The organism is Methylorubrum sp. GM97 (genome assembly GCF_024347855.1).
Taxonomy (GTDB): Bacteria; Pseudomonadota; Alphaproteobacteria; order Rhizobiales; family Beijerinckiaceae; genus Methylobacterium; species Methylobacterium extorquens.
Window position 1 is genome coordinate 2,681,317 of sequence record NZ_AP025942.1, and the last position, 56,350, is coordinate 2,737,666.

Genomic DNA, 56,350 nt, shown 5'->3' on the forward strand with positions numbered 1-56,350 from the left:
TGCCGGCCGCCGGCGTGCGGGTGGCTGCCTACCCGATCGCCAACCTCACTTTGGCCTCGCCCCTGCGCCTGAGCTTCCAGCGGATGCAGGCCAAGGTCGCCGACAAGTGCGGGCTCTGGCCGAGGGACCTCGGCGCCAGCGACCTGCGGGCCAACTGGTCGAACGAGCCGACATGGAATCTCGGCTGCGCGATGCAGTCCAACGTCGCCGCCCAGGTCGCCGATCCGATCGACCTCGTGCGCGGCCGGCCCGAGGGCCGTATCGACACGGTCCTGCGCACCAAGGATCTCGGCCAGCTCCGCGAGGGCAAGGATCCGTCAACGCAATGGCGTCAGGATGGACAGACCAATGTCAGCAGCGAAGTGAAGAGCCAGTAGCCTCGCTGGCCGCTCGCGCGCCTCCTCGAACCTCTGTCGATCACCGGCCGCGCCCACTCGGCAAAAGAACCGGAAACCACGCATCATGCCGGACACATACGAGGCTTCAGAGCGGACCATCGCCCCGGTGCCGCGGATCACGATCCAGGCTTTCTGCGAGACGCCGGAGACGGCTGCAATGATCGAGGGCATCGCCGCCGAACGCCGGATGCAGAAGGCCCACGTCAAGGTGCAGATGGGCGGGGGAGCCGCAGCCCTGGAGGCTTACCGGCACGCGCCCACGCCCAACGTGATCGTGCTCGAATTCCTGAATCTCAAGTCCCGGCCGCTCGAATGCCTCGACCAGCTCGCCGAGGTCTGCGACGAGGGCACGAAGGTGCTGGTGATCGGCCACGTCAACGACGTGTTGCTCTACCGGCAATTCATCCAGCGGGGGGTGAGCGAGTATCTGATGGCGCCGGTCGAGCCGGTCGCGATGATCGCCGCGGTCTCCGATCTGTTCGCGGCGCCGGGCGCGAAGCCGGTGGGGCGTACGGTCGCCGTCTACGGTGCGCGCGGCGGCGTCGGCAGCTCGACGGTGGCTCAGAATCTCGCCTGGACGGTGGCCCGCGAGCACGGCACCGCGACGGTGATCGCCGACCTCGACGTCGCCTTCGGCACGGCGAGCCTCAACTTCAACCAGGATCCGCCCCAGGGCATCGCCGAGGCAGTGTTCGCGCCCGAGCGCCTCGATGCCAACCTGCTCGACCGCCTGCTCTCGAAATGTGCCGACAACCTGAGCCTGCTCTCGGCGCCCGCCACCCTCGACCGCACCGTGGATCTGACCGAGCCGGCCTTCGATGCGCTCACCGACCTGCTGCGGGCGGCGGTGCCCTGCATCGTTCTCGACGTGCCGCATCAATGGTCGGCCTGGACCCGCCGCGTGCTGATCAGCGCCGACGAGATCCTGATCGTCGCCCCGCCGGATCTGGCGGGCCTGCGCAACGTCAAGAACCTGCTTGCCCTGCTGCATCAGCAGCGTCCCAACGATGCGCGGGCGCGGGTCGTCCTCAACGGCGTCGGCGTGCCGAAGCGGCCCGAGATCGCGGCGGCCGAGTTCTCCAAGGCGCTCGACGTCCCGCTCCAGGCGGTCATTCCCTTCGATCCGGCCCTGTTCGGCACCGCCGCCAATAACGGCCAGATGATCGCCGAGGTCCAAGCCGGTTCCAAGCCGGCGGAGATCTTCTCCGATCTCGCCGCGGCGGTGACCGGTCGGACCGAGATCCGCCGGGTCCGGGCCAACCTCCTGGAACCGCTGCTCGCCCGGCTGACCCGCAAGAAGGCGTCCTGACGGTGTCCTGCGCTCTTTCCTCCCAAGATTGCTGAAGGCGCGGCGCCATGTTCGGTCGACGCTCCAATACCGCCGCGGCTCCCGCCCCGGCCGCACCCGCAGCCGGACCGGCGAACGTCACCCCGCCGGTCCTGCAGCAGGAGGCCGTGCGCGCGCGTCCCGAGGCGGCGAGCGCCCCGGTGCCGCAGGCGCAGCAGCCGAAATCCGAGGATTACTTCCGCACGAAGAGCATGATCTTCGGCGCGCTGATCGAGGCCATTGACCTCGCTCAGCTCGCACGGCTCGAAGGCGAGGCGGCGCGCGAGGAAATCCGCGACATCGTCTCCGAGATCATCGGTCTCAAGAACATCGTGCTGTCGATCGCCGAGCAGGAGGAGCTGCTCGACGACATCTGCAACGACGTGCTCGGTTACGGTCCGCTGGAGCCGCTGCTCGCCCGCGACGACATCGCCGACGTGATGGTCAATGGCGCCGACCGGACCTTCATCGAGGTCGCCGGCAAGATCCAGCTCACCTCCGTGCGCTTTCGCGACAACCAGCAACTGATGAACATCTGCCAGCGGATCGTCAGCCAGGTCGGCCGTCGCGTGGACGAGTCCTCGCCGATCTGCGACGCGCGCCTGCCCGACGGCTCGCGCGTCAACGTCATCGCTCCGCCGCTCGCCATTGACGGGCCGGCGCTGACCATCCGTAAGTTCAAGAAGGACAAGCTCACCCTCGACCAGCTCGTGCGCTTCGGGGCAATCTCGCCGGAGGGCGCGAAGATCCTGCAGATCATCGGCAAGGTCCGCTGTAACGTCGTGATCTCGGGCGGCACCGGCTCGGGCAAGACGACCCTGCTCAACTGCCTCACCGCCTTTATCGAGCACGACGAGCGCGTCATCACCTGTGAGGACGCGGCCGAACTTCAGCTCCAGCAGCCCCACGTGGTGCGCCTTGAGACCCGGCCGCCGAACCTGGAGGGCCAGGGGCAGGTCACCATGCGCGACCTCGTCAAGAACTGCCTGCGCATGCGCCCCGAGCGCATCATCGTCGGCGAGGTGCGCGGACCCGAAGCCTTCGACCTGCTGCAGGCGATGAATACCGGCCACGACGGCTCGATGGGCACGCTGCACGCCAACTCCCCGCGCGAATGCCTCGCGCGTATCGAATCGATGATCACGATGGGCGGCTTCTCGCTGCCCTCACGGACCTTGCGCGAGATGATCACCGGCTCGATCGACGTGATCATCCAGGCCATGCGCATGCGTGACGGTTCCCGGCGCATCACCCACATCACCGAAGTGATGGGGATGGAGGGTGAGGTCATCATCACCCAGGACCTGTTCGTCTACGACGTGCTCGGCGAGGATGCGAACGGGCGCCTGATCGGCCGCCACCGCTCCACGGGGATCGGCCGTCCGCGCTTCTGGGAGCGGGCACGCTATTACGGCGAGGAGCGGGCGCTGGCCGCCGCCCTCGACGCCGCCGTGGCCGAAGGGGAGGCGGCATCGTGAGCGCGCTCAACGCCCCTCTGGCGGTCGGGCTCGTAGCGGTAGCCGCGGGTTCGCTCGCCTACGTGTTCCTGATGCCCGCCCTTTCGGGCGAGCGGCGGGCCGAGCAGCGTCGCAAGGCGCTGGGTCAGCCGCAGGCCGTGCTCGCGGAGCGCGGCGCGGCCGCCAGCCGCCGCGAGCAGGTCGCCAAGAGCCTCAAGGAGCTGGAAGCCAAGAAGGACAAGACCAAGGTCACGCTTGAACTCCGCCTCGCCCGCGCCGGCCTCGATTGGAGCCGCCAGAAGTATCGGGTCGTCTCGGTGATCACCGCCGTCGTCCTCGCGCTGGTTGCCTTCCTCGCCTCGCACAATGTGATCGTCGCCGGGCTCGCCCTGTTCGTGGGCGGGTTCGGCCTGCCCGCCTGGTGGCTCAAGCGGCGGCAGAAGCGGCGGGTCGAGGCCTTCATCGAGGAGTTGCCCAACGCCATGGATGTGGTGGTGCGCGGTCTGCGCTCCGGCATCCCCCTGGGCGACTGCCTGCGCATGATCGCGCGCGAGGCGAAGGAGCCCTTGCGCAGCGAGTTCCGGGTGACGATGGAGTCACAGGCGCTCGGCCTGTCGATGTCCGACGCGATCCTGCGCATGTACGAGCGAGTGCCCGTCACCGAGGTGAACTTCTTCTCGATCGTGATCGGCATTCAGCAGAAGGCCGGCGGCAACCTCTCGGAAGCCCTCGGAAACCTGTCGCGGGTGCTGCGCGAGCGCAAGAAGATGGCCGGCAAGATCCAGGCGATGAGCATGGAGGCCAAGGCCTCGGCCGCGATCATCGGTGCCCTGCCGTTCGTGGTCGGCGGGGGGACCTACTTATCGAGCCCCGATTACACCGCGCTTCTGTGGACCACCTCGTTCGGCAAGATCGCCCTCGTGATCTCGGGTCTGTGGATGCTGACCGGCGTCTTCGTGATGAAGAAGATGATCAATTTCGACATCTGAGTCGCGCGCCGGAAGGCGACGTGAAGGGGCGGACTGGGCCGGACACTGATGCTGGATGACTTCGTCAACACTGCGTTCGCGCCCCGCACCATCGCTGCGGTGCTGGCGGGCGTCGCCGCGGCGGCGACGGCCTTCACCCTGGTGCAGCCGCTGATCGAGGGCGACCCACTCGCCAAGCGGATGAAGCTCGTCAGCGACGAGCGCGAGCAGATCCGTCAGCGCGAACGCGAGCGGCTCAACAGCCGCACGACGCTGCGCGCGGAGCCGAAGGCCTACATGAAGCGGGTCGTCGAGCAGTTCAACCTCGGCCGCTGGCTCGGGACGGAGACCGCCAAAGCCAAGTTGATCCGGGCCGGATATCGCGGAGCCGGGGCGGAGACTGCCTTCCTCTTCTTTCGCCTGGTGATGCCGATCACCCTCACGGCCGTCGCGCTGTTTTACCTGTTCGTGCTCGAAGTGCTCGACCAGCCGTTCGTCATCCGGCTCGGCCTCGTCTTTGCTGCCGGCTTCTTCGGTCTCAAGCTGCCGGAGGTGTACCTGTCGAACATCACCTCCAAGCGGCAGGCGGAGATCCGCCGCGCCTGGCCCGACGCCCTCGACCTGTGCTTGATCTGCGTCGAGTCGGGCATGTCGGTCGAGAACGCGTTCCGGCGGGTCAGCCTGGAGGTCGCGAGCCAATCGGCCGTGCTCGCCGAGGAACTGGCGCTCCTGACCGCCGAGCTGTCCTTCCTGCCCGAGCGGCGCGTGGCCTACGAGAATCTCGCCCTGCGCACGGGGCTGGAGATCGTCAAGTCGCTCACCACGGCGTTGATGCAGGCCGAGCGCTACGGCACGCCGGTGGGGCAGGCCCTGCGCGTGCTGGCGCAGGAGAGCCGGGACTACCGCATGACCGAGGCCGAGAAGAAGGCCGCCTCGCTTCCGCCGAAGCTGACCGTGCCGATGATCCTGTTCTTCCTGCCGGTGCTGTTCGTGGTTCTCCTGACGCCGGCGGGTATCCAGGTCTACGAGGCGATGAAGTAAGCGGCTTTGGGGCCAGCGGCCCCTTCGGCCCGATCCCCGGATGCACTCGGCCGTTCGATGCTGTAGCCACGCGCGGATCTCCACCGCGACGCGGCACCCCATGGCTCTGCTTTCCCTCGACGATCTCGCACCCGGTCAGGAATACGCGGCCGGGCCGATCACCGTCAGCCGTGACGAACTGGTCGCCTTCGCCCGAGAATACGACCCGCAGCCCTTCCACCTCGACGAGGCGGCCGCGAAGGAGACCTTCGTCGGCACCCTGATCGGCTCAGGCTGGCAGACGGCGGCGCTGGGCATGCGCCTGTTGGCGCAGTCACTGGTTTCGCAGTCCACCTCGATGGGATCGCCCGGCATCACCGCCCTGCGCTGGCTGAGGCCCGTGCTGCCGGGTGATGCCCTAAGCGCGGTGATCCGCGTCGAGGAGGTCCGCCCGTCATCCTCGAAGCCCGACCGCGGCATGGCGCGGCTCTCGATGACGATCACGAACGGGCGCCGCGAAGCGGTAATGACCCAGGCCTTCGCAGTGCTGTTCGCGCGGGCCGGCGCCGTGCCCGCGCCGCGCCCGGTCGAACGCTCGACGGAGACGGGCCCCGTGGCGGAGCCTAACGACGCGGTGCCGCTGCCCTACCTTGCGCAGGCGGAGCTTGGCACCACACGCGATCTCGGCGCCCACCGCTTCGAGGCGGACGACATCATCGCCTTCGCGCGGGCCTACGATCCGCAGATCTTCCATCTCGATGCCGAGGCCGCGCGGGCGACGCATTTCGGTGCGCTCTGCGCCTCGGGCTGGCAGACAGCGGCGGTCTGGATGAAGCGGCTCAACGCGACCTTCGCCCGGGACATCGCCCTCACCGCCCGCTCCGGCCCGGTGCCGCAGCTCGGCCCCTCGCCGGGTTTCAAGGATCTGAAATGGCTGCGGCCGGTCTATGCCGGCGACACGATCCGCTATGCCAGCACGCTCATCGACCGGCGCGCCTCCCGCTCGCGGCCGGGCTGGGGCATCGCCACCCACCACAACACCGCGCAGAATCAGCGCGGCGAGCCGGTCTTCGAATTCACCGGCACGGTGTTCTGGCAGTGGGAGCCTCCGGCCGCATGAGCGCTCCGTCCGCCCATCGGATCCTCGTCGCCAGCTTCGTCGGCACCGCGATCGAATTCTACGACTTCTACATCTACGCCACCGCCGCCGCCCTGGTGATTGGGCCGATCTTCTTCCCCCATGGCGAGCCCGGCGTTCAGACGCTCCAGGCGTTTGCGACCTTCGCCATCGCCTTCCTCGCCCGGCCGATCGGGGCGGCGGCCTTCGGGCATTTCGGCGACCGGATCGGGCGCAAGGCGACGCTGGTCGCCTCGCTGATGATCATGGGGCTGTCGACGGTCCTGATCGGCTGCCTGCCGGGCTATGCCAGCATCGGCTGGTGGGCGCCGGCTCTGCTTTGCCTGCTGCGCTTCGGCCAGGGCGTCGGCTTCGGCGGGGAATGGGGCGGGGCGGCCCTGCTCGCGGTCGAGAACGCGCCGCCAGGGCGTCGCGCCCTCTATGGCATCTTCCCGCAACTGGGCGCGCCGATCGGCTTCATCGCCGCCAACCTTCTGTTCCTCGGGCTCAGCGTGGCTTTAAGCCCGGCGGATTTCGAGGCCTGGGGCTGGCGTCTGCCCTTCCTGGCCTCGGCCGTCCTCGTCGGTGTCGGGCTCTATGTCCGCTTGAAGCTCACCGAGACCCCGGCCTTCCGCGCCACCCTTGAACAGGCGCCGCCGGAGCGGGTGCCCCTCGCCACGATCTTTTCCGCACATCGGCGGGCCACGCTGCTTGGCACGCTGGCGATGGTGGCGGCCTACGCCGTCTTCTATCTCTCGACGGTGTTCGCTCTCAGCTACGGCACCGGCACGCTCGGTTACGCGCGAAAATCCTTCCTGCTGTTCGAGTGCGTGGCGATCCTGTTCATGGCGCTGGCGATCCCTCTATCGGGATGGGCGGCCGACCGGTTCGGACGCAAGCCCGTGATGCTCTCCGGGCTCGCCGTGACGGGGGCGCTCGGCGTTGTGCTCGGACCGATGCTCGGCAGCGGCGAACCCGCCCTGGTGCTCGCCTTCCTCTGCCTCGCGCTGTTTGCCATGGGCTGGATCTTTGGGCCGATGGGTGCGCTGCTGCCCGAACTGTTCCCGACCCGGGTGCGCTATACCGGCGCCTCGGTGACCTACAATCTCGCCGGGATCGTCGGCGCCTCCGGGGCACCCTTCGCGGCGCAGTGGCTCGCTGATTCGGGCGGCATCGGCTTCGTCGGGCTCTATCTCGCCGTCGCCGCGGGGATCAGCTTTGCCGCCGTGATCGCCATGCCGGAGACGGGGCGGGACGCCTGACGCCGCACGGGTGAGGGGAGTAGTCCCGCCCGGAAAATGAATTGCGCACGATTTAGATTGCGCGCAATCTAAAATGCGGCTATCCCGTTTCGGAGCCGAGCGGAGCAATCCCCGTTCGCCCCGAACATGAGGACAGACCCATGACCGTCGATGTGAAGTACCGCACCACCGCCTCCGCCACGGGTGGCCGCGACGGCTCCGCCCGCACCGAGGATGGTAACTTCCAGGTCCAGCTCTCGACTCCGAAGGAACTCGGCGGCGCGGGCGGCCCCGGCGCCAACCCCGAGCAGCTCTTCGCCGCGGGTTACTCGGCCTGCTTCATCGGCGCGCTGAAGGTCGCGGGCGGCCAGCTCAAGCTGAAGGTGCCCGCCGACACCACCGTCACCGCCCAAGTCGGCATTGGTCCGCGCTCCGAGGGCGGCTTCGGCATCACCGCCGACCTCAAGGTCAGCCTGCCGGGTCTCGACCGCGCCGACGCCGAGCGCCTCGTCGAGGCGGCCCACCAGATCTGCCCGTATTCCAACGCGACGCGGGGGAATGTCGATGTCGGTCTGACGGTGGCGTAAGCGACCTCCAACCCTTGATCCCATGTACGCCTCATCCTGAGGTGCGCCGCGCAGCGGCCTCGAAGGATCCTTTAGCGGTCTCGCGATCCCTGGAAGATCCTTCGAGGCTCCGCTTCGCGGTGCACCTCAGGATGAGGGAGAGATAAAGAGATCACGTCCCCTCGATCGTCCGCTTCTGCACGCCGCCCTTCGCCATCACCGGCTTCTTCGCGCTGATGATGCGGGAGTTCACGCCGGTCCACCCGATCTCGCCGGAGAGCCGGCCGTATTCGATCTTCGGGCAGCGGTTCATGATGACCGTGATGCCCGCGGCCTCGGCCCGGGCGGCGGCCGCGTCGTCGCGCACGCCGAGCTGCATCCAGATCACCTTCGGCGGTACCGGCAGCGCCAGCGCCTCATCGACCAGCGGTCCCGCCGCGGCGGAATTGCGGAAGATCTCGACCATGTCGACCGGCCCGGTCAGGTCCGAGAGCCGGGCGATCACCGGCCGGCCGAGCAGGGTCTGGCCCGCCAGCCCCGGATTGACCGGCGTCACCGTGTAGCCGCGCTCGGCCAGATACTTGAAGACGATGTAGCTCGGCCGCGCCGGGTTGGCCGAGGCGCCGACCAGGGCGATCGAGCGCGCCTCCTTGAGGACGGCGCGGATCTGCGCATCGGGATAGCGGTCGTGCCGTGTGGCGATACCGTCAGGCGCGTCGTCGATCGTCGGGATCATGCCGCCCTTGTCCGCCATGCGTCGGCATGCTGCAAGGCTCAGGCATGAGCGAGACCGTGATGAACCTGGCGGAGACCGCCGCCTTCCTCGAGCGCGACTTCCCGCAGATGAATGCGGGCGGGCGCCACTACCACCTGGAGGCGGTTGGCCCGCTCTCCGCACGGATGCGGCTCGATTACCACGAGCGCCACCTGCGCCCCGGCGGCACGGTGTCCGGCCCGTCGATGATGGCGCTGGCCGATTACGCGCTCTACGCGGCGATCCTCGCGAATATCGGCCCGGTCGCGCTCGCCGTGACGACGAGCCTGAACGTCAACTTCCTGCGCCGGCCCGGCCCCGCCGCCCTTGTCGCCGAATGCCGCCTGATGAAGCTGGGCCGGCGCCTCGCGGTGGGCGAGGTCGCAATCCGAAGCGCGGGCGCGGAGGCGCTCGTTGCCCACGCCACCGGCACCTACTCGATCCCGCCGGAGCGGTGAGGCGGCGCGCTCCGGCGAATGCGGCGGAGGCGCGGTCTGGGCCCGGAGGCGAGCCCTACTCGGCCGGCGCCCCCAAAGGTGTCGAGGGAGCTCTGGGTGGCACGTCCGTGGAGCGCGGCTCGTAGGCAAAGGTCTCGGGCATGAACAGCAGGTAGAGCGCGAAGCCCGCTGCCGCGATCGCCGCGAGCACGAGGAAGGCCGCGGAGTAGCCCGCGCCGACGATGACCACGCCGGCCAGCGTCGCGCTTAGCGCCGCGCCGAGCCCCTGCGCCGTCGCGACCGCGCCCTGGGCGACGTTGAACCGGCCGGTGCCGCGGGTGAGGTCGGCGACCACGATCGGGAACAGCGCGCCGTAGATGCCGGCGCCGACGCCGTCGAGGCACTGCACCGCCACGAGATAGAACGGGTTGTCGGAGAACGTGTAGAGCACGCCGCGCAGGGCCAGCACGCCGAAAGCGACGAGGAAGATCGGCTTGCGGCCGAAGCTGTCGGCCTTGGCGCCGACCAGCACCGCCATCGGCACCATCACGCATTGCGCGGCGACGATGCAGACCGCGATCAGCGAGGTCGCGTTGTCCTTGCCAACGACCTTGGTCAGCAACTGCCCGACCGAGGGCAGCATCGCCGCGTTGGCGAGGTGGAACGCGGCGCAGAGGAGCGCGAACAGCATCAGGTGGCGGTTGCGCAGCAGCAGGCTCACGCCCGAGGGCTGCTCGCAGGTCTGGTCTTCGGCGCAATCGAGGCCTCGGGCGAGGTCGTCGTCGATGTCCTCGGCCGGCACCATCAGCATCGCGGCGATCGAGCAGGCGGCGAGAAGGCCCATAAGCCAGAACACGACGACGGGGCCGAAGACATAGGCCAAGCTGCCTGCCAGCATCGCCGAGACCGCGTTGCCGGCATGGTTGAAGCCCTCGTTGCGGCCAATGCGCTTCGAGAACAGCTTCGGGCCGACGATGCCCAGCGTGATGCCGGTGAGCGCCGGTGCGAAGATCGAACCCGCCATGCTGGCGAGCGCCTGTGTGGCGGCCACCAACGTGAAATTCGAGATCCAGGGCAGAACGAGACAACTCACCGTGACGACGACCGCGGCGGCGATGACGACGCTGCGCTTGGCGTTGGTGCGGTCGATCAGGGCGCCCGCGGGCGTCTGGGCGAGCAATCCGGCAATGCCGGCGATCGTCATCACGAGGCCGATCGTCGCCTCGTTCCAGCCCTGGTCGGGCCCGCGCACGGCCAGAAGATAGATGGCGAGATACGGGCCGAGGCCGTCGCGCACGTCGGCGAGAGTGACATTGAGCAGGTCGAGCCCGCGCAATGCCCGCCGGGAGGGCTGACGCGGCGCGGGATCGATCGAGGGAAGTGCGTCGCCACGCATCGGCAGTGTCCACGAATCAGCGCAGCGTCCCGGACGGCGAGGGTCCGCCGCCGGAAAGGACGTTGCGAAATCGGCTTTTCCAGGGGTCGGGCGGCACAAGCGGAGTCTTGAGACGACCGCATGTCCGTTCGATCCCGGCGCTAAAGCCCGCTCGACCGGATCGTTCCGATTGCTGAGGATTTTAATCCCGAGATCGCGATCACGAATCCGTGGAATTGGGATGATGCCTACCGTTCGGCCGAACGCGCGCCGCCGCTGGTAACACCGCTTTAGCCATGGTCAGATCGGGCGTCGGCGTCGCGCCCCGGCGAAAGGTTTGCTTAGAGCACCGCCCCCAAAGAGGGCGACCGATTCGTCAGACCGAAGCCGATGCGTATCTCCGAAGGCGAACAGAACCGGATGGAGAGACGCCCGCTTTCGGCGCGGTGGCTTCCGCTGTCCCGGCACGTCCGCTCCGCCCGGAGCTGGATCATCCTCGGTGTGCTCGCGCCGATCGGCATGCTGGTGCTCTCGGCCATCATGCTGCTCGAGCTTCGCCAGGATGCTTGGGACAAGGCCGAACAGACCTCGAAGAACTTGCTTCAGGTGATCGAGCGCGACATCGCCCGCAATGTCGAGATCATCGATCTGTCCCTCCAGGGCGTTGTCGATAACCTCAAGGTGCCCGGCTTGGCCGGTGCCAGTCCGTCCTTGCGCCGCATCGCTCTGTTCGATCGCGCCGCGACCGCCCGCGACATGGGGGTCATGCTGGTGATCGACGAGAACGGCGACAGCATCATCGATGCGAACGCCGACACGCCCCGTCGGCTCAACAATGCCGACCGCGATTACTTCCAGGCCCACAAGACGCAGGCCGGTCTCGGCTTGCACATCAGCCGGCCCTTGATCTCGCGTCTGCTCGGCGAACCGGTGATCGTGCTGAGCCGGCGCATCGACAAGCCGGACGGCAGCTTCGGCGGCGTGGTGCTGGCGAGCCTGAAACTGTCCTATTTCAGCAGCTTGTTCGCCCGGATCGGGCTTGGTCGCGAAGGCGGGATCAACCTCTACCTGCGCGACGGCACCCGCGTGATGCGCTACTCCTTCGTGGCGAGCGATATCGGTGCGAACATCACCGGTGCCCCGACCTTCCAGAACTTCGTCGCCAAGCGCGAAGGCAGCTTCAAGGGGATCTCCGTCCGCGACGGCGTCGAGCGGTATTACACCTTCACCCAGGTCGGGGATTGGCCGCTCGTCCTCAACGTCGCCCTCGGAACGCGGGAGATCGAGGCGGAATGGCGGGAGACGGCCGCGGTCATCGGCTTGGCGGTTCTCGTCCTGTGCGGATCGACCGTTCTGCTCTCGTTGCTGTTCGGGCGGGAACTGCGCCGCAGCGCGGCCATGCAGGCCGAACTGGCGCGCCTCGCCCAGACCGACGTTCTGACCGGCCTGCCGAACCGGCGGCATTTTGAAACAGTCTTCGCCCAGGCCTGGGGGACGTCCCGGCGCACGGGCGCACCGCTCGCGCTCATCCTGATCGATGCCGACCACTTCAAGCGCTACAACGATCGCTACGGCCACGCGGTCGGCGACGCCGTGCTCAGGGGGCTCGCGGACAGCTTGAGCGCCAGCGTTCGCCGGCCGGGCGACCTCGTCGCTCGCGTCGGCGGAGAAGAGTTCGCCGTCCTGCTGCCCAGGACGGACCACGATGGCGCGATGCGCGTCTCCGAGACGATTCACCGGGCGATCGCCGGATTCGCCATGCCCTCCGTCGGCATCGGTCCCGGAACAGTCACTGTGAGCCTCGGCCTCGCCGTGGATTCCGGCAGCGGCACCGCCGAGGATCTCTACCGGCGGGCCGATGCGGCGCTCTACGAGGCCAAGGCGGGCGGGCGGAATCAGACCCGATCTGCGGCCTGAAGCAGCGGCAGGGTCGGCCGCGTTGGGCGGAAGCTTCTGGTCACAGCCGCCCTGGCCCGGCCACCCGCGCATCGAGATCGTGCGTGCGCGGGTGAGAAGCTGCGCTTACGGGCAGGGGTGGCGGGCGCCATCGTTGCCGAGATAGGTGCCGCTGCGCGCGTCGTAGGAACGGAAGCGGCGGGCGCAGGCCGCCACAGCTTCCGGATCGGCACCGCCCTGGACCACGACGGGCGCGGCCTGAGCCTGCGAGTTGGCGATGGCGCCGCCGAGGATGGCACCGGCCGCCAGCCCCGCGACACCGGCGCCGACCGCGGCACCGACGCCCGGACCGCGGCGATAGCCCCGACCGTAGCCGTAGCGACGGTGCCCGTAAGCGCGGTGGCCGTAGCGGCGGTACTGGACATAGTCGGTCGGCAGATCGCCCCGGACCAGGGCTTCCACCGGGCTCTGCGGCGCGGGCGCAGCCAAAGCCGGCGTGCCGACGAGGAGGGCGGTCATGGCGGCGAGGGCGAAGGTCGATTTCATCAGTCTGGAAACTCCTTGAATCGTCGAGACTGGCCTCGAAACGGGAGCGCCGGCCGGTTCGAACGGCCGGCGCCCCTTGTGTACAACGTGCGAACCGGGTGACCGTGTCCGGCGGCCGGATGACCACCGGAACGGGACCGGATCGACGGATCAGTCGCGAACGGTCAGGGATGCCGGCTTCGGCGCGGCGAGAAGCCCGCCGATGAAGGCGGCGATGGCGCCGAGGATCAGCGCGATCGCAGCGTAGAGCGCGCCCTGGGTCGCGACCGACTTGGCAGTCTTGGCCGCCTCTTCGGCCTGCTTCTTGGCGGTGGCGACCGCCTGCTCGTACTGCTTCTGGTAGTCCTGGACCTGCTGGCGCGCCTGATCGACCGGGATGTTCTGCGCCTTGGCGAGCGCGTCGGCGGCGCGCGTCTCCGCCTGCTGCTTGTCGGCGGCATCACCCGAAAGCAGGGCACGCACGGCCGAGACGGCGGCATCGCGGGCTGCCTGCGGGTCCTGGCCGGCGGCCTGATCCTTCACCCGCTGCTCGATCCGGTCGAGCGGATTGGAGACCTTGCTCAGCGAGGGAGCGGCGGCCTGCGCCGCGGTCTGGACCGTTCCGCCGACGAGGTTGCCCGCTCCGCCCAGCGCCGAACCCACGGTGTTGACCGCGCTGCCGACGACACCGCTGGCGGCGGAGGTCAGCAGGTAGAGGACGACGAGGGTGGTGACGGCCCACGATACAAAGCCGTGCAGCCCGGCGATGCCGCGCAGGGGCTTACCGGCGAGGCGCCCGGCGATCAGGCCGCCGACGAGGGAGGCGACGATGCCGGAGACGACGAACCATGCGCCGGCCCCGAGGGAGAAGTTCGACGCCGACGGGTTCTCGGCGGTGTCGAGGCCGACCGAGGCGAGGCCGGCGGCGACGCCCGCGAGGTTGATGACGACCTGCGTCACCAGCGCCGTCGCGGCGCCAGCGAAGACGGCGCCCCAGGAGACCTGATTAAGGGCCACGGTCTCGTGGGCGAGGCTCCGCGTGCCGTCGATGGGCGAGGGTTGGAAGCCGGATGGGTAAGTCACGCTGGTACTCCGAGTCTGGGGTCGTTCAAGGAAGACGTGGTCAGGCGTCAGTTGCGCCCGCGCACGAGAAGGCCGAGGCCGAAGCCGACGAGGCCGGCAATGAGCAGGGAGGTGTGCGGCCACTCGACCGAGCGCTCGTGTCCCTCCTGCAGGGAGCGGCGACCGCGATCGTAGATGTCCTCGGCGGTGTCGTAGGCTTCGTCCGCGGCGTGCCGCGCGGCATCCTTGGCCTGACCGTAGATGTTCTCCACCCGGCCGGCGGCTTCGCGCAGACGGCCCTCGGCCGAATCGGTGTGGGAACCGGCCAGGTCGCCGATCGCGCCCTGTACCTTACCGCCCAACTCCCGGGCGGCGCCCGTGATCCTGTTCCCATCGACCATGGTCGCATTCCTCGTTCGAAAAGTGCCTGTCGCGCCGCCTTTCGGGGCGGAGCGTCATTCGGTGCCGGTTGTCAGCTCGACCGGACAGCGGTGCACGAACGGGTTGCGAACTCTCGGGTTCCGCCGCGAGCATGCGGATCCACAGTCACAATCGCGCCATGTCGCCCGCGCCCTGTCTCGATATGTTTCCAACGGACGTCGTCGCCCGAAGTGCCCGGATCGATGCCGGATCGCGTTCAAGGACGGTTCAACCGGCCCGCCCTACATCTCAAAAACCGGCGCGGCGCCCCGCCGCCCGAGATGTCGGGAGATCGACATGCGTTCGTCTCTGCTGCGTACCTTCACCGTTCTGATCGGGCTCGCCGCCGCCCCGGCCCTGGCACAGGCGCCGAGTCCGGCCACGCCGCCCACCGCCACGAAGCCCCCGGCCAGCGCCCCCGCAACCGCGCCGGCCGCCACGCCCTCCGCCGTCCCCAAGGCGGATGCGAAGGCGGAACTCATCGACATCAACTCGGCCAGCGCCGAGGAGCTGAGCCGGCTCAAGGGTATCGGCGAGGCGCGCTCGGCGGCCATCGTCAAGGGCCGCCCCTACCGGGGCAAGGACGAGCTGGTCCGCAAGAAGATCGTGCCGGAGGCGGTCTATGCCGGCATCAAGGACCAGATCATCGCCAAACAGAAATAGACGGTCAGAAGTAGACTTGCATCCGCCCGCGGATCGGCGGAGCTATCGGGACGGCGCGCACGGTGCTACGCGCGGGCCGTCCCGCCCCTTGAAGACGCTTGAACCAACGATGGCTGCCGTCCCCTCCCGGATCCGCCTCCACCATGGCGACCTGCCGCCCGATTTCGCGCCGGGCGCGGCGATCGCGATCGATACCGAGACGCTGGGGCTCAACCCGCATCGCGACCGGCTCTGCGTCGTGCAGGTGTCCCGCGGCGACGGCAGCGCCGATGTGGTGCAAATCCGGCCCGGTGACCCGGCGCCGGAGCGGCTCAAGGCGGTCCTGGCCGATGCCGGGGTCGTCAAGATCTTCCACTTCGCCCGGTTCGATCTGGCGGTGCTGTTCAACGCGTTCGGCGTCATGCCCGCTCCGGTCTACTGCACGAAGATCGCCTCGAAGCTCGCCCGCACCTACACCGACCGTCACGGCCTCAAGGACGTGGTGCGCGAACTCGTGGGCGTCGATCTCTCCAAGCAGCAGCAATCCTCCGATTGGGGCGCGGGGACCCTGAGCCAGGCGCAGATCGACTACGCGGCATCGGACGTGCTCCACCTGCATGCCGCCCGCGAGCGTCTCGACGCCATGCTGGCCCGCGAGGGCCGCACTGAGATGGCGCAGGCCTGTTTCGACTTCCTTCCGACCCGATCCAAGCTCGATCTCGCCGGCTGGCCGGAGATCGACATCTTCGCCCACGCCTGAGACTCAGGGCCCTTCCCGAAGGTGAGGGCTGATCCGGCAAAGTGCAGGGCAGCTGAGCGAGCGGCGTGCGTGCGGTGCCGCGAGCGATGCTAGCCGGCAACGCCGCGCGGGAGTCGTGCCGAGACACGGTGTTCCATGCCGCATTCGGTGCGAGGACGCACGCGGGCGCCGTTGATCATTTCGCAAAGACGAGGCCATAACTTCGCCACCGCACCGGGGCATCCGGCCGGCGGGGCGCGACCGCAAGCGCGCCGACCCTTCAGGAACGCGATGCAGGCGGCCGACACCATCCAGGGGGAGACGGATCTCCTCGCGCTCGCCGCGAACGAGAACGCGCGTCGCAAGCGCGCGCATGGACGCGCGCGGCGGCACAGCGCGCAGGTGCGGACGCTGCGCCGGGTGATCCCGGTTACCGCCGGCATCGCCGTGCTGGGGCTCGCAGCGATCGTGCTCTGGAGCCCGCTCACGGGCAGCATTCCCAACGTCTCCTTCGGCCCGATCAGCGTCTCGGGCACCAAGGTGACGATGGAGAATCCGCGGCTGTCCGGCTTCCGCAAGGGCGAGCGCGGCTACGAAGTGGTCGCCGACGCGGCGCAGCAGGACGTGCGCAAGCCCAGCATCATCGAACTTCAGGCCATGAAGGGCCACGTCGCCACCGACGACAAGGGCGGCCGTGCCTACCTTCAGGCACAGGGCGGCGTGTTCGATTCCACCCGCGAATCGCTTAACCTCGAGAACGACATCCGGCTTTGGACGGACAAGGGCGAGGAAGTGCGCCTCTCGGTCGCCACCGTCGATTTCAAGACCGGCAGCCTGCGCTCATCCAAGGCTGTCACCGTCACGGTGCCGTCGGGCTCGATCGTCGCCGACACGCTCGATGTAGTCGAGAACGGCCGGGTCGTCTCCTTCGTCGGCCGCGTCCATGCGGTGTTCCACGGCGACGAGGCCGAGAAGGAGAGCGGTGCCAAAGTCGCCCTGCGGACGGATCAGGAGCGCATCCACACCTCCGCTGCGGAACCCACGCGATGACGCCGCGTCTCGGCCCGGCGCTTGCCGTCGGCCTCGCCCTCCTCCTGGCGCATTCCGCCGCCGCGGCTCCGGCCAAGGAGACGGTGAAGGAGAAGCCCGCCGCGCTCGGCACCGTCGGTGGCGGCAAGGGGCCGATCAAGATCGACGCCGACCGGCTCGACGTGTTCGACAAGGAGAACAAGGCGATCTTCGCCGGCAACGTCGTGGCGGTGCAGGGCGAGAGCACGATCCGCTGCTCGGCGATGACGGTCCATTACAAGCGCGACAAGGACAAGGATCCGTCCAAGGACGCGGCGAAGTCGGAGGCCGAGGCGGCCGAGGATGCCAAGGCCAAGGCGGCGCTTGGCGGCAACGGCATCCGTAAGGTCGAATGCGCCGGCCCCGTGACCGTGGCGCAGAAGGACCAGATCGCCACCGGCGACAATGCGGTGTTCGATCAGGAGGCCAAGCGCATCGTGCTGACCGGCAACGTCGTGCTCAGCCAGTGCCAGAACGTCACCCGCGGTTCGCGCCTCGTCTACGACATGGCGAGCGGCCGGGCCAACATGGACCCTGTGGCCGGCGGTCGCGTCTCGGCGATGTTCGTGCCGGGCGAGGCCGGGCAGGCCAAGGGCAGTCAGCCGAAGGGCTGCACCCAGCCGGCTATCGCGGCCAAGCCCGGTGCCAAGGGTGCCGACAAGGGGGCCGAGAAACCAGCCGTGAAGACGCGGGCGCAGGCGAACTGACGGTGACGGGAGCCGGGATGCCTGCGGGCGTGCCGCTTCGCGCGGTCGCCGAGCCGAAGCCGGCGAGCCGAGGCCGCAAAGCCTCGTGGTTCGGCCGTCTTCTCGGGCGCACTGGATCGACACCCCAGGCAGCGCCCGGCGGCGTGCTCGCCGAGGGCGGTGGTCCGGGCGTGCTGCACGTGCGCGGCCTTCGCAAGAGCTACGGCGCCCGCACCGTGGTCCACGAGGCCGGGCTCACCGTCCATAACGGCGAGGCGGTGGGGCTGCTGGGGCCCAACGGCGCCGGCAAGACCACGATCTTCTACATGATCACCGGCCTCGTCCCGGCCGACCGCGGCTTCATCAGCCTGGACGGCATGGAGATCACCCACCTGCCGATGTATCAGCGGGCTCGGCTCGGCATCGGCTACCTGCCGCAGGAAGCCTCGATCTTCCGCGGGCTCACGGTCGAGGACAACATCCGCGCCGTGCTCGAAGTGGCCGAGCCGGACCGCAAGGCCCGCGAGCGCAAGCTGGACTCGCTGCTCGAAGAGTTCGACATCGCGCGCCTGCGCAAGTCGCCGTCGATCGCGCTCTCGGGCGGCGAGCGACGCCGCTGCGAGATCGCCCGGGCGCTCGCGTCCTCGCCGACCTTCATGCTGCTCGACGAGCCCTTCGCCGGTATCGATCCAATCGCCGTCGGCGACATCCAGGATCTCGTGAAGCACCTGAAGCAGCGCGGCATCGGTGTGCTCATCACCGACCACAACGTCCGCGAGACGCTCGGCCTGATCGACCGCGCCTACATCGCTCATTCCGGCCGCATCCTCACCGAGGGCACGCCCGAGCAGATCGTCGCCAACGAGGACGCCCGCCGGCTCTATCTCGGTGAGGATTTCCGGCTTTAGGTCGGAGCGGACGTCTCGAAGGTTGGGCCGGCATCGAGGATCGGCAGCCGGATCGACCCGCACCGAAGCGGCGTCCACTCTCCCCCGTGACTGACCGCAGCAGCACGCTGGCGAAGACACGTACTCGCCGCGCGGCACTTCGTCGGGTGCTGCCCTGCGTGACGATGCCGTCTCAGGAATCTCACGGCACCCTTTCACGCCCGTCGGACCGTGGAGGTGTCCTTCATGCGGTCGCGAACCGTCGGGAGCGAGTTTTCGCCGATCCGGTAACGACCGCTGAACCACGCTCACCGTGGCCGGCTTGCCGGAAACACTTTCTTCGTTCGCCCCTGACAAATGCAGGCGTGGCGATGCGTGCATGATCCCCAATAGAGTGAGCCGGCGCGGCCCGCCTCTGTTGCGCGGCTACCGCGGTGCGAGAATTTGGGTGACGGCCGGACAAACCGCTTTGACGTGTCGGGCCGATGGCGCTAGACCTATCAAAGGAGAAGCAAAGAACGTGCCGAGTTCGGCGCGGCTCGTACGCGAGCTGCGATTTGTCAATGATTTCTGAAGGTTGGGCATCGAGATGAGTCTGCTCCAGCGGCTCGAGATGCGCCAGGGCCAAGCCCTGGTGATGACACCGCAACTGCTGCAGGCGATCAAGCTCCTGCAGCTCTCGCAGCTCGATCTCTCGGCCTATGTCGATGCCGAACTGGAGCGGAATCCGCTTCTGGAGCGCGCCGAGTCCGAAGGGGAATCCGAGCGCGAGGCGCCGGAAGCTTCGGGCGACGGCGAGTACGATGGCGGCGACGGGCCGGAATCTGAGACCTGGCTCGGCTCGGAGATGACGCAGAGCCGCAGCGAGATCGAGGGTGACCTCGACACGCGCCTCGACAACGTGTTCGCCGACGAGAACCCCACCCCGCGCGAGACCGGGACCGGGGACATGCTCTCGCTGACCCCGGCCCCTTACGGTAATGCCGGCGGCAGCTTCGACGGCGAGCTTCCCGATTTCGAGGCGACGCTGACCGCCGAAACCAGCTTGCGCGAGCACCTCGCCGCACAGCTCGATCTGGCGACGCAAAACCCCTCAGACCGGTTGATCGGCAGCTTCCTGATCGATGCGGTCGACGATGCGGGGTACCTGCGCGAGGACATCGACGGCGTGGCCGAGCGGCTCGGCGCCTCCCTCGATGACGTCGCCCGCATTCTGAAACTCGTCCAGACCTTCGATCCGCCGGGCGTGGCCGCCCGCGACCTCGCCGAATGCCTCGCGATCCAGCTTCGCGAGCAGGATCGGTTCGATCCGGCGATGCAGGCGCTGGTCTCGCGCCTCGATCTCGTGGCCAAGCGCGACTTTCCGGCCCTGCGCCGCCTCTGCGGTGTGGACGACGAGGATCTCGTCGAGATGCTGGCCGAGATCCGCCGCCTCGACCCCAAGCCCGGCCGCGCCTTCGGCGCCCACGCGGTCGAAGTGCTGGTCCCCGACGTGTTCGTCCGCCCCGCGCCCGACGGCTCCTGGCTGGTGGAACTGAACTCCGAGGCGCTGCCGCGGGTGCTGGTCAACCAAAGCTACTATGCTCGCGTCTCGAAGGGCGCAGTGGCGGACGGCGACAAGGCGTTCCTGTCCGAGTGCCTGCAGACGGCGAACTGGCTCACCCGCAGCCTGGAGCAGCGGGCGCGCACCATCCTCAAGGTCGCCACCGAGATCGTCCGTCAGCAGGACGCCTTCTTCCTGCACGGTGTCGCCCACCTGCGTCCGCTCAACCTCAAAACGGTCGCCGAGGCGATCGGCATGCACGAATCGACCGTCTCACGCGTCACCTCCAACAAGTCGATCGGCACCAGCCGCGGCACCCTGGAGATGAAGTACTTCTTCACCGCCGCAATCCCCGGCGCCGCCGGTGCCGCGTCCCATTCCTCGGAATCGGTGCGCCACCGCATCAAACAACTTGTCGATGCGGAAGCCTCCGACGTCCTGTCCGACGACGCGCTGGTCCAGCGCCTGCGCGACGAGGGCATCGACATCGCCCGCCGCACCGTCGCCAAGTATCGGGAGTCGCTGCGGATCCCCTCGTCGATCGAGCGCCGCCGGGAGAAGATGGCCACGGCCGTCCGCTGATCCCGGTCGTGTCGTCGGCGCGTGAAAGCCCTGCGCCGGCTCGCCTTCGTGTTTGACTTGCCCCGTCCCCCTTTCTAACTCTCGATGTCCCGGGAGGAAGAGCGGAGACGTCGATGGCAGGTTTGCGGGTGACGGGGCATGGCCTCGATCTCGGTACGGCCCTGCGAGGCCGGGTCGAGGACCGCATGGCGGCGACCCTCGCGAAGTATCTCGATCCACATATGAGCGGCAGTTGCACGGGGCACGTGACGCTGCGGCGCGATGGGGCGGCATACCGAACCGATTGCGTGCTGCACCTGGTCACCGGGCTGACGCTAGAAGCTTCGGGCGCGGCGCACGACGTGCATGCGAGCTTCGAGCAGACCGCCGACAAGCTCGAAAAGCGCCTGCGCCGCTACAAGCACAAGCTGAAGGATCACGGCGCGGCGAGCCACAACGGGGCGGATATCGAGGCGGCCTACGCCGTCTTCGCCGCGCCCGACGACGAGGTGGACGAGGACCCGCTTGACGCCGAGGCGGAGGAGGGCGCGCATCCGCCGGTGGTGGCCGAGAGCACCCGCACGCTCAAGCGCCAATCCGTCAGCGAGGCGGTCACCGCCCTCGACATGACCGGCGCCCCGGTCGTCGTCTTCGTTCACGCTGGCACCGGACGCATCAACGTCGTATATCGGCGCAGTGACGGTGCGATCGGATGGGTCGATCCGCCCGGCGAGCGGGATTGAGGCAAGGGCCGGTTTCAAGCCTTCTCGGACGGGGACCTCAGGTGCCCGTCACGAAGCCCCGGAAACCGGTGCCGGAGACGGATTCCGGGATCCGGGCGGGCTCGTGCGGCGCTCCGTGCCGAGACCGTTGGGTTTCGGCAGTCGTGCATGGGAACGCGGGATCTCTGGATGGATCCCGCCCACGAGGCGTTTAGTTTTCATGCCGATGCTCGAATTTCTGAACCCGGACTCGGTCGTCTCTTCCTTGCGCGTGCGGGACAAGAAGCACGTCCTCCAGGAACTGGCTGCCCATGCGGTCCGCCGCCTCCCGAACCTGTCCGAGCGGGACGTCTTCGAAACCCTGCTCCACCGTGAGCGCCTCGGCTCCACGGGGATCGGCGACGGCGTGGCGATCCCCCACGGCAAGCTCCCCCAGCTCGACCGGCTGTTCGGCCTCGTCGCCCGGCTGGAAAAGCCCGTGGATTTCGACGCCCTCGACGGCCAGCCCATCGACGTCGCCTTTCTCCTGCTTGCTCCCGAGGGTGCGGGGGCCGACCATCTGAAGGCACTGGCCCAGGTCGCCCGGCTCCTGCGCGAGCCCGGCATGCTGGAGCGCATCCGCAGCGCCCGCGACGCGACCGCTCTTTACGCCCTGCTCGCCAACGGCCCGACGACCCAGGCTGCCTGACATGGCCGTGTTCTCTCTGCGCGCCGCCCTCGTTCTGGCGGCGCTCCTCTCACCCGCCAGCCTGCATGCGGAAGGCGAGGCGGCCTGCGCCCGCGACGTGCTCGTCGCCGGCTCGATGCAGCGGCAGGCGATCGAGCAACTCGAAGGCGGCGGCGAGGACGAGGCAAGCCTATGCCGTGTCTGGCGCCGCCATGTCGAGACCATGCGCCGGATCGCCGGCGTCTACGGCCGCTGCCTGTCCGGCCCCGAACGGACCGAGCGCCTGACCCAGGTCCAGACCTCGGAAAAGGAATTCGCGGGCCTCCTGCGCAGCCGCTGCCGCGGGATGTGACGCGCCGCCGCGCGAAGAGCGATGGCCCCAATGTGAGCGCGAGCGCGGCTGTTCGTGCCGCGCAATTCGTGCATGATCGGTACAACCGCCCGTGAGCCTCGTTCGGGTCCCTCCGGCTCAGGAAGCTGATCGCGCGTGCCTGCCTTTCCCTTCACCGCCATCGTCGCCCAGGAGGAGATGAAGCGGGCGCTGCTGATCGCGGCGGTCGATCCGTCGGTCGGCGGTGTCCTCGTCTTCGGTGACCGGGGTACCGGCAAGTCCACGGCGGTGCGGGCGCTCGCGGCGCTGCTGCCGAAGATCCGGGCGGTCGCCGGCTGTCCCTATTCCTGCTCGCCCGACAGTCCGGCCGAGGCCTGCCCGCATTGCGCGCGGGGCGGGGAAAGAGTCACCAGATCCCGGTGCCGGTGGTCGATCTGCCGCTCGGCGCCACCGAAGACCGGGTGGTCGGCGCACTCGATCTGGAGCGGGCGCTGACGAAGGGGGAAAAGGCGTTCGAGCCGGGCCTGTTGGCGCGAGCCAACCGCGGCTTCCTCTACATCGACGAGGCGAACCTGCTCGAGGACCATCTCGTGGACCTCCTGCTCGACGTGGCGGCGTCCGGGGTCAACACCGTCGAGCGCGAGGGCCTTTCGCTGCGCCATCCGGCCCGCTTCGTCCTCGTCGGCAGCGGCAACCCGGAGGAGGGGGAACTGCGTCCGCAGCTTCTCGACCGCTTCGGCCTCGCCTGCGAAGTGACGACGCCGACCGACATCGCCACGCGCATCGAGGTGGTGCGGCGGCGCGACGCCTACGAGCGCGACGGCGAGGCGTTCTGTGCCGCGCAAGGGAAGGCGGAAAAAGCGCTCCAGAAGACGATTCTCGCGGCCCGCGAGCGTCTCGGCAGCGTGAGCGTGCCCGATGCGGTTCTGGAGAACGCAGCCCGGCTCTGCCTCGCGCTCGGCACCGACGGCCTGCGCGGCGAACTCACGCTGATGCGCACGGCCCGGGCGCTCGCCGCCCTCGAAGGTGCGGACATCGTCTCGGTCGCACATCTCAGCCAGGTGGCGCCGAGCGCGCTTCGTCACCGCCTACGCCGCAACCCGCTCGACGAGTCGGGCTCCACGGCGCGCGTGGCGCGGGCCGTGGAGGAGGTGCTGGGAGCCGGGTGAGGACTTCGCGCCTCATACCAAATCTTAGGCAGCAAGCTCACCCGTTGTCAGGACGGCGCTCCCGCTGCGCTTAAGTCCGGCCCCATGGAATCCTACTGGCTCAGGCCGAGAAAACGATGAGCCTCTATCGGCTGCATATTCCGTATCTCCTCCTCACTTAAGCCGCGTTGGCGTAGGGCCTCGCGCTGCGCTTGGGTGATCATAAGCGAGACGTTTGGAGGAGCGTTGCTCGTAGCGTCGCTTCTACTCGCCTGTTCTAGGCGAGGCGCAGGAGGCGCAACAGGCGCTTCTCGCGAGCGTCGCTGCATCTTGCGAACAAAGAGGTCCAAGTGGTCTTTCAGGTCCTCGAAGCTTTGTGGAGAAAGTGCTTCGGGAAACGTAATCGTGACGTCACCCTCGTCCAAGCTGACAACCTCTCGGCGCGTGCCGGGAGCTTGCTGCATATGCGCTGGCATTGGCGCCATGCCAGATAGCGCCTGATGATGCACTACTTCTGGCGGTGTCCTTGCATTCATGGTCGCAGCCTCCTCAAAGGCGCGTCGATCAACCTCTCCGAGACCAGGGAACGTGACCCTTTCCTCGCGCTGCTCGTCGCGAGAGAGATTGTACGCCCCAGCAGACTCGCCAACAAGCGACATCGTAGCAAGGTAGGGCGGGATTGCCTTCGCCGCAGCCTCGGGCGTGTAACCCATTTTGATGAGAGTGTATCGCAATACGCCTTCGCTTGGCGTCGTATCGAACTTCGTTGCCAGTTCGCGGTAGAGCGGCGGTTTTAGAGCGCACGTCTTAAGAGCTTCGCCCCACTCCGGCGTTTCCTCAGGCGCGTTGATGAGCGTTATCGCCTCATCAGATACCCGCATCTCATCACCAGAGCCCTCTATGAGGCCGTAGGCGCGAACTGCACCGATCATCCCCAGGGAGCGCCCGTTGATGCCAGCGTAGCCGAGATGCTGGGCCAAAACCTCCTTGGGCATCCGGTTGCGCTTCTCCTTAGTGAACACGGGCGTGACCGCGGTGATAGCCGCTTTCAGGTCGATAAATGGATAGTTTGGGCTACGGGTACGGGACATAGAAGCCTCGCGATCTAGTGCGGGCATAGTCCGCGTTTGCAATCGCTTCGTCAAGGAAAACCGCTATCGGCTTTCCAAACGCCCTTGCAGTTTCCTCCGACTCGTGCTCTCTTTGCTTCAAGATGGAGGTTGCATGACAACAGTTTGAGCCCCAGTGCGGTCGCCGACGCATTTTGGGGCGAGGACAAACGAAGGGCCGCCACCCGGCTCCCCGCGAAGGAAAAGGTGGCGGCCCGCAATTGGCACTTGGTCTTGGTCGGGAGTTGGTATTCAGCGCTGGGCGTTCCGTCCGCACGCTAGGGGTTTGCTCCCCTCACTCCGCCGACGTGCTTATCAAAATTGCCGAATCAGGTCCACCTAGGACTTCGGGCGGGCAGTTCTGTCGGTAACACCTAACGTCTCGCGATCGCTCAGAGACGCGATCCCTTGAGCTATAAGGGCAGCTCGTATTGCCGGTATCGGATGGCGCTGGCCTTTCTTAAAATCGCGTACGGTGGACAAGGAAACGCCGGCCGCAGAAGCCCAGTCCTGCTAACCCCGATCTGGCCATCGTCGCAGGGTTCGACTCTGCCCTCGCGTCACGCGCACAAAGCAAGGATGCCGATGGCTAGCGGCAATACCAACGAAAAGTGTTGGCGTCCACGCCGTCGTTGCTTGCCACTGATGCCAACGGAAGGAGTTGGGATTGTGATTATTTGGGTGAGCTTGCTACCAAATTCCGCAAATCCGGTTGCTTCCTTCGGGGCTGCGGATTTGGATTTCGGTGGGATCCCATCGCGCCGGCGCGATGGGGGTCTTCCTCAAGTGCCGCGCGAGCTGTGCGATACGGTCCCCCGCTTAATCGAGCGAAAATCTTATCAATCGTCCTGGTCGATATCCTTGTCGAGGACCGTCTTCGACTCGACCGTGGTGTCGGCCTTGAGCCGGTAGACCAGGGGGATGCCGGTGGCGATCTCGAGGCTGGCGATCGTCTTGGTGGTCATGCCGTCGAGCACCATCACCAGCGCCCGCAGCGAGTTGCCGTGGGCCGCGACCAGAACCCGCTCGCCCGACATGACGCGCGGCAGGATCGTCTGGATGTAGTAGGGCAGAACCCGTGCGGCGGTGTCCTTGAGGCTTTCGCCGCCGGGCGGGGGCACGTCGTAGGAGCGGCGCCATTCGTGGACCTGCGCATCGCCCCAGCGCTCGCGGGCATCGTCCTTGTTGAGGCCGGAGAGGTCGCCGTAGTCGCGCTCGTTCAGCGCCTCGTTGCGGATCGTCTCCAGACCACCCTGGCCCATCTCCTCGAGGATCAGCGAGCAGGTATGCTGGGCGCGCCGCAGGTTCGAGGTGAAAGCGACGTCGAACTGCGTGCCCTGGCTCTTGAGCCAGCGTCCGGCCCGACGTGCCTCGTCGATCCCAAGCTCCGTCAACTCGGGGTCGCGCCAGCCGGTGAACAGCTTCTTCAGGTTCCACTCGCTCTGGCCATGCCGAGCGAGGACGAGCAGGCGCTCCATGGGATGGGTCTCTCCGGAGAAGGGGGCGAGGCCGCCGCACGGCGCCTCGCGATCGTGGGCGGGCCTCTACCAGAGGCAGCGGCGCCTCCCAAGCCTAAGCCTGACGTTCTGTTGGATTCGTTATTCGGACGTCAGTCTAGTCGCGAAGCCCCAGCACGTCGTCCATGCCGTAGAGGCCTGGCGGCTTGTCGAAGGCCCATTGTGCCGCTCGCACCGCGCCGCGGGCGAAGATGGCCCGGTCCTCGGCATGGTGTGAGAGCGTGATCCGCTCCGAGGGACCGGCGAAGATGACGCTGTGGTCGCCGACCACCGAGCCGCCGCGCAGGGTCGCGAAGCCGATATCGCCGGGCCGCCGCGCCCCGGTATGGCCGTCGCGGGTCGAGACGCGGGTCTCGGCCAGGGCCACATTCCGGCCCACCGCCGCCGCCTCGCCGAGCAGCAAGGCCGTGCCGGAGGGCGCATCGACCTTCATGCGGTGGTGCATCTCCAGCACCTCGATGTCGAATTCCTGGCCCAGCGTCGCGGCGACCTTGCGCACGAGGCCGGCGAGCAGATTGACGCCGAGCGACATGTTGCCCGAGCGCACGACGCGGGCATGGTAGCTCGCCGCCTTCAGCCGCGTCAGGTCGTCCTCGGAAAGCCCGGTGGTGCCGACGACGTGGACGATGCGGGCCTGCGCCGCGAGTTCGGCGAAGGCCACCGTCGCGGCCGGTGCCGTGAAGTCCAGCACCCCGTCGGCGGCCACGAACCGCGACAGGGGGTCGTCGCTCACCGGCACGCCGAGTTCGCCGATCCCGGCCAACAGCCCGGCATCCTGGCCGAGGACGGCCGAGCCCGGGCGCTCGACGGCGCCGTGCAGCGTGCAGCCCTCGGCCTCCGCCACCGCCCGGATCAGCATTCGCCCCATGCGCCCTTCGGCGCCCACAACGACGAGCTTCATGATGATCGACTCTTCGCTCCGATGAATGGCCGGCTCACCCAGCGCTCATAGCGCGGATGGCGGCTGTTGACTGTCTATACCCGTTGAGAGGCGATCAATGGCCCGAGCACGTCCGAGACGCCGCTGACGGTGATCTGCGTGCCGACGCAAAGTAGCAGGAAGGCCGAGAGACGCCCGAGCACCCGTGCCCGCACCGATCCGATCAGGGTCACGACCCGGTCCGCCGAGCCGTAGGCGAGACGGATCACGCCGGCGATGGCCAGGGCCGCCAGGGAGGCGCCGAGGAAGAAGCCGGCGAGTTCGCCGGGCTCAGAGGGGCGGTTGGCGCCGAGCGCGATGGCGACGGCGATGGTGCCGGGCCCGGTGGTGAAGGGCAGGGTGAGCGGGAAGAACGCGACCTCGGCGAGGTTCTCGCCAGCCTCCGGCTCGGCCTCGACCTCGGCATGCTTGCGGGCCTCCCGCGCCTCCGGGGCGGTGAGCATGGTCCAGGCGAAGGCCGCCACGAACAGGCCGCCGGCGATGCGCAGGGCCGCCAGCGACACGCCGAAGAAATTGAGGATCGGGGCGCCGGCCCACAGGGCGGCGAGCATCACGAGGGCGGCATAGAAACCGATCCGCCGCGACAGCTCCGCCCGCTCGGCCTGCGAGCGGTCGGACGTGATCTGCGCGAACATCAGCGCGGAGCCGACCGGGTTCACGATCGAGAACAGGCTGGACAGCGCGAGCAGGAAGCTCGTCAGCACGGTCTCGAAGCCAATGGATGGCAACATGCTCGCTCGGCTCGGCGACGGGGGAAACGCGCCGGCTTTAGCCCGGCTGTCCGGCGGGCACCAGCACCCGCGCCGGCACCCGGCTTTCCAGCCGGCGCACCTGCCGCACGGCGATCGGCCGGTAGAGCTGCTTGGTCGCGTCCACGACGTGCAGGCCAGCGAACGGCATGGCGAGGCCGGTGCCGAACCGCTCCCAGGCCGCGGCGGTGCGGAGCCAGAACCGGCTGCGGATCGGCGGCATGTAGAGCGTCTCGGCCCAGCCCTCCGGCGAAAACAGCGTGTCACGCATCAGCCGCGAGAGCTGCGAGCGGCTATAGGGCTGGCCGTGGCCGAAGGGCGTCGCGTCCCGCCGCGCCCAAACACCGGTGCGGTTGGGCACGACGAGGATCAGGCGTCCGCCGGGCGTCAGCACCCGCCACACTTCCGAGAGCAGCTCGCTCGGGCTTTCCACCGCTTCGAGGCCGTGGACGAGGATGACGCGATCGACCGCGGCCTCAGGCAGGGGCAGCATGGTGAGATCGGCGAGCGCCGTCACCGAGCGCCCGCTGGAGGGCCAGTTCACGACACCCTGCGTCGCCGGCATGAAGGCCAGCGTCCGCTCCGCGATGACGTGGACCGGGCCGAGATAGGGTGTGACGTAGCCGAGCCCGAGCACGCGCAGCCCCGAGACCGAGCCGAGGAAGCCGTGGATCGTCCGGCCGACGACACGGTGCGTGACGACGCCGAGCGGGCTGGCGTAGAAAGCGCGCAGGTCCGTGACGTCGAGGCGCATCGGATGGGGTGCCGGCACGGCCGGTTGTCCTCCGTAGGGCTGATGCGGCATCAATGGGGATCGCGGAGGCCTGGGGCAAGCGTGGCTGCGCCTCCGATCCCGGAACCGTCACCGCGATGTAACGGTTCCTCGGCCGGGTTTGTACCGCGCGCCCCGGCGCCGGTCACGCTCGGCGGACCTTATTCCCCGCGACCGTCCGGGTGGAAAAGTCAGTTTTCGCGAAAGGTCTTCGATGACGAGAGCGGCCCCCGAAATCCGCACCTTCCTGTGCCGGAGCGACAATATCGGCGTGCTGATTCGCGATCCCGCCAGCGGCGCCTGTGCCGCCATCGACGTGCCGGAGGCCGGGCCCGTGCTGGCCGCCCTCGACGCGGAGGGCTGGCAGCTCACCGACATTCTCGTCACCCACCGCCACGGCGACCATATCGAGGGGATTCCCGAGGTGGTGGAGCGCACCGGCGCGCGGGTGACCGTGCCGGAGAAGGCGCGCGGGGCGGTGCCGGGTGCCGCGCGCACCGTCAAGGAGGGTGATACGGTGACGGTCGGCGGTCTCACCGCCGCGGTCTGGGAGACGCCGGGGCATTGCGCCGACCACGTGACCTATTATTTCGCCGATGCCGGCGTCGTGTTCTCGGGCGACACGCTGTTCACTCTCGGCTGCGGCCGGGTGATGGAGGCCGAGCCCGAAACGCTCTGGCGCTCTCTCAGCCGTTTCCTCGACCTACCGGACGCGACCGCCGTCTATAGCGGTCACGATTACGTTCTCTCGAACGGCCGCTTCGCCCTGGCCGCCGATCCGGACAACGCCGACCTGAAGGAGCGCGTGGCCGAGGCCGAGCGGCTTGCCGCGCAGGGCGGCTTCCTGATTCCGTCGACCATCGGCCAGGAGAAGGCGACGAACCCGTTCCTGCGGGTGGGCCAGCCGGTCCTCGCTCGCTCTGCGGGCCTCGAGCCGGGCTCCGACCCGGCGGCGGTGTTCACCGCGCTACGGGCCTGGAAGAACCGCTTCTGAGAAGCGGGCAGGGGGCGGCGCAGGGCCATCGCTCGAAGCCTAAGCCTGCGGAGGCCGGCGTCGGCGACTGAGGCCAGCAACAAACCAAGGTCATCGCCTTCGAGCGATTGCCCTGGTGGCCGGCGGCCTGTCCCTTGACCGCGCCGCCTGTGCTCCGCCAGACCTTGCCTTCGAGCCTCCGGCATGTGATCGAAACCCACGGTTTGCGCATCGCAACACGACCCGCTCGTCCGCGTATCCTCGGCGAAAGGCCGGTTCCCTTGCCCACCCTGTTCCGTTTCCTTGCCACGATCGCGATCCTCGCGGGCCTCGTCTTCGCCGGCATGTTCGCACTGGCGACCTTCGTCGAGCCGACGCCGCGGGAGATCAGCGTCACCATTCCCCCATCGAAGCTCCAGCCGGGCGGGCGATGAGCGCGGACGGTTCCGCGCTCCCAAGCGGAGCGGAGGATCCGGGTCAGCTCTTTCTCGACATGCTCGCCGCCGAACGCGGTGCGGCGGCTAACACCCTGGCCGCCTATCGGCGCGACCTCGACGACTACCTCGGCTATCTCGCGGAAGGCGGGATCGACCCGGAGGAGGCGCAGGCCGAGCAAGTCCGCGCCTACATCGCCTCCCTGGAGCCGCGCGGCTTGAAGGCGTCCTCGGCCGCCCGGCGTCTCTCCTGCATCCGCGGCTTCCACCGCTTCCTCTACGCGGAGGGCTATTCCGAAACCGATCCGACCGCGCCGGTCGCAGCCCCCCGGCGCGCCAAGGGCCTGCCGAAGGTCCTGTCGGTGGCGGAGGTCGATCGCCTGCTCGCGACGGCGCGCGAGCGGGTCGAGGCGGCGGGCGACGACCGGGCGGAGGCCCGCGCGGCCGCGCGGATGCTCTGCCTGCTCGAACTCCTCTACGCCACGGGCTTGCGCGTTTCGGAACTCGTCGCCCTGCCGCGCTCGGCTGCGGCCACCCGCGAGCGCTACCTCGTGGTCAAGGGCAAGGGCGGTCGCGAGCGCCTCGTGCCGCTCACCGACCTCGCGCGCGAGGCGATGCGCACCCACGTCGCGCACCTGACCGCCGAGGGGTCCTGGCTGTTTCCCGCCGAGAGCGAGAGCGGTCATCTCACCCGGCAAGCCTTCGCCCGCGACCTCAAGACAGCCGCTGCCGCCGCCGACCTGCGGACCGACCGGGTGAGTCCGCACGTTCTGCGCCACGCCTTCGCCAGCCATCTGCTCCAGAACGGCGCGGATCTGCGTATCGTCCAAGAATTGCTGGGCCATGCCGATATCTCGACGACGCAGATCTATACCCACGTCCTCGATGAACGTTTGAAAGGCATGGTGCGCGATCTTCACCCACTCAACGATCGGGGCGATCAGATCGAGGCGAGCAGTGTTTCTTCTGACGAACCGTATTGAAGCATACGTTGTTCATTTGTTGGTCGGTTCGGCAACGGAATTTTATAAGTCGTTGCCGTAAGTGTTCAGCGATGCTGTTGACTTCAAAGTCGTTCCCGGACCATTTCTAAAGCCACCACGATGAAGGGGAGGCGGCGCAGCGGTCCGATCGGGCCGGTGCCAAACACACGATGCGCCTCGATCTCCCGACGCTCTTTCTGATGACGGTCGCCGTCACCTTCATGGTGGGCGTGCTGTTCCTGTTGTCGTGGAGCCAGACCCGCCGCGAGCGTGCGCTGGCGGTCTGGGGCATCGCCCATATCGTCGGCAGTGTTGCTTCGCTGATGCTGGCGCTGCGCGGCCAGATCCCGGACAGCCTGTCCATCGGCCTCGCCAACGCGATGATGATCGGCGGCTATGGCTTGATCTGGAGCGGCGTGCGGGCCTTCGAGGGCCGCTCGCTGCGGCTTGGCTGGGCCGTGGGCGGCGGGGCGCTCTGGATCGCGGCCTGCCTGATTCCTCCCTTCTTCGAATCGCTCGCCGCCCGCGTCAGCCTCGCCTCAACGCTCGCGGGGCTCTACTGCGCCTCCGGTGCGCTGACGATCTGGCAGGGCCGCGACGAGCCCCTGGTCTCCCGCTATCCGGCGCTGGTGCTGCTTGCCACCTATGCCGGCCTCTACTGGATCCGCCTGCCGCTGGCCTTCACCATGCCGATCCCGGCCTCCGTCGCGATCGCCTCGCCGTGGTTCGCCATCCTCTGCTTTGCCGGAACGCTGTTCTCGGTCGCGATCGCCTTCGTGTTCATGGCGCTGACGAAGGAGCGGGCCGAGCGTGAGCAGCGGCTGGCGGCCGAGACCGATTCGCTCACGGGCATCGCCAACCGCCGTGCGCTGGTCGCAGGCGCCGAGCGGCACCTCGCCGTTGCACCGGCTGCCCTGCTCCTGTTCGACCTCGACCACTTCAAGGCGGTCAACGACCGCTACGGCCATAGCGTCGGCGACGCGGTGCTGGCCGCTTTCTGCCATGTCGCGGACCCCTTGCTGCCGCCTGGCGCGGTGTTCGGGCGGATGGGCGGCGAGGAATTCGCGTGCCTGCTGCCGCGGCTCGACGAGCGGGCGGCCATGCGCGTCGCCGAGGACGTCCGGGCCGCAATCGCCCGCTTCGCGCACCCGGATTATCCGGAACTGGCGATTCGCGTGAGCGTGGGCGTGGCGGCCGAAAGCCAGATCGGCGGCAGCCTGGATTACCTGCTGCGCCGGGCCGACGACGCCCTCTACCAAGCCAAGCACGCCGGACGCGACCGGGTGGTCGCCGCCGGCGAGGATCGTCTTCCCTTCGCCGAAGCGGCGGACCCGAGCACCGGACTTCGCGTCAACGCGGGCCGGCGGAGCCGGACGCGGTCGCCGTGAGCGCCGTCCACACCGATCTGCCCGCCGCCGATCAAAAGCCCGACCGTGCTCCATCGACGGCACGCCCCTTCATGAGGCATCGTCACGCCCCGTAAGAGAGGGCGGTGGAAACCGCTCCGGGGAGACGGTGACGATGCGACGGCTGGCTCGGTGGATCATCCGCGGTGCCGCAGCCTGGGCCGTCGTCCTCGGCGCTCCGGCCAGCGCCGTCGAGCCGGTCGAGAGCCGGATCGAGACGCTGCTCGCCCGGATGACGCTGGAGGAGAAGGCGGGCCAGCTCAACCTAATCTCTCATGAGCCGATCCTCGATCTCGACAGCTTCCGCCGCGGCGAGGTCGGGGCGATCATCAACTTCAACAATGCCGGCCTCGTGGCGCAGGCCGACCGGCTCGCCCGCGCGTCGCGGCTCGGGATTCCGCTCCTCGTCGGCCTCGACATCGTCCACGGCTACCGCACCATCTTCCCCCTGCCGCTCGCCATGGCCGCGAGCTTCGATGCCGGTCTGGTGCGCCGCGCCGCCGCCGCCCAGGCACGCGAATCGGCGACGGTCGGCCTCAACTGGACCTTCTCGCCGATGGCGGATGTAGCCCGCGATCTGCGCTGGGGCCGAGTGGTCGAGGGCTTGGGTGAGGATCCGTGGCTGACGGGGCGGCTCACCGCCGCGCAGGTCGAGGGCTTTCGCGATGGCGGGCTCGCGAGCACGCTCAAGCATTTCGCGGGCTACAGCGCGGTGCTCGGCGGGCGCGACTACGACGCCACCTTCGTCGCGCCCACCGAATTGCACGACCTCCACCTGCCGCCGTTCCGTGACGGCATCCGGGCCGGCGCCGACGCGGTGATGACGGCTTTGACCGCCCTGAACGGCCTGCCCACCACGGCCGACCCGGCGCTGATGACGGGCCTGCTGCGGCGGCAAATGGGCTTTTCCGGCCTCGTCGTGGCCGATTGGCAGGCGATCGCCAGCCTAATGAAGCACGGCGTCGCACGCGACGGCGCGGAGGCCGCGCGCAAGGCGCTGGCGGCGGGCGTCGACATGGACATGACGAGCGGACTGTTGTTCCGCCATCTGCCCGAGGAGGTGCGCGCCGGGCGCGTTCCCGAAGGCGCGGTCGATGCGGCGGTGCGCCGGGTGCTGCGGCTCAAATTCGGGCTCGGCCTGTTCGATCGCCCCGTGATCGATCCGGACGGCGCGGAGGAGAAGCTCCTACGCCCCGAGACCCGGCGGCTCGCCCGCGAGGCGGCGCGGGCGAGCCTTGTCCTGCTGCAGAATCGCGAGGATCTGCTGCCGATCGATCCGGCCAAGGTGCGCCGCATCGCCGTGGTCGGTCCCTTCGCGGATTCCGCCTGGGATCAGGTCGGGCCGCACGAGGGCACGGGGCAGGAATGGGACGCGGTGACGATCCTGGCGGGCCTGCGCGAGCGCGCTGCCGCGTCCGGCGTTGCGATCGATTTCGCGCCGGGCTGTTCGCGTGTCTGCCACAGCCGCGCGGGTTTTGCCGCCGCGGTCGAGGCGGCGGCGGGCGCCGATCTCGTCGTGGCGGTGATGGGCGAGCCGCGGGACCGTTCCGGCGAGGGCTCATCGAGCGCCACCCTCTCCTGGCCCGGCCTGCAACATGATCTGCTCGCGGCGGTCGCCGAGGCCGGCAAGCCTATCGCGCTCGTCGTGGTCGGCGGACGCCCGACCGAACTCGGGGATGCGTTAGGGCAGGCACAGGCGGTGCTGATGGCGTGGCTTCCGGGCACCGAGGGCGGTCCGGCCGTGGCCGAGACGCTGTTCGGGGACGCCAACCCGTCGGGCCGGCTGCCGGTTTCCTGGCCGCGTAAAGTCGGGCAATTGCCGCTGACCTACGACACCCTGCCGGGCGGGCGCCCGCATATCCCGGGCTCGCGCTGGACCATGGGCTATGCCGACGAATCGCCGCTGCCGCTGTTCTCGTTCGGCTATGGCCTCTCCTACACCCGCTTCGCCTATGGCGAGCCGGAGATCGTGACGCCGCATGTCGGCGTCGGGGACCGCTACGACGCGATGCTGGAGGTGCGCGCCCCCGTCACCAACCATGGGACGCGTCCGGGCCGGGCGGTGGCGCAGCTCTATGTCGGCCAACCGGTGGCGAGCCGCAGCCGGCCGAGGCGCTTGCTGAAGGGCGTGGCGCTCCTCGATCTCGCCTCGGGCGAGACCGGTATCGCGAGCTTCCGCGTGCCGGCGCGCGACCTCGGCTACCACGAGCCGGACGGTACGCTGGTGGTGGAGGCCGGCACCTACCTCGCCCATGTCGGCGGTGATTCCCTCGCCACCCGCAGCGCCGGCTTCACCGTCGAGACGGGATGGCGTGGGCCGCCGGGCAGCGACGAGGCGCGGCGCTGACGCGGCTCAGCCGAAGGTCTTACGCGGATCGAACGCGTCGCGCACAGCCTCGCCCGCGAAGACGAGCAGGCTCAGCATCGTCGCCACCACGAAGAAGCCGGTGAGGCCGAGCCAGGGCGCGTTGATGTTGTCCTTGCCCTGGGCCAGCAGCTCGCCGAGCGAGGGGGAGCCCGGCGGCAGGCCGAAGCCGAGATAGTCGAGCGAGGTCAGGGTCGTGACCGAGCCGTTAAGGATAAACGGCAGGAAGGTCAGCGTCGCCACCATGGCGTTGGGCAGGAGGTGCCGCGTCATGATGCGCACGTTCGACAGGCCCAGCGCCCTCGCCGCGCGGACGTACTCGAAATTCCGCGCGCGCAAAAACTCCGCGCGCACCACGCCGACCAGGGCCGTCCACGAGAACAGCGTCAGAATGCCGAGCAGGGTGAAGAAGCTCGGCACGAGGAAGGCCGACATGATGATGATGAGGTAGAGCGTCGGGATCGCGCCCCAGATCTCGATGATCCGCTGGAAAATCAGGTCGGTCCAGCCGCCGAAATAGCCCTGCACCGCACCCGCGATCACGCCGATGACCGAGGAGACGCCGGCAAGCACGAGGCCGAACAGGATCGAGATGCGGAAACCGTAGATGACGCGCGCCAGCACGTCCCGCGTGGCGTTGTCGGTGCCAAGCCAGTGCCATTCGATGTCACGGCAGCCGAGTTCGCGCCCCTCGGCCTTCACGCCCGCCCGCTCGGCGACCGGGCGGCACTCGGCGTCGCTCAGCATCCAGGTCGGCGGCGAGGGGGCCGGGGTCGGCAGATCCCGCATGAAGGTGTTGTCGGCGTAAGGGATCGGCGGCCAGAGCACCCAGCCGTTCTCCTCGATCTCCTTGCGCGTCTCGGGCGCCCGGTAATCAGTCTGAGCCAGGAAGCCGCCGAACTTCTCGTCCGGATAATCGACCAGGACGGGGAACAGCCACTCGCCCTTGTACTGCATCACGATCGGGCGATCGTTGGCGATGAGTTCGGCGAACAGGCTCAGCACGAACAGCACGGTGAAGATCACCGCCGACCAATAGCCGCGCCGGTTGGCCCGAAAGTTCGCGACCCGCCGCCGGTTGAGCGGCGAGAGCCCGCGGCGGGTGGCGGTCGGCAGGACTCGCATCTGCGGCGCGTTGCCCGGCGCGGTGACGGGCACCGCATCGAGTTCGGGTCGCAGGTGCTCGTTCATCGGCTCCAACCCTCACACTCGGGCGGCCGATGCCGGCTCAGTCGAGCCGGGTTGCGGTGCCCTCGATCTCGCTCGGCCGCAGCGCGCCCTTGCGCTCCAGATGGCGACGCAGAAGACGCACGTTGCGGCGGTTCGCCTTGAAGGCCGCGTCGAGCAGGTCGCCGGCCAGCGGCACCGAGCCCACCGCGCCGTCGATGGCGACGTTGCCCATCATGCGCCAAACCAGCCAGCGCGGTGCGCCGAGCCGCTTCGCCTCGTAGACGATGTACGAGGCGATCGCCATGCCCGCGATGTCGCCGAGGATGGGAACAAGACCGATCACCGCGTCGAGACCGACGCGGCGGTTGATGCCCGGCAGAAGGATGGCCGAGTCCATCAGGTGGGCGAGCTGCTCGAGCCGCAGGAGGCTCGCCTCGGTGCTGGTATCGGTGAGGCGGCGCAGCTGCGCTGCGCCGGCGGACTCGCGATAGGCCGTGCTGGTGGTGTGAACGGAGGTGCTCATGGCGAGGATGTGGCCCCGGCCCAACCGCTGCACAAGGAAGCGGATCGCGCGGTCGTTCACGTCCTCGGAAATAATCCCGCTAAGCGTTCGACCGCCGCGTCGAGGGTGGCGTCCGTCTTGGCAAAGCAGAAGCGCACGAGGTTGTTCACGCTGCCTCCCTCGTAGAACGCGCTGACGGGAATGGCCGCGACGCCGTGCTCGGACACGATCCGCTCGCAGAAGGCGACGTCGTCGGCGGCGAGCCCCGCGATGTCGACGCTGAGGAAGTAGGTGCCCGCACTCGGCAGCACGGTGAACCCGATGCGTGACAGCCCCGCCGCCAGCCGGTCGCGGGAGCGGGCGAGGTCAGCCCGCATACTCTCGAAGTAGGCGTCGTCCTTGGCCAGGCCGTAGGCGACCGCCTCCTGAAGGTTCGGCGGCGTGGTGAAGGTGAGGAACTGGTGCGCCCGTGACAGCACCCGCATCAGCGGCTCGCCTGCCATCACGAAGCCGACCTTCCAGCCGGTCAGGCTGAAGATCTTGCCGGCCGAGCCGATCTTCACCGTCCGCTCGCGCATGCCCGGCTGCGCCATCAGCGGCCGGTGGCGCCGGCCATCGAAGATCACGTGCTCCCACACCTCGTCGCAGACCGCCACTGCGTCGAAGCGTCGGCAGAACGCCGCGAGCAGGGCGAGATCGTCCTCCTCGAAGACGGTGGCGCTCGGGTTGAGCGGGTTGTTGAGCAGGACGATTCGGGTGCGTTCGGAGAAGGCGTCGGCCAGCGCCGCCTCCTCGATCCGGAAATGCGGCGGCTTGAGCGTGACGAAGCGCGGCACTCCGCCGGCGCGTCGCACCAGCGGCAGGTAGGCGTCGTACATCGGCTCGAACAGCACGACCTCGTCACCCGGCCGCACCAGCGCCATCAGCGCGCCGGCCAGCGCCTCGGTCGCGCCCGAGGTCACCATCACCTCGCGCTCTGGGTCGAGGTCGAGATCCTGATGGTGCCGGTAATGGGCGGCGATGGCCGAGCGGAGCGAGGGCAGCCCCATCATCGGCGGGTACTGGTTGCTGACGCTCTCCAGCGCCCGCGCGGCGGCGGCGCGCACGTCGTCGGGCCCCTGACGGTCGGGAAAGCCCTGGCCGAGATTGATCGCCCCGTGCTGCCGCGCGAGCCGCGACATCGCTTCGAACACGGTTTCCGGCAACTCGGCGAAGACGGGATGGCCGGTGAGCGGGGGGATGCGATTCGCGGCAGGACTCATGCGCGATGTCTTTGCAGAGCGGCCGCCCCACTCCAAGTGCCTCTACGCAAGATTGAATGGAGAAGAGAACGCGGCTGCGGTTGGTATCGCCGCCTGCCAAGACAAGATGCGTCTTGTCGAACCTTGACGAGAGCGGTGCGGCATCGCCTGCGCAACGTGCGCTCACGCACACGAGCCTGCGGATGAACCGCGAAATCCCGTTTTTGCGCGGTGTCGCTGGGGTGACGAATGTTGACGATCATCAGTCGTAAGCGCATGTTCACCCCACGGTCGGACCGGCCGCCGCACTCAAGGGACTTCGCCCCCTCGTTTCTTGGGTGTGGCAGGCCGGTCCGGTCGTGCTTCATGAAAAAGGCCGCCGCTCGACACGGCGGCCTTTTTCATGTCCGATCGGGCGGCGCACGCTCCTGCAGCGGCCCCTTCACCTTCGGCGGATCATGCGTCTGGGAACCTGCCTGCTGCTCGCCGTGATGTCCGGTGTCCTGGGCTTGAGTCTGCGTCTCACGCTGCCGGTCACGCCGGTCGATGCGTCGTTTCGCGACGTGGTGCGCCTCTATCAGTCGCAGGGCGCGCCGATCGGCAGCAACACGCTGGAAACGTCGCCGCCGTAGGAACACCGCAATGACCGGCAAGGCTCGCCGGCCGTACCGAATCCAGCCAGCTTTGTTCGAAACGGGTTCGAGCCGGGTGAATCTTCCGCCGGCCGGGTCGTGATCGCGAACCGGCCCGCGTTTATTGGCCGTGATGCCGTCGATGAGTGTGTGAGGGATGAACGAGAGTTCGCCGATACGCAGGGAGACCGCCCGGGAATACCGGACCGCGGACCCGGTGACGACCGCACCGGTCCGCCGGCGCAGTAAGTTCGGCCGCTGGATGCTCGCGCTGCTGATCCTCGGCGGGGCCGGCGCCGTCGCCCACCGCACCTACGATGCCCGGCAGAAGCCGGCCGGGGAGACCGCACAGGCGCCGGGCGGCGGACGTCCCGGTCACGGAGGGCGGCCGGCCGACATGAAGCAGGCGGTCGGCGTCGCACCGATCGTGACCGGCGACATGCCGGTCGTGCTCCAGGGCCTCGGCACGGTGACACCGCTCGCCACCGTCTCGATCCGCTCGCAGATCAGCGGCTACCTCACCAAGATCGGCTTTCGCGAGGGCCAGATGGTGAAGGAGGGCGACTTCCTCGCCCAGGTCGATCCGCGGCCCTACGAGGCGTTGCTCGCGCAGTATCAGGGCCAGCTCGCCCGCGATCAGGCGCTGCTGCAGAACTCGAAGCTCGATCTCCAGCGCTACCAGACCTTGAACCGCCAGGATTCGATCTCGAAGCAGAACGTCGACACCCAGGCCGCCCTGGTGAAGCAGAACGAGGGCACGGTCGCCGCCGATCAGGCCCTCGTCGATCAGCAGAAGCTCAATCTCACCTATGCCCGCATCGTCTCGCCGGTGGAGGGTCGGGTCGGCCTGAGGCAAGTCGATCTCGGCAACTACATCACCGCCGGCTCGACCAACATCGTCGTCGTCACGCAGTTGCGTCCGATCTCGGTGGTGTTCGTTCTGCCTGAGGACGACGTGGCGCGGGTGATGCGCCGGGTGCGCGCAGGCGCGAAGTTGACGGTGCGCGCCTATGACCGCAGCGACCAGCACGAGATCGCCGTCGGCCGCCTCGACACGGTGGACAACCAGATCGACACCACGACCGGCACGGTGAAGCTGCGGGCGATGTTCGAGAACGAGGACGAGAGCCTGTTCCCGAACCAGTTCGTCAACGCGCGCCTCACCGTCGAGACGATCCAGAACGCGGCCCTGGTGCCGAACGCCGCGATCCTGCGCGGCACGCCGGGCACCTACGTCTACCTGATGGACGGCGACGAGAAGGTCACCGTGCGCCCGATCAAGACCGGCGAGACCGATGGGTTGAACACGGTGGTGCTGTCGGGCCTTGCGGCGGGCGACCGCGTCGTCACCGACGGCACCGACCGGCTGCGCGAGGGCGCGCCCGTGCGCGTCGTGGCCAACGCCCCCGGACCCCAGGCCGGCGGCCCGGCGGCGGGGGCCCCCGGCGCGACGCTTCCGACGACACCCGCGGCCGGCGCGCCGGCCGATACCGGTTCGACCCAGGGCGGTCAGGAGCGCCGGGGACGCCGGCGCCCGGCCCCGTAAGCGGATGCGGCCATGAACCCGTCCCGCCTCTTCATCCTGCGGCCCGTCGCGACGACGCTGTCGATGCTGGCGATCCTGATCGTCGGCGCGGTGTCGTATCTGAACCTGCCGGTCTCGGCGCTGCCGGCCGTCGATTACCCGACGATCCAGGTGCAGACCTTCTATCCCGGTGCCAGCCCAGAGGTGATGACCTCGGCCGTCACCGCGCCGCTGGAGCGCCAATTCGGCCAGATGGCCAACCTCAACCAGATGTCCTCGCAGAGTTCGGCGGGGGCGTCGGTCATCACGCTTCAGTTCAACCTCGACATCCCGCTCGACATCGCCGAGCAGTCGGTCCAGGCGGCGATCAACGCGGCCGGCAACCTGCTGCCGACCGACCTTCCGGCACCGCCGATCTACGCCAAGGTCAACCCGGCCGACGCGCCGGTGCTGACGCTGGCGCTCACCTCCGCGACGATCCCGCTGACGCAGGTGCGCGACCTCGCCGAGACCCGGCTCGCCCAGAAGATCAGCCAGATCGCGGGTGTGGGCCTCGTCAGCATGGGCGGCGGGCAGCGGCCGGCGGTGCGGGTGCGATTCAATTCCCTGGCGATGGCCGCCTACGGCCTCAACATCGACGACCTGCGCACGACGATCGCCAACCTCAACGTCAACACGCCCAAGGGCAATATCGACGGGCCGACCCAGTCCTACGCCATCAACGCCAACGATCAGGTGCGTGACCCTGCGGTCTATGCCAGCGCGATCATCGCCTATCGCAACGGCGCACCGGTCCACCTCACCGACGTGGCGGAGGTGGTGGACGGGGCCGAGAACACCCGGCTCGGCGCCTGGGCCGACCGCACGCCCGCGGTGATCCTCAATATCCAGCGCCAGCCCGGCGCCAACGTCATCGACACGGTGGACCGCATCAAGCGGCTGCTGCCGCAGCTTCAGGCGACGATGCCGGCCTCGGTCTCGGTCGCGATCCTCACCGACCGCACCACGACGATCCGCGCCTCGGTCCACGACGTGCAGTTCGAGCTGATGCTCGCCATCGGCCTCGTGGTGATGGTGATCTTCCTGTTCCTGCGCAGCTTCTCCGCGACGCTGATCCCGAGCCTGTCGGTGCCGCTCTCGCTGATCGGCGCGCTCGCGGCGATGGATGCCTGGGGCTTCTCCCTCGACAACCTCTCCTTGATGGCGCTCACCATCGCCACGGGCTTCGTCGTGGACGACGCCATCGTCGTCATCGAGAACATCGCCCGCCACGTCGAGGAGGGCGACAACCCGTTCGAGGCGGCGCTGAAGGGAAGCCGCGAGATCGGCTTCACCATCATCTCGCTCACCGTCTCGCTCATCGCGGTGCTGATCCCGCTCCTGTTCATGGGCGACGTGGTCGGCCGGCTGTTCCGCGAATTCGCGATCACGCTTGCGGCGACCATCGTCATCTCGGCGGTGGTCTCGCTCACCCTCGTGCCGATGCTGTGCGCGCGCCTGCTCAAGCCCGTCGCCCATGGCGCCGACACCCCGGCTGCGCGCCGGGAGGGTCCGATCGCCCGCGCGGGCCGGCGGCTCAACGACGGCGTCATCGCCCTCTACGGCCGGGCCCTTCGCGTCGTGCTGGCCAACCAGGGCCTGACGCTGCTTGTCACGCTCGGCACCGTGGCGCTCACGGCCTACCTGTTCGTGGTGATCCCCAAGGGCTTCTTCCCCGTGCAGGACACGGGCGTGATCCAGGGCATCTCACAGGCCGATCAGAGCGTCTCCTACGAGGCCATGGCCGAGCGGCAGCAGGCCTTGGCCGACATCGTCCTGCAGGATCCGGACGTCGCGAGCCTGTCCTCGTTCATCGGGGTGGACGGGCAGAACGTCACGCTCAATTCCGGCCGCTTCCTCATCAACCTGAAGCCGCGCGAGGCGCGCGGGGCCGACGCCAGCGCGATCATCCGCCGCCTCAACGCCGCGACGAGCACGGTGCCCGGCGTGCGGCTCTACATGCAGCCGGTGCAGGATCTGACGATCGATACCGCGGTCTCGGCGACGCAGTATCAGGTCATCCTCGAGAACCCGAACCTCGGCGACTTCGAGACCTGGGTACCGCGCTACGTCGAGGCGCTGCGCCGCTCACCGCTGCTGGCCGACGTGACCAGCGACTACCAGGGCAACGGCCTGGCCGCCTACGTCACCATCGACCGGCCCACCGCCGGGCGCTACGGCATCACGCCGGCCACGATCGACAACGTGCTCTACGACGCGTTCGGCCAGCGCATCGTCTCGACCATCTTCACCCAATCGAGCCAGTACCGGGTGATTTTGGAGGCGAACCCGAAGCTGCACACCTCGCTCGCCTCCCTCGACAACCTCTATCTGCCGTCCTCGACCGCACCGTCGGGACAGGTGCCGCTCTCGGCCGTGGCGAAGATCGAGGAGCGGCGCGCGCCGCTGCTGATCGGACATCTCGGCCAGTTCCCGGCCACCACCGTCTCGTTCAACCTCGCGCCCGGCGTCGCCCTCGGCCAAGCCGTCGATGCTTTGGAGGCCGCGCGAAAAGACATCAACCTGCCGGCGAGCTTCAACGTGGTGCCGCAGGGCTCCGTCTTCGCCTTCGAATCGGCGCTTTCCAACGAGCTGTTCCTCGTCTGCGCGGCGATCATCACCGTCTACATCGTGCTCGGCGTGCTCTACGAGAGCTTCATCCACCCCATCACCATCCTCTCGACCCTGCCGTCCGCCGGCATCGGCGCGCTGCTCGGGCTGATGTGGTTCGGGCTCTCGCTGGACATCATCGCGATCATCGGCATCGTGCTTCTGATCGGCATCGTGAAGAAGAACGCGATCATGATGATCGACTTCGCGCTCCAGGCCGAGCGCGAAGAGGGCAAGGCCCCGCGCGACGCGATCTACGAGGCCTGCCTGCTGCGCTTCCGCCCGATCCTGATGACAACGCTCGCTGCCCTGTTCGCGGCGGTGCCGATGATCGTCGGCTCGGGCGTCGGCTCGGAGCTGCGCCAGCCGCTGGGCATCGTCATCGCCGGCGGCCTCATCGTCAGTCAGGTGCTGACGCTGTTCACGACGCCGGTGATCTATCTCGCCTTCGACCGGCTGGAGCGCCGGATCATGCGGCGGCGGGAGCGGGATGGGCTGGCGCCGGGCGGGGCGGTGCCTTGAACCTCTCCGAACCCTTCATCCGCCGCCCGGTCGCCACGACGCTGCTGACGATCGGCCTGCTGCTCGCCGGCATGTTCGCCTATGTCCGCTTGCCGGTGGCGCCGCTGCCGCAGGTCGATTTCCCCGTCATCCTGGTTCAGGCGCAGATGGCCGGCGCGTCGCCAGAGACCATGGCGACCACGGTCGCCGCGCCGCTGGAGCGGCGGCTCGGGGCCATCGCCGACGTCAACGAGATGACATCGACGAGTTCGACCGGCACGGTGCGGATCGTCCTGCTGTTCGGCCTCAACCGCGACATCGACGGTGCCGCCCGCGACGTCCAGGCGGCGATCAACGCCGCGCGCGCCGATCTGCCGACGGCGCTGCGCACCAACCCGACCTACCGCAAGTTCAACCCGGCCGATTCGCCGATCCTGATCCTCGGCCTCACCTCCGACACCCTGACGCCGGGGCAGCTTTACGATTCCGCCGCGACCATCGTGCAGCAGCGGATGAGCCAGATCGAGGGCGTCGGCAACGTCGATATCGGCGGCTCGTCGCTGCCGGCGGTGCGGGTCGAACTCGATCCGACGGCCCTGTTCCACTACGGCATCGGCCTGGAGGGCATCCGCGCGGGTCTGGCCTCGGCCAACGCCAACTCGCCCAAGGGCGACATCGTGGCGGGCGACCGCCGCTACCAGCTCTACGCCAACGACCAGGGCCGGCAGGCCTCCGACTATCGCGACATCGTCGTGGCCTATCGCAACGGCGCCGCCGTGCGGCTCGCCGATGTCGGCGAAGTGGTCGATTCGGTCGAGGACAAGCGCAACCTCGGCCTCGTCGACGGCAAGCCGGGCGTGATCCTGTTCATCTACAAGGAGCCCGGCTCCAACGTCGTCGAAACCGTGGAGCGGGTGCGGGCGGCAATTCCGCAGGCGAAGGCGGCGCTGCCCGGCGACATCGACCTCAACATCTCCGGCGACCGCTCCGCCACGATCCGCGCCTCGCTCGCCAGCACCGAGGAGACGCTGATCATCGCGGTCATCCTCGTGATCTTCGTCACCTTCATCTTCCTGCGCTCGTGGCGGGCGACGCTGATCCCGGCGGTGGCGGTGCCGATCTCGATCATCGGCACCTTCGCGGCGATGTGGATGCTCGACTACTCCCTCGACATCCTGTCGCTGATGGCGCTCATCATCGCGACCGGCTTCGTCGTGGACGACGCCATCGTCGTGCTGGAGAACATCCAGCGACACATCGAGGCGGGCAAGCCACGGGTCGAGGCCGCCCTGCTCGGCGCCCGCGAGGTCGGCTTCACCGTCGTCTCGATGAGCCTGTCGCTCATTGCCGTGTTCCTGCCGATCCTGCTGATGGGCGGCATCGTCGGCCGGCTGTTCCAGGAATTCGCGGTCACGCTGTCGATGGCGATCCTCGTCTCGCTCGTGCTGTCGCTGACGACGACGCCGATGATGTGCGCTCTGCTCCTCAAGCCGGAGGCGCAGATGCATGCGGGCAAGCGCCCCAACATCCTGCTGCGCGGATTGGAGGGCGGCTTCGACGCGCTGCTGCGGAGTTACGAACGGACGCTCCGTTTCGCGCTCTATCACCGTCGGCTGACGGCGCTCAGCGTGTTCATCGCGATCGGGCTCACGGTCTACGGCTACATCATCGTGCCGAAGGGCTTCTTCCCCGACCAGGATACCGGCCAGCTCATGGGCGGCATCCAGGCCGACCAGCGCATCTCGTTCCAGTCGATGAAGGACAAGCTGGAGCGCGCGAGCGCCATCGTGCAGGCCGACCCGGCAGTGGAGAGCATCGTCGGCTTCACCGGCGGGCGCGGCACCAACTCCGCCAACGTCTTCGTCGGGCTCAAGCCGCGCGGCAAACGCGAGCCCATCGAGACGGTGATGGCCCGGCTGCGGCCGAAGCTCGCCCAGGTCGCGGGCGCGCGCCTGTTCCTGTTTCCGCGCCAGGATCTCAGGATGGGCGGGCGCCAGAGCTTCGCCCAGTACCAGTACACGCTCCAGGGCGACACGTCGGAGGAGCTCTACGCCGCCTCGCCGAAGCTGCTGCAAGCGCTGCAGAAGCGCACCGACATCTTCGCCGATGTGACCTCCGACCAGCAGGAGGGCGGGCTGGAGAGCCGCCTCGTCATCGATCGGGCGACCGCCTTCCGCTACGGCATCACCCCGGACCAGATCGACAACACCCTCTACGACGCCTTCGGGCAGCGGCAGGTCTCGACGATCTACAACCCGCTCAACCAGTACCACGTGGTGATGGAGATCGCGCCGCGATACCTCCAGAACCCGGAAGTCCTGAAGACGATCTACGTCTCGACCACGGGCGGCCGCGCACGGGGCTCGGCCACCACCAACGCGGTTGCCGGCACGGTGGCGGGCGGCGGGACCACCACCGCCTCGCAAGCCTCCACCTCCGGCACGTCCACCACCGACACGGCAGCGACCATCGCTGCCGACTCGGCCCGCAACGCCGCGGGCAACGCCATCGCCGCGAGCCGGGGCAGCGCCTCGTCGAGCGCGCCGGTGTCGAGCGCCAAGGAGACGATGGTGCCACTCTCGGCCTTCGCCCATTTCGAGACCGGCAACGCCCCGGTCCAAGTGGCGCATCAGGGCCTGTTCGTGGCCACCACCATCTCGTTCAACCTCGTGCCCGGCAAGAGTCTGGGTGAGGCCACCGCGGTCATCGACCAGACCATGCTCGATCTGCAATTGCCGCAGACGATCCACGGCGAGTTCGCGGGCGCGGCCAAGAGCTATCAGGAATCGTCTTCGCGCCAGCCGCTGCTGATCCTCGCGGCGCTGCTTGCCGTCTACGCCGTGCTCGGCATCCTCTACGAGAGCTACATCCACCCGATCACGATTCTCTCGACCCTGCCCTCGGCCGGGATCGGCGCCATCGTCGCGCTGCTCACGACCGGAACCGAGTTCACCATCGTCGCCCTGATCGCGGTCTTCCTGCTGATCGGCATCGTGAAGAAGAACGCCATCCTGATGATCGACTTCGCCATCGATGCGGAGCGCAGCCGTGGCCTGACGCCGGGGGAAGCGATCTACGAGGCCTGTCTCCTGCGCTTCCGCCCGATCATGATGACGACGCTCGCCGCCATCCTGGGGGCAGCCCCGCTCATCGTCGCGGGCGGCGAGGGGGCTGAGCTGCGCCGGCCACTCGGCATCGCGATCGTCGGTGGACTCATCGTCAGCCAGATCCTGACCCTCTACACGACACCGGTCGTCTACCTGTATCTCGACCGTCTCCGGCTCTGGGCGAAGCGTCGCCGGGGCGGAGCGGCGGCGGTGCCGGCCGAGTGAGGATGGTTGTTTCGTGACAGGTGACGTGCGCCATAACCCTCCCCCCTCCGCGGGGGAGGGTGCCCTGCGGATGCAGGGCAGGAGAGGGGAGCCACGTTTCCGGACGTCGCGCTGCCCCTCACCCGACCCGCTTCGCGGGCCACCCTCTCCCGCAGAGGGGAGAGGGTTGAGGTCGAGGCTCCTGTTCCGCTTCGCCACCGTCTGCGCGGTCGCGGCACTGACCTCCGGCTGCCTCGTCGGCCCCGATTACTCGCGCCCCTCCGTCGAGACGCCGCTTGGCTTCAAGCAGGGCGGAATGCGCGAGGACAGCCTCGCCTACGTCCAGGCGCAGAAGGGCTGGCGCCCGGCGGCGCCGAACGACGCGGCCGAGCGCGGCGATTGGTGGCGGGCCTTCAACGACCCGACGCTCGACCGGCTGATCCGCTCCATCGACGTCGACAACCAGAACCTTCGCGCCCAGGTCGCGGTCTACGATCAGGCCCGCGCCCTCGTCGCGCAGGCACGCGCCGCCCTGTTCCCCACGGTGATCGGTGCTCCGGGCATCACCCGGTCGCGGGCGCTGGGCGCCGAGCGCACCACCGTCTCGCTCCAGGGGCAGGCGAACTGGGAACTCGACCTGTTCGGCGGCATCCGCCGCCAGATCGAGAGTGATGTCGCCTCCGCCCAGGCCTCGGCCTCCGACCTCGCCCTGGTGCGTCTCAGCCTTCAGGCGGAACTGGCGACCAATTACCTCCAACTGCGCTATCAGGATTCGCTGAAGCGCGTGCTGGAGGAGAATGTCGAGGGCTTCAAGCGCAGCCTCAGCATCGCCGAGAACCAGTACAATGCGGGCGTCGCCGCCCGCTCCGACGTCATCACCGCGCAGACGCAGCTCCAGACGACGCAGGCCTCGCTGATCGCCGTCGATCTCCAGCGGGCGACGTTCGAGCACGCGGTGGCGATTCTCACCGGCCGCCCGCCCTCGGAGGTCAAGCTGCCGTTCGCGCCCCTGCCGGTGCGTCCACCCTCGGTGCCGGTCGGCATCCCGTCCGATCTCCTGGAGCGCCGGCCCGACATCGCCGGGGCCGAGCGGCTGGTGCAGGCGCAGAGCGAGCAGATCGGCGTGGCGGTCTCCGCCTTCTATCCGACGGTGACGCTCTCGGCCTCGGGCGGCTTCTCGGGCGCGACCAGCAACGGCGTGTTCTCGGCCGCCAACCGCGTCTGGTCGATCGCCGCGAACGGCTCTCAGGTGTTCTTCGACGGCGGCGCCCGCGCCGCGGTGCTGCAAACGGCGCGGGCCGCCTACGAGGCGGCGGTGGCCAATTACCGCCAGACGGTGCTGACCGCCTTCGGCGAGGTCGAGAACGGGTTGGCCGGCGTGCGTATCCTCGCCCGGCAGCAGGCCAAGCAGGACGAGGCGGTCGCCTCGGCGCGGCGCGCGGTCGAGATTACCCTCAACGAGTACCGGGCCGGCACGCAGAACTACACCACCGTCGTGACCGCGCAGGCGCTGCTCATCAACAACGAGGTCACCGCGCTCCAGATTCGCCTCAACCGCTTCACCACCGCTGTGGCGCTGATCCGGTCGCTGGGCGGCGGCTGGGACGCTCGCTCGCTGCCGACCGGCGAGGAGCTGAAGGGCGTGCGTCTGCCGATCGATGGCGGCTCGGCCGTCCGTACCGACGAGTAGGCCCGCGCAGGGCAGCTCGGCCGGAACAGGAACCGCCGGCCTCTGTTGAACCGGGATTCCAGCGGTCGGCCCCTCGCCGGCCGAGAGCCCCGGATGGCCCATGCCCGACGCCTGCGTTCACGATACGCCCGACACGCCGAAGACCCCGGCCTGCACCCTCGTGATCTTCGGTGCCGGCGGCGACCTCACCAAGCGCCTCCTGATGCCGGCCCTCTACAATCTCGCGGGCGGTGGGCTGCTCGATGACGGCTTTTCCGTTCTCGGCGTCGATCACAACCCGCTGACCGACGAGGGCTGGCGCGACGACCTCACCCAGACCATGGAGTCCTTCACCAAAGACCCGTCCGCCGAGTTTCATGCCGAGCGGATCGACTCGCGACCCTGGGACTTCATCCGCGAGCGCCTGCACGTGATGCAGGGTGATTTCTCCGAGGAAGCGACCTTCAAGGATCTCGCCGGACGCCTCACCGGCAACGTCGTGTTCTACCTCGCGGTCTCCGCCCGCTTCTTCGGCCCCGTGGTCGAAGGCCTCGGCAAGGCCGGCCTGCTGAAGCAGACGGACGACGCGTTCCGCCGCGTCGTCATCGAGAAGCCGTTCGGCTCCGACCTCGCTTCCGCCAAGGCGCTCAACGAAACCATCCTGGCGCAGGGCGACGAGAGCCAGTTCTACCGGATCGACCATTTTCTCGGGAAGGAGACGGTCCAGAGCATCCTGGCGATCCGCTTCGCCAACGCGATGCTGGAGCCGATCTGGCGGCGCGAATACGTCAATCACGTCGAGATCACCGCCGCCGAGACGATCGGCGTCGAGGAGCGCGGCCGCTTCTACGAGCCGACGGGCGCGCTGCGGGACATGGTGCCCAACCACCTGTTCCAGCTTCTCACCATGGTGGCGATGGAGCCGCCCACTGCCTTCGACGCCGAGATCGTGCGCGACGAGAAGACGAAGCTGGTCGGGGCGATCCGCCCGGTCACGCCGGAGAATGCCGTGCGCGGACAGTACGCGGCGGGACGCGAGGACGGGAAGGATGTCCCGGCCTACCGTGACGAGCCGGACGTGGCGAAGGATTCACGCACCGAAACCTACGTCGCCCTCAAGCTTGAGATCGAGAACGAGCGCTGGTCCGGCGTGCCGTTCTTCCTGCGCACCGGCAAGTGCTTGGCCGAACGGCGCACCGAGATCGCGGTGCATTTCAAGGCGACGCCGCTCACGCTGTTCCGCGGGGCGGATGGCGGCGACCTCGCGCCGAACGTCATGCGCCTGCGCATCGACCCGGCGCCCGGCTCGGCCACGCGCTTCAACGTGAAGCGGCCGGGGCCGCAGATGCATCTCGCCGCGATCGAGACGGGCTTCTGCTACGGCGACTTCTTCGACCCGGCGCCCACCGTCGGCTACGAAAGCCTGATCTACGATTGCATGATGGGCGACCCGACCTTGTTCCAGCGCGCCGACACCATCGAGGCGAGCTGGGCCGCCGTCGATCCGCTGCTCAAGGCGTGGAAGGACGCGCCGGTCTGCTTCTATCCGGCCGGCAGTCCCGGCCCGAAGGAGGCGGACGATCTGCTCGCCCGCGACGGGCGCTCGTGGCTGCCGCTGGGGGAGAAGTGACCGCGGCTTCCGGATGAACGCTCACTAGGCAGTGCAACCCCTCGCCCCGCTTGCGGGGAGAGGGGGGACACGACGTCGAGCGATCGGAGAGGTGAGGCGGGATTCGGAGCCCTCAGCCCGCCTGCGTTTCTAGCTCGCGCAGGATCGCGTCGCCCATCTCGCCGGTGCTGATCGGGGTCTGGCCCTCGCCGACGATGTCGCGGGTGCGGGCGCCGGCGGCCAGCGCCCGGGTGATCGCGCTCTCCACGAGGTCGGCGGCCTCGCCGAGGCCGAAGGAGTAGCGCAGGCACATGGCGAGCGAGCCGATCATCGCGATCGGGTTCGCAAAGCCCTTGCCGGCGATGTCGGGGGCCGAGCCGTGGACCGGCTCGTAGAGCGCCTTGCGGGTGCCGCGCGCGTCGGTGGCGCCGAGCGAGGCGGAGGGCAGCATGCCGAGCGAGCCGGTGAGCATCGCCGCGACATCCGAGAGCACGTCGCCGAACAGGTTGTCGGTCACCAGCACGTCGAACTGCTTGGGGCGCCGCACGAGCTGCATGGCGCAGTTGTCGGCGAGGACGTGCTCCAGCTCGACCTCGCTGTAATGCTCGGCATGGACCCGCGTGACGACCTCCTTCCACAGGACGCCGGTCTTCATCACGTTGTTCTTCTCGGCCGAGGCGACCCGGCCGGAGCGCTTGCGGGCGAGATCGAAGGCCACATGCGCGATCCGCTCGATCTCGGCGGTGGTGTAGACCTGCGTATCGACCGCCCGCTTCGAGCCGTCCTCCAGCGTGGTGATCTCCTTCGGCTCCCCGAAATAGACGCCGCCGGTGAGCTCGCGCACGATCATGATGTCGAGGCCCTCGACCAGCTCGCGCTTGAGGGCGGAGGCGTCGGCCAGCGCCGGGTAGCAGATCGCCGGGCGCAGGTTGGCGAACAGGCCGAGATCCTTGCGCAGGCGCAGCAGGCCCGCCTCGGGGCGGATGTCGTAGGTCACGCCGTTCCACTTCGGCCCGCCGACCGCGCCGAGCAGGATCGCGTCGGCCGCGTCGGCGCGAGCGAGCGTCTCGTCGGCGAGCGGCTTGCCGTGCACGTCGATGGCGGCGCCGCCGACGAGGTCGCGCTCGGTCTCGAAATCGGCGAGGCCCGCGCGCTTGAGCCAGCCCACCACCTTCTCGACCTCGGCCATCACCTCGGGGCCGATGCCGTCGCCGGGCAGGAGCAGAAGCTTGTAGGTGGTCATGGGGCTGAAATCCGGGATGATGGCACGCGCCACGTCGCCCGCGCTCTATCGGCGCGGCTCGGCCCCTGCAAGTCCGTCGCTCGCTCCGTCGGCGACCGAACCCAGGCTCAACCCGCGCGCTTGCCCGAGCGGAACGGGCGCAGCATCCAGGCCATGCGCCCGACCTCATCTTCCTCCGGGCGCTTGGCGGGGCGCACGGCGCGCTCGGGTGCGGAGGAGCCGATCTCGTGCACGATCTGCTCGAGCAGCGGCGGGATTTCCTGGCCGTACTCGTCGAGGAGCACGGCGGCGTCCAGCAGGGCCTGGACCTGATCGTCGGGAATGGGACGGCTCATGATCTGCGCATCGAGCGCTTGATCGGCCAGCAACGTCGCGAGGCGGGAGACCTCCGACAGACCGGCCGGTGCCGAGAGACCGCTGCTCATCGATGGAATACCCTCATTATCGAACGGAGGCCTACGGTAATCCGTCTTGGTGAGCCAATCCTTTCACCATGTTCGGTTCTCGCGTGCCGAAAACGACCTGATCGTGATGGGAAGGCTTGCCGGGAGTGCTTTCCGAGCCGGGGCCGGAAGGGCTAAGGTTTCGCCGTGCACAATCCGAGCCTTCCCGACCCCATCGCCGCCGGACGCGGCTCCCTTTTGCCCGAAGCCGGGCCCGCTCGACGCGGATTGGGGATCATCGCAGTCCCGCTCGTCCTGCTCGCGGCGTGGGCAGGGCCGTCCCAGGCCGGCGCGCCGCGTGGCGGTGCCAGTGCCTGCTATCTCACCGGGGGCGGCGCGCTGGAGATCTGCCGTTCGGCCGACGAGGCCGAGGGCGTCTACGCCGTCCCGCCGCCCTGCCATTTCGTCCACGACGTGCAGATCCTGCGGCTCAAGGATACCGGGCCGCCGGGCCCGCTTCAGGTGATCTACCGGGCCGAGCCGCCGCGCCAAGGGAGCCGGCCGAGCGGTGGCCGCGGCGAGGAGGCCTGCCGGACCGACCTTCGGGCCACCGATCCCGCGGCGGGCGGTGCCGTGCGCATCGGTCGGCAGATCGAGACGCTGGCGACGATGCTGCCGCCGACCGATCCGCGCTTCTGGAGCGAAGGCCTCAAGGGCGACGGTGCGGCGCGGGCCGAACAGCCGCGCCGCCGCAGCCGGGCGACCCGTCAGGCGCGGCGGGAGGCTCGTCGGGCGGCGCGCGAGGCGAGGCAGGGGGACAAGCAGGCGGACAGGATGACCTTCCGCGCCCAGGCCACCGCGCCGGAGGACGATCCGTCCGGCAACGCGATGATGGTCGCGGGGCGCGATTGGGCGGGCGACCCGTACTACGCCATCCTCGCCACCGCGACGGAGCCCTCCGGGGAGGGGCGTCGCCGGGTGCTGGTCCAGGCGCGCACCTACGACTTCCAGAGCCTCGATCTGCGCCTCGAGGCCGATCCCGGCACCGAGTGGCGGCCGTTCGGAGCGCCCGCCGCCGAGGGTCAGGGGCGTCGGCGCGGGCGCGCACGGCCGGCGGCGATGAAGCCCGCCCCGGTGCTCGACGACACGGGAAAGCCGATCGTCGGCAACTGCGCCGCGCCGGATTTCGAGGCGCGCGGCCTGACCGGGTCGATCAGCGTGGTCGATCGAGTCTACCACTACTTCTACACCGACGTGCTGCCCGCCGACTGCGATGCGCCGCGGAACCGGCGGCGCATGGCGCTCTACCTGCGCACGAGCCGCGACCCGCTGGCGGAGCGCACGTGGTCGGCGCCCGTCACGCTGATCGAGAACCTGCCGGCCGAGACCGAAATGCGCGTCGCCAAGGCACGCGGGATGGACCGTTGGGCCGTGGCCTATTCCTGCTCGCGACCGGTCACCGTCTCGGGTGGGCCCGTCGCCGATATCTGCCTGCACTACACCGCCGACCTTTCGCCCGGCAGCCTCACCGCCCTGACGCTCTATGCCGAGCCCGTCGCGGCCGGCCACTCCACCGCCTATCTCGGACTGCGCTCCGGCGGCGACGCACTGGGGCGGTTCACCCGCGACGGCTTCGGCTGGATGACCGACCGCTACGGCAACCTCGACGCGCCGACGATCTACCCCGACAAGGGCGGCTTCCTGACCTGGCTCGACCGCCGGGCCCCGCGGATCGACGGCAGCGACGCCTCCTCGCTCTACGGGCGGCCCGTCTATTGGGCGACCTGGACGGTTCGTCCACGCGCCGCCGCACCGTGATCGCGTGACGATTCCGGCCCGACGTTCGACAGAGGGGTGGATGTCGCCCGCGACGCCGTCGATGTTCGAGAGACCTTGAACGCCCTTCGCCGGGCGGGACATCGTTCCGGCGCGGGTGCGCGGTGAGATCGGCGCTCGAAGGTGCGGAAGGAGCAGGCCATGACGGTCACGACACTCGACTCCCTGTCCGAGCGGCGCGGCGCTGACGTTCTGCTGGAGGTGCTGCGCTCGGAGGGCGTCCGCTACATCTTCGGCAATCCGGGCACGACCGAGCTGCCGCTGATCGATGCGCTGACGGACGCACCCGACATTGCCTACGTGCTCGCCCTTCAGGAGGCGAGCGCCGTCGCCATGGCCGACGGCTACGCGCAAGGGGCGCGCCGGCCGGGCTTCCTCAACCTGCACACGGCGGGTGGCCTCGGCCACGGCATGGGCAACCTGCTCAATGCCCAGATCTCCGGCACGCCGCTCGTCGTCACGGCCGGCCAGCAGGATTCGCGGCACGTCATCACCGACCCGCTGCTGTTCGGCGACCTGACCACCATCGCGGCGCCCACCGTGAAGTGGGCGCGCGAGGTGACCCATGCCGACCAGCTTCCGGTGCTGTTGCGCCGTGCCTTCCACGATTCCGCGGCGGCGCCGTCCGGGCCGGTCTTCCTGTCGCTGCCGATGGACGTGATGGAGGCGATGACCGCCGCGCCGCTCGGCGAAATCTCGACCATCGACCACCACGCGGTGGCCGGCTCCCTCGACCGGCTCGCGGACCATCTCGCCGGCATCGCGCCGGGGCGGCTCGCGCTGATCGCCGGCGACGAGGTCGATGCCAGCGACGCCTCGACCCAGGCGGTGCGGCTCGCCGACCTCCTGGCGGCGCCGGTCTACGGATCGTCCTGGCCGGCGCATATCCCGTTCCCGACCGCCCATCCGCTCTGGATGGGCAACTTGCCGACCAAGGCGAGCGGCATCGCCGAGATTCTCGGCCGCTACGACGCGGTGTTCGCGCTCGGCGGCAAGTCGCTCATCACCGTGCTCTACACCGAGGGTTCGGCCGTGCCCCCCGGTACGCAGGTGTTCCAGCTCTCGGCGGATGCGCGCGACCTCGGCCGCACCTACGCGACGCAGCTCTCGACGGTGGGCAACGTCCGCGCCTCCCTCGACGTGCTGCTGCCGCTCCTGGAAGCGCGCCTCGCGCCGCACGCCGAGACCTATGCCCGCCTGAGGCGCGAAGCCGTTGCGGCCTACGACGCCCGCCGGGCCGCGCTCGAGGCCAAGGCGGATGCCGCCTTCGCCGATCCGGTGATCCACCCCCTCGTCGCCGCCCGCGAGATCGGCCGGGCCGTGGGGTCGGACATCGCCATCATCGACGAAGCACCCGCAACGCTCGGGCATCTGCGCACGATCCTCCACAGCACTTGGACGCGGCAATACTCGTCGATCCGCGGCGGCGTGCTTGGCTGGGGCATGCCGGCCTCGGTCGGCTTCTCGCTCGGGCTCGACCGGGCGCCGGTGGTCTGCATCGTCGGCGACGGGGCGGCGATGTACTCGCCCCAGGCGCTCTGGACCGCCGCGCATGAGGGGTTGCCGGTGACCTTCGTCGTCATCAACAATGCCGAGTACAACATCCTGAAGCAGTTCATGAAGTCGCAGACGCACTACGCCTCGGTGCGCGCGAACCGATTCATCGCCATGGACCTCACCGAGCCGCGCATCGACTTCCTGGCGCTCGCCACCTCGATGGGCGTGCCCTCCCGGCGCGTCGAGCGGGCGGCGGACATTGCCGGTGCGGTCGAGGCGGGTATTCGTTCCGGCGCACCGAACCTCGTCGAAGTGGTCGTCAGCGCCGCGTGACGGCCTCAGCACCCCGGCCGATGCCGCCGACCCTCGTCTTCGACACGGATTGCGTGCTCTGCGCCGGGATGCTGCGCTTCGTTCTGGCGCATGAGCGCGACCACAGCCTGCACTTCATGGGCGCGTGGTCCCGCGAGGGGCTTGACCTCGCCGCCCGCCACGGTTTCACCGAAGCGGATTTTAACGGCACCTTCCTGCTGGTCGAGGATGGGCGGGCGCTGACGCGCTCGGATGCCGCGCTCGCCGTGACGCGGCATCTCAAGGCGCCGTGGCGGTGGGGCCGTGTGTTCGCAATCGTTCCGAAGCCGCTGCGTGACCGGCTCTACAGCCTCGTCGCGCGCACCCGCTACCGCGTGTTCGGCCATCGAGAGGATTGCGCCCGGGTGCCGCCGGACCAGCAGCACCGCTTCCACGGGGTGAAGGCGCCCGACGCGCCGACTCGCTCGGACTAAGCGTCGAAGCAAGTGACCCGCTTGGCCTCAGGCGGCGTCACCGCGCGTCATCCCATCCAATCGCCTCATCCTGAGGTGCCGGCGCAGAGCGGCGGCCTCGAAGGATCGTCCCCGGATCGCGCGGGATCTGGAGCGTCCTTCGAGGGCCGCTGGTGCGGCCACCTCAGGATGAAGGCGGTGGATGCGAGATCAGGCCTTGCGCGCCACGGTGAAGCGGGCCGCGTCCTTGAGCACCTGCGCCCGGTCGCCCCAGGGGGCGACGGCTTCCTCGCACAAAGCCACCAGCCGGTCGCACTCGGCCCGTGCGCCGTCGAGGCCGAGGCGATCGACCAGCGTCGCCTTGCCGGCATCCTTGTCCTTGCCGGTGGCCTTGCCCATCGCTTCCGGCGAGGCCTCGCGGTCGAGAATGTCGTCGGCGACCTGGAAGGCCTGGCCGAGCGCCTTGCCGTAGCGCAGCAGCGCCGCCCGCTCGTCCGCGTTCGCGCCGCCGACGAGAGCGCCGGCTTCGACGGAGAAGGCGAGGATCGCCCCGGTCTTCATCGCCTGCATCCGCAGGGTGTCGTCGATATCCATAGTGGCCGGGCCGAAGCGCCCCTCGGCCGAGAGATCAAGGAGCTGGCCGCCGACCATGCCGCCGAGGCCGGAGGCGCGGGCAAGCCCGAGCACCAGTTCGGCCCGGATCGCCGGATCGGGCTGCCAGCGCGGATCGGCGGTGACCTCGAAGGCCAGCGTCTGGAGCGCGTCGCCGACGAGGATCGCGGTGGCCTCGTCATAGGCCTTGTGGACGGTGGGCTTGCCGCGGCGCAGGTCGTCGTCGTCCATGGCCGGCAGGTCGTCGTGAACGAGGCTGTAACAGTGGACGAGTTCGACGCCGGCACCCGCCGCGAGCGCCGCATCCTCGGCCCCGCCGAGCATCCGCGCGGTCTCGATGGCGAGGAAGGGCCGCAGCCGCTTGCCGCCGCCGAGCACGGCGTGGCGCATCGCTTCCATCA

Annotated in this window: 49 protein-coding genes and 1 pseudogene (2 of these 50 running past the window's edge); 34 read left to right on the top strand and 16 right to left on the bottom strand. The window is 68.8% G+C overall.

All coding sequences use genetic code 11. From position 1 onward, the window contains the following. The 8 genes from MSPGM_RS12345 to MSPGM_RS12380 form a co-directional block, all read left to right on the top strand. A protein-coding gene (locus MSPGM_RS12345; RefSeq protein ID WP_003598121.1) for a CpaD family pilus assembly protein crosses the window boundary here: on the top strand, positions 1–377 show its 3' portion. It extends 370 nt beyond the left edge of the window; only the last 377 of its 747 coding nucleotides appear in the window; the start codon falls outside the window, past its left edge; the stop codon is at positions 375–377. 85 nt (positions 378–462) lie between these two features. Next, a complete protein-coding gene (locus tag MSPGM_RS12350; protein ID WP_003598119.1) occupies positions 463–1,707 on the top strand; it encodes a CpaE family protein in 1,245 nt (414 codons plus the stop codon). A 47-nt stretch (positions 1,708–1,754) separates the two neighbouring features. Continuing rightward, complete coding sequence (locus MSPGM_RS12355; protein WP_003598118.1) at positions 1,755–3,203, top strand: CpaF family protein; 1,449 nt, start codon at positions 1,755–1,757, stop codon at positions 3,201–3,203. Further along, a complete protein-coding gene (locus MSPGM_RS12360; protein ID WP_003598116.1) occupies positions 3,200–4,171 on the top strand; it encodes a type II secretion system F family protein in 972 nt (323 codons plus the stop codon). The genes MSPGM_RS12355 and MSPGM_RS12360 overlap by 4 nt, the downstream gene beginning before the upstream one ends. 48 nt (positions 4,172–4,219) lie before the next feature. Beyond that, positions 4,220–5,191, top strand: a complete 972-nt coding sequence (locus MSPGM_RS12365; RefSeq protein WP_003598115.1) for a type II secretion system F family protein — start codon at positions 4,220–4,222, stop codon at positions 5,189–5,191. A gap of 100 nt (positions 5,192–5,291) precedes the next feature. Continuing rightward, complete coding sequence (locus tag MSPGM_RS12370; RefSeq protein ID WP_012752862.1) at positions 5,292–6,290, top strand: MaoC family dehydratase; 999 nt, start codon at positions 5,292–5,294, stop codon at positions 6,288–6,290. Then, the gene (locus tag MSPGM_RS12375; protein ID WP_003598112.1) at positions 6,287–7,549 is read left to right on the top strand and encodes an MFS transporter; all 1,263 of its coding nucleotides are present in this window, start codon (positions 6,287–6,289) and stop codon (positions 7,547–7,549) included. Before MSPGM_RS12370 ends, MSPGM_RS12375 begins: the two co-directional genes overlap by 4 nt. A gap of 140 nt (positions 7,550–7,689) precedes the next feature. Then, entirely contained in the window at positions 7,690–8,115 is a 426-nt protein-coding gene (locus tag MSPGM_RS12380) for an organic hydroperoxide resistance protein (RefSeq protein WP_012752863.1), read from the top strand. A gap of 151 nt (positions 8,116–8,266) precedes the next feature. Here MSPGM_RS12380 and MSPGM_RS12385 read toward each other — a convergent pair whose 3' ends face one another. Then, the gene (locus tag MSPGM_RS12385) at positions 8,267–8,830 is read right to left on the bottom strand and encodes a CoA-binding protein (protein ID WP_111772145.1); all 564 of its coding nucleotides are present in this window, start codon (positions 8,828–8,830) and stop codon (positions 8,267–8,269) included. 44 nt (positions 8,831–8,874) lie between these two features. Between MSPGM_RS12385 and MSPGM_RS12390 the strand changes: the two genes are divergently transcribed. Then, on the top strand, positions 8,875–9,306 hold the full coding sequence (locus MSPGM_RS12390) for a PaaI family thioesterase (protein ID WP_003598107.1): 432 nt from the start codon (positions 8,875–8,877) through the stop codon (positions 9,304–9,306). Positions 9,307–9,361: 55 nt separating this feature from the next. Here MSPGM_RS12390 and MSPGM_RS12395 read toward each other — a convergent pair whose 3' ends face one another. Continuing rightward, complete coding sequence (locus tag MSPGM_RS12395) at positions 9,362–10,681, bottom strand: MFS transporter (RefSeq protein WP_261926384.1); 1,320 nt, start codon at positions 10,679–10,681, stop codon at positions 9,362–9,364. Between the two features lie 369 nt (positions 10,682–11,050). On the opposite strand from MSPGM_RS12395, the gene MSPGM_RS12400 reads away from it, so the two are divergent. Next, the gene (locus tag MSPGM_RS12400; RefSeq protein WP_261926385.1) at positions 11,051–12,577 is read left to right on the top strand and encodes a sensor domain-containing diguanylate cyclase; all 1,527 of its coding nucleotides are present in this window, start codon (positions 11,051–11,053) and stop codon (positions 12,575–12,577) included. Between the two features lie 105 nt (positions 12,578–12,682). Here the strand turns inward: MSPGM_RS12400 and MSPGM_RS12405 are convergent, their stop codons facing one another. The 3 genes from MSPGM_RS12405 to MSPGM_RS12415 form a co-directional block, all read right to left on the bottom strand. Further along, positions 12,683–13,102 (bottom strand): BA14K family protein, encoded by a 420-nt coding sequence (locus MSPGM_RS12405; RefSeq protein ID WP_003598104.1) that lies wholly within the window; start codon positions 13,100–13,102, stop codon positions 12,683–12,685. A 150-nt stretch (positions 13,103–13,252) separates the two neighbouring features. Next, positions 13,253–14,164, bottom strand: coding sequence for a hypothetical protein (locus MSPGM_RS12410; protein WP_003598103.1), 912 nt, complete (start codon positions 14,162–14,164; stop codon positions 13,253–13,255). A 47-nt stretch (positions 14,165–14,211) separates the two neighbouring features. Next, on the bottom strand, positions 14,212–14,544 hold the full coding sequence (locus tag MSPGM_RS12415; RefSeq protein WP_003598100.1) for a CsbD family protein: 333 nt from the start codon (positions 14,542–14,544) through the stop codon (positions 14,212–14,214). Positions 14,545–14,860: 316 nt separating this feature from the next. On the opposite strand from MSPGM_RS12415, the gene MSPGM_RS12420 reads away from it, so the two are divergent. The 10 genes and pseudogenes from MSPGM_RS12420 (at position 14,861) to bchI (ending at position 23,578) form a co-directional block, all read left to right on the top strand. Next, the gene (locus MSPGM_RS12420; protein WP_003598099.1) at positions 14,861–15,226 is read left to right on the top strand and encodes a ComEA family DNA-binding protein; all 366 of its coding nucleotides are present in this window, start codon (positions 14,861–14,863) and stop codon (positions 15,224–15,226) included. A gap of 109 nt (positions 15,227–15,335) precedes the next feature. Then, entirely contained in the window at positions 15,336–15,965 is a 630-nt protein-coding gene (locus MSPGM_RS12425) for a ribonuclease D (RefSeq protein ID WP_003598097.1), read from the top strand. A 270-nt stretch (positions 15,966–16,235) separates the two neighbouring features. Next, entirely contained in the window at positions 16,236–16,994 is a 759-nt protein-coding gene (locus tag MSPGM_RS12430; RefSeq protein WP_012253915.1) for a hypothetical protein, read from the top strand. Further along, positions 16,991–17,719 (top strand): LptA/OstA family protein, encoded by a 729-nt coding sequence (locus MSPGM_RS12435; protein ID WP_003598093.1) that lies wholly within the window; start codon positions 16,991–16,993, stop codon positions 17,717–17,719. The genes MSPGM_RS12430 and MSPGM_RS12435 overlap by 4 nt, the downstream gene beginning before the upstream one ends. A 17-nt stretch (positions 17,720–17,736) precedes the next feature. Beyond that, entirely contained in the window at positions 17,737–18,606 is an 870-nt protein-coding gene (lptB, locus tag MSPGM_RS12440) for an LPS export ABC transporter ATP-binding protein (RefSeq protein ID WP_003598090.1), read from the top strand. A 568-nt stretch (positions 18,607–19,174) separates the two neighbouring features. After that, entirely contained in the window at positions 19,175–20,710 is a 1,536-nt protein-coding gene (rpoN, locus tag MSPGM_RS12445; RefSeq protein ID WP_003598088.1) for an RNA polymerase factor sigma-54, read from the top strand. Positions 20,711–20,823: 113 nt separating this feature from the next. Next, on the top strand, positions 20,824–21,432 hold the full coding sequence (hpf, locus tag MSPGM_RS12450; protein ID WP_003598087.1) for a ribosome hibernation-promoting factor, HPF/YfiA family: 609 nt from the start codon (positions 20,824–20,826) through the stop codon (positions 21,430–21,432). Between the two features lie 199 nt (positions 21,433–21,631). Beyond that, on the top strand, positions 21,632–22,099 hold the full coding sequence (gene ptsN, locus MSPGM_RS12455; RefSeq protein ID WP_003598085.1) for a PTS IIA-like nitrogen regulatory protein PtsN: 468 nt from the start codon (positions 21,632–21,634) through the stop codon (positions 22,097–22,099). A 1-nt stretch (position 22,100) separates the two neighbouring features. Next, the gene (locus MSPGM_RS12460; RefSeq protein ID WP_003598083.1) at positions 22,101–22,430 is read left to right on the top strand and encodes a hypothetical protein; all 330 of its coding nucleotides are present in this window, start codon (positions 22,101–22,103) and stop codon (positions 22,428–22,430) included. A gap of 135 nt (positions 22,431–22,565) precedes the next feature. Continuing rightward, positions 22,566–23,578, top strand: a pseudogene (gene bchI, locus MSPGM_RS12465) (magnesium chelatase ATPase subunit I). Positions 23,579–23,670: 92 nt separating this feature from the next. On the opposite strand, the gene MSPGM_RS12470 reads toward bchI, so the two are convergent. The 5 genes from MSPGM_RS12470 to MSPGM_RS12490 form a co-directional block, all read right to left on the bottom strand. Further along, positions 23,671–24,648, bottom strand: coding sequence for a hypothetical protein (locus tag MSPGM_RS12470; RefSeq protein ID WP_261926386.1), 978 nt, complete (start codon positions 24,646–24,648; stop codon positions 23,671–23,673). An 857-nt stretch (positions 24,649–25,505) separates the two neighbouring features. Next, positions 25,506–26,144, bottom strand: coding sequence for a 2,3-bisphosphoglycerate-dependent phosphoglycerate mutase (locus tag MSPGM_RS12475; protein ID WP_003598075.1), 639 nt, complete (start codon positions 26,142–26,144; stop codon positions 25,506–25,508). Positions 26,145–26,280: 136 nt separating this feature from the next. Then, on the bottom strand, positions 26,281–27,084 hold the full coding sequence (dapB, locus tag MSPGM_RS12480) for a 4-hydroxy-tetrahydrodipicolinate reductase (RefSeq protein ID WP_003598073.1): 804 nt from the start codon (positions 27,082–27,084) through the stop codon (positions 26,281–26,283). A gap of 74 nt (positions 27,085–27,158) precedes the next feature. After that, positions 27,159–27,854 (bottom strand): MarC family protein, encoded by a 696-nt coding sequence (locus MSPGM_RS12485; protein ID WP_003598071.1) that lies wholly within the window; start codon positions 27,852–27,854, stop codon positions 27,159–27,161. Positions 27,855–27,891: 37 nt separating this feature from the next. Continuing rightward, on the bottom strand, positions 27,892–28,626 hold the full coding sequence (locus MSPGM_RS12490; RefSeq protein WP_012253922.1) for a class I SAM-dependent methyltransferase: 735 nt from the start codon (positions 28,624–28,626) through the stop codon (positions 27,892–27,894). 232 nt (positions 28,627–28,858) lie between these two features. On the opposite strand from MSPGM_RS12490, the gene gloB reads away from it, so the two are divergent. The 5 genes from gloB to MSPGM_RS12515 all read left to right on the top strand — a co-directional run bounded on the left by gloB (position 28,859) and on the right by MSPGM_RS12515 (position 34,787). Further along, complete coding sequence (gene gloB / locus MSPGM_RS12495; RefSeq protein ID WP_003598068.1) at positions 28,859–29,638, top strand: hydroxyacylglutathione hydrolase; 780 nt, start codon at positions 28,859–28,861, stop codon at positions 29,636–29,638. Positions 29,639–29,898: 260 nt separating this feature from the next. Beyond that, positions 29,899–30,051, top strand: a complete 153-nt coding sequence (locus tag MSPGM_RS12500) for a hypothetical protein (RefSeq protein ID WP_012253924.1) — start codon at positions 29,899–29,901, stop codon at positions 30,049–30,051. Beyond that, positions 30,048–31,034: a site-specific tyrosine recombinase XerD gene (locus tag MSPGM_RS12505; RefSeq protein WP_012752868.1), complete on the top strand. Its 987-nt coding sequence runs from the start codon at positions 30,048–30,050 to the stop codon at positions 31,032–31,034. Before MSPGM_RS12500 ends, MSPGM_RS12505 begins: the two co-directional genes overlap by 4 nt. A gap of 170 nt (positions 31,035–31,204) precedes the next feature. Next, a complete protein-coding gene (locus MSPGM_RS12510; RefSeq protein ID WP_003604726.1) occupies positions 31,205–32,422 on the top strand; it encodes a sensor domain-containing diguanylate cyclase in 1,218 nt (405 codons plus the stop codon). A 133-nt stretch (positions 32,423–32,555) separates the two neighbouring features. After that, positions 32,556–34,787: a glycoside hydrolase family 3 N-terminal domain-containing protein gene (locus MSPGM_RS12515; RefSeq protein ID WP_003604728.1), complete on the top strand. Its 2,232-nt coding sequence runs from the start codon at positions 32,556–32,558 to the stop codon at positions 34,785–34,787. A gap of 6 nt (positions 34,788–34,793) precedes the next feature. On the opposite strand, the gene MSPGM_RS12520 is transcribed toward MSPGM_RS12515, so the two are convergent. Genes MSPGM_RS12520 through MSPGM_RS12530 form a run of 3 tightly spaced genes read right to left on the bottom strand, consistent with a single transcriptional unit; the run spans position 34,794 to position 37,739 of the window. Further along, the gene (locus MSPGM_RS12520) at positions 34,794–35,996 is read right to left on the bottom strand and encodes an ABC transporter permease (RefSeq protein WP_012752869.1); all 1,203 of its coding nucleotides are present in this window, start codon (positions 35,994–35,996) and stop codon (positions 34,794–34,796) included. A gap of 37 nt (positions 35,997–36,033) precedes the next feature. Next, positions 36,034–36,558, bottom strand: coding sequence for a DUF4112 domain-containing protein (locus MSPGM_RS12525; protein ID WP_003604731.1), 525 nt, complete (start codon positions 36,556–36,558; stop codon positions 36,034–36,036). Then, the gene (locus MSPGM_RS12530) at positions 36,555–37,739 is read right to left on the bottom strand and encodes an aminotransferase (protein WP_261926387.1); all 1,185 of its coding nucleotides are present in this window, start codon (positions 37,737–37,739) and stop codon (positions 36,555–36,557) included. Before MSPGM_RS12530 ends, MSPGM_RS12525 begins: the two co-directional genes overlap by 4 nt. 437 nt (positions 37,740–38,176) lie before the next feature. Here MSPGM_RS12530 and MSPGM_RS12535 point away from each other — a divergent pair, with 437 nt between their 5' ends. From MSPGM_RS12535 to zwf, 6 genes are all read left to right on the top strand, one after another. Continuing rightward, on the top strand, positions 38,177–38,350 hold the full coding sequence (locus MSPGM_RS12535; protein WP_003604736.1) for a hypothetical protein: 174 nt from the start codon (positions 38,177–38,179) through the stop codon (positions 38,348–38,350). 157 nt (positions 38,351–38,507) lie between these two features. Beyond that, a complete protein-coding gene (locus tag MSPGM_RS12540) occupies positions 38,508–39,896 on the top strand; it encodes an MdtA/MuxA family multidrug efflux RND transporter periplasmic adaptor subunit (protein WP_209688568.1) in 1,389 nt (462 codons plus the stop codon). A 12-nt stretch (positions 39,897–39,908) separates the two neighbouring features. Next, positions 39,909–43,046, top strand: a complete 3,138-nt coding sequence (locus MSPGM_RS12545; RefSeq protein WP_003603731.1) for an MdtB/MuxB family multidrug efflux RND transporter permease subunit — start codon at positions 39,909–39,911, stop codon at positions 43,044–43,046. Continuing rightward, entirely contained in the window at positions 43,043–46,357 is a 3,315-nt protein-coding gene (locus MSPGM_RS12550; protein ID WP_012752872.1) for an efflux RND transporter permease subunit, read from the top strand. Before MSPGM_RS12545 ends, MSPGM_RS12550 begins: the two co-directional genes overlap by 4 nt. Before the next feature lie 166 nt (positions 46,358–46,523). Continuing rightward, complete coding sequence (locus MSPGM_RS12555) at positions 46,524–48,026, top strand: efflux transporter outer membrane subunit (protein WP_003603728.1); 1,503 nt, start codon at positions 46,524–46,526, stop codon at positions 48,024–48,026. A gap of 100 nt (positions 48,027–48,126) precedes the next feature. Beyond that, the gene (gene zwf / locus MSPGM_RS12560) at positions 48,127–49,635 is read left to right on the top strand and encodes a glucose-6-phosphate dehydrogenase (protein WP_003603727.1); all 1,509 of its coding nucleotides are present in this window, start codon (positions 48,127–48,129) and stop codon (positions 49,633–49,635) included. A gap of 112 nt (positions 49,636–49,747) precedes the next feature. Here zwf and leuB read toward each other — a convergent pair whose 3' ends face one another. Then, entirely contained in the window at positions 49,748–50,857 is a 1,110-nt protein-coding gene (gene leuB / locus MSPGM_RS12565) for a 3-isopropylmalate dehydrogenase (protein WP_015822890.1), read from the bottom strand. A gap of 107 nt (positions 50,858–50,964) precedes the next feature. Next, positions 50,965–51,282 carry a hypothetical protein gene (locus MSPGM_RS12570; protein ID WP_003603725.1) on the bottom strand — a complete coding sequence of 106 codons (318 nt, stop codon included), beginning with the start codon at positions 51,280–51,282 and terminating at the stop codon, positions 50,965–50,967. Between the two features lie 246 nt (positions 51,283–51,528). Here MSPGM_RS12570 and MSPGM_RS12575 point away from each other — a divergent pair, with 246 nt between their 5' ends. The 3 genes from MSPGM_RS12575 (at position 51,529) to MSPGM_RS12585 (ending at position 55,358) form a co-directional block, all read left to right on the top strand. Beyond that, positions 51,529–53,058, top strand: coding sequence for a hypothetical protein (locus MSPGM_RS12575; protein ID WP_012752874.1), 1,530 nt, complete (start codon positions 51,529–51,531; stop codon positions 53,056–53,058). A gap of 159 nt (positions 53,059–53,217) precedes the next feature. Further along, positions 53,218–54,906 (top strand): thiamine pyrophosphate-binding protein, encoded by a 1,689-nt coding sequence (locus tag MSPGM_RS12580; RefSeq protein ID WP_012752875.1) that lies wholly within the window; start codon positions 53,218–53,220, stop codon positions 54,904–54,906. A gap of 20 nt (positions 54,907–54,926) precedes the next feature. Then, positions 54,927–55,358, top strand: coding sequence for a thiol-disulfide oxidoreductase DCC family protein (locus MSPGM_RS12585; protein WP_261926388.1), 432 nt, complete (start codon positions 54,927–54,929; stop codon positions 55,356–55,358). Between the two features lie 189 nt (positions 55,359–55,547). Here MSPGM_RS12585 and MSPGM_RS12590 read toward each other — a convergent pair whose 3' ends face one another. Beyond that, a protein-coding gene (locus MSPGM_RS12590) for a polyprenyl synthetase family protein (RefSeq protein ID WP_003597325.1) crosses the window boundary here: on the bottom strand, positions 55,548–56,350 show its 3' portion. It continues 160 nt past the right edge of the window; the window shows 803 of its 963 coding nt (coding positions 161–963); the start codon falls outside the window, past its right edge — the gene reads right to left on this strand; it ends in the stop codon at positions 55,548–55,550.

What these genes read in the sequence shown, in the direction of transcription:
- MSPGM_RS12350 (WP_003598119.1), top strand. Translation starts at nt 463, where the DNA reads ATGCCGGACACATACGAGGCTTCAGAGCGGACCATCGCCCCGGTGCCG.
- MSPGM_RS12355 (WP_003598118.1), top strand. Translation starts at nt 1,755, where the DNA reads ATGTTCGGTCGACGCTCCAATACCGCCGCGGCTCCCGCCCCGGCCGCA.
- MSPGM_RS12365 (WP_003598115.1), top strand. Translation starts at nt 4,220, where the DNA reads ATGCTGGATGACTTCGTCAACACTGCGTTCGCGCCCCGCACCATCGCT.
- MSPGM_RS12370 (WP_012752862.1), top strand. Translation starts at nt 5,292, where the DNA reads ATGGCTCTGCTTTCCCTCGACGATCTCGCACCCGGTCAGGAATACGCG.
- MSPGM_RS12375 (WP_003598112.1), top strand. Translation starts at nt 6,287, where the DNA reads ATGAGCGCTCCGTCCGCCCATCGGATCCTCGTCGCCAGCTTCGTCGGC.
- MSPGM_RS12380 (WP_012752863.1), top strand. Translation starts at nt 7,690, where the DNA reads ATGACCGTCGATGTGAAGTACCGCACCACCGCCTCCGCCACGGGTGGC.
- MSPGM_RS12385 (WP_111772145.1), bottom strand. Translation starts at nt 8,830, where the DNA reads ATGATCCCGACGATCGACGACGCGCCTGACGGTATCGCCACACGGCAC.
- MSPGM_RS12390 (WP_003598107.1), top strand. Translation starts at nt 8,875, where the DNA reads ATGAGCGAGACCGTGATGAACCTGGCGGAGACCGCCGCCTTCCTCGAG.
- MSPGM_RS12395 (WP_261926384.1), bottom strand. Translation starts at nt 10,681, where the DNA reads ATGCGTGGCGACGCACTTCCCTCGATCGATCCCGCGCCGCGTCAGCCC.
- MSPGM_RS12400 (WP_261926385.1), top strand. Translation starts at nt 11,051, where the DNA reads ATGCGTATCTCCGAAGGCGAACAGAACCGGATGGAGAGACGCCCGCTT.
- MSPGM_RS12405 (WP_003598104.1), bottom strand. Translation starts at nt 13,102, where the DNA reads ATGAAATCGACCTTCGCCCTCGCCGCCATGACCGCCCTCCTCGTCGGC.
- MSPGM_RS12415 (WP_003598100.1), bottom strand. Translation starts at nt 14,544, where the DNA reads ATGGTCGATGGGAACAGGATCACGGGCGCCGCCCGGGAGTTGGGCGGT.
- MSPGM_RS12420 (WP_003598099.1), top strand. Translation starts at nt 14,861, where the DNA reads ATGCGTTCGTCTCTGCTGCGTACCTTCACCGTTCTGATCGGGCTCGCC.
- MSPGM_RS12425 (WP_003598097.1), top strand. Translation starts at nt 15,336, where the DNA reads ATGGCTGCCGTCCCCTCCCGGATCCGCCTCCACCATGGCGACCTGCCG.
- MSPGM_RS12430 (WP_012253915.1), top strand. Translation starts at nt 16,236, where the DNA reads ATGCAGGCGGCCGACACCATCCAGGGGGAGACGGATCTCCTCGCGCTC.
- MSPGM_RS12435 (WP_003598093.1), top strand. Translation starts at nt 16,991, where the DNA reads ATGACGCCGCGTCTCGGCCCGGCGCTTGCCGTCGGCCTCGCCCTCCTC.
- lptB (WP_003598090.1), top strand. Translation starts at nt 17,737, where the DNA reads ATGCCTGCGGGCGTGCCGCTTCGCGCGGTCGCCGAGCCGAAGCCGGCG.
- rpoN (WP_003598088.1), top strand. Translation starts at nt 19,175, where the DNA reads ATGAGTCTGCTCCAGCGGCTCGAGATGCGCCAGGGCCAAGCCCTGGTG.
- hpf (WP_003598087.1), top strand. Translation starts at nt 20,824, where the DNA reads ATGGCAGGTTTGCGGGTGACGGGGCATGGCCTCGATCTCGGTACGGCC.
- ptsN (WP_003598085.1), top strand. Translation starts at nt 21,632, where the DNA reads ATGCCGATGCTCGAATTTCTGAACCCGGACTCGGTCGTCTCTTCCTTG.
- MSPGM_RS12460 (WP_003598083.1), top strand. Translation starts at nt 22,101, where the DNA reads ATGGCCGTGTTCTCTCTGCGCGCCGCCCTCGTTCTGGCGGCGCTCCTC.
- MSPGM_RS12470 (WP_261926386.1), bottom strand. Translation starts at nt 24,648, where the DNA reads ATGTCCCGTACCCGTAGCCCAAACTATCCATTTATCGACCTGAAAGCG.
- MSPGM_RS12475 (WP_003598075.1), bottom strand. Translation starts at nt 26,144, where the DNA reads ATGGAGCGCCTGCTCGTCCTCGCTCGGCATGGCCAGAGCGAGTGGAAC.
- dapB (WP_003598073.1), bottom strand. Translation starts at nt 27,084, where the DNA reads ATGAAGCTCGTCGTTGTGGGCGCCGAAGGGCGCATGGGGCGAATGCTG.
- MSPGM_RS12485 (WP_003598071.1), bottom strand. Translation starts at nt 27,854, where the DNA reads ATGTTGCCATCCATTGGCTTCGAGACCGTGCTGACGAGCTTCCTGCTC.
- MSPGM_RS12490 (WP_012253922.1), bottom strand. Translation starts at nt 28,626, where the DNA reads ATGCGCCTCGACGTCACGGACCTGCGCGCTTTCTACGCCAGCCCGCTC.
- gloB (WP_003598068.1), top strand. Translation starts at nt 28,859, where the DNA reads ATGACGAGAGCGGCCCCCGAAATCCGCACCTTCCTGTGCCGGAGCGAC.
- MSPGM_RS12505 (WP_012752868.1), top strand. Translation starts at nt 30,048, where the DNA reads ATGAGCGCGGACGGTTCCGCGCTCCCAAGCGGAGCGGAGGATCCGGGT.
- MSPGM_RS12510 (WP_003604726.1), top strand. Translation starts at nt 31,205, where the DNA reads ATGCGCCTCGATCTCCCGACGCTCTTTCTGATGACGGTCGCCGTCACC.
- MSPGM_RS12515 (WP_003604728.1), top strand. Translation starts at nt 32,556, where the DNA reads ATGCGACGGCTGGCTCGGTGGATCATCCGCGGTGCCGCAGCCTGGGCC.
- MSPGM_RS12520 (WP_012752869.1), bottom strand. Translation starts at nt 35,996, where the DNA reads ATGAACGAGCACCTGCGACCCGAACTCGATGCGGTGCCCGTCACCGCG.
- MSPGM_RS12530 (WP_261926387.1), bottom strand. Translation starts at nt 37,739, where the DNA reads ATGAGTCCTGCCGCGAATCGCATCCCCCCGCTCACCGGCCATCCCGTC.
- MSPGM_RS12535 (WP_003604736.1), top strand. Translation starts at nt 38,177, where the DNA reads ATGCGTCTGGGAACCTGCCTGCTGCTCGCCGTGATGTCCGGTGTCCTG.
- MSPGM_RS12540 (WP_209688568.1), top strand. Translation starts at nt 38,508, where the DNA reads ATGAACGAGAGTTCGCCGATACGCAGGGAGACCGCCCGGGAATACCGG.
- MSPGM_RS12545 (WP_003603731.1), top strand. Translation starts at nt 39,909, where the DNA reads ATGAACCCGTCCCGCCTCTTCATCCTGCGGCCCGTCGCGACGACGCTG.
- zwf (WP_003603727.1), top strand. Translation starts at nt 48,127, where the DNA reads ATGCCCGACGCCTGCGTTCACGATACGCCCGACACGCCGAAGACCCCG.
- leuB (WP_015822890.1), bottom strand. Translation starts at nt 50,857, where the DNA reads ATGACCACCTACAAGCTTCTGCTCCTGCCCGGCGACGGCATCGGCCCC.
- MSPGM_RS12570 (WP_003603725.1), bottom strand. Translation starts at nt 51,282, where the DNA reads ATGAGCAGCGGTCTCTCGGCACCGGCCGGTCTGTCGGAGGTCTCCCGC.
- MSPGM_RS12580 (WP_012752875.1), top strand. Translation starts at nt 53,218, where the DNA reads ATGACGGTCACGACACTCGACTCCCTGTCCGAGCGGCGCGGCGCTGAC.
- MSPGM_RS12585 (WP_261926388.1), top strand. Translation starts at nt 54,927, where the DNA reads ATGCCGCCGACCCTCGTCTTCGACACGGATTGCGTGCTCTGCGCCGGG.